The sequence below is a fragment of the Sphingomonas pokkalii genome (genome assembly GCF_003096275.1).
GTDB classification, from domain to species: domain Bacteria; phylum Pseudomonadota; class Alphaproteobacteria; order Sphingomonadales; family Sphingomonadaceae; genus Sphingomonas; species Sphingomonas pokkalii.
The window spans coordinates 3,414,148-3,471,818 of sequence record NZ_QENQ01000001.1 but is presented as its reverse complement, the minus strand read 5'-3'; the positions used below and the strand labels follow the sequence as shown (position 1 = coordinate 3,471,818).

Annotated in this window: 48 protein-coding genes and 2 pseudogenes (2 of these 50 only partly in view); 35 read left to right on the top strand and 15 right to left on the bottom strand. The window is 66.8% G+C overall.

The genetic code is table 11. The features are described 5' to 3' along the window. The 3 genes from dnaA to mutM all read right to left on the bottom strand — a co-directional run. Positions 1-1,099, bottom strand: partial view of a chromosomal replication initiator protein DnaA gene (dnaA, locus tag DD559_RS15925; RefSeq protein ID WP_116470054.1) — the 5' portion only. Its footprint begins 287 nt before the window's first position; the window shows 1,099 of its 1,386 coding nt (coding positions 1-1,099); it begins with the start codon at positions 1,097-1,099; its stop codon lies beyond the left edge, outside the window. Positions 1,100-1,527: 428 nt separating this feature from the next. Then, on the bottom strand, positions 1,528-1,791 hold the full coding sequence (rpsT, locus tag DD559_RS15920; protein WP_116470053.1) for a 30S ribosomal protein S20: 264 nt from the start codon (positions 1,789-1,791) through the stop codon (positions 1,528-1,530). Positions 1,792-1,887: 96 nt separating this feature from the next. After that, a complete protein-coding gene (gene mutM, locus DD559_RS15915) occupies positions 1,888-2,697 on the bottom strand; it encodes a bifunctional DNA-formamidopyrimidine glycosylase/DNA-(apurinic or apyrimidinic site) lyase (RefSeq protein ID WP_116470052.1) in 810 nt (269 codons plus the stop codon). A gap of 89 nt (positions 2,698-2,786) precedes the next feature. Here mutM and ubiE point away from each other — a divergent pair, with 89 nt between their 5' ends. The 9 genes from ubiE (at position 2,787) to DD559_RS15870 (ending at position 10,969) form a co-directional block, all read left to right on the top strand. Then, a complete protein-coding gene (gene ubiE, locus DD559_RS15910) occupies positions 2,787-3,518 on the top strand; it encodes a bifunctional demethylmenaquinone methyltransferase/2-methoxy-6-polyprenyl-1,4-benzoquinol methylase UbiE (RefSeq protein ID WP_116470051.1) in 732 nt (243 codons plus the stop codon). 130 nt (positions 3,519-3,648) lie between these two features. Beyond that, the gene (ubiB, locus tag DD559_RS15905) at positions 3,649-5,181 is read left to right on the top strand and encodes a 2-polyprenylphenol 6-hydroxylase (protein WP_116470050.1); all 1,533 of its coding nucleotides are present in this window, start codon (positions 3,649-3,651) and stop codon (positions 5,179-5,181) included. Then, positions 5,178-6,296 (top strand): hypothetical protein, encoded by a 1,119-nt coding sequence (locus DD559_RS15900; protein ID WP_116470049.1) that lies wholly within the window; start codon positions 5,178-5,180, stop codon positions 6,294-6,296. Before ubiB ends, DD559_RS15900 begins: the two co-directional genes overlap by 4 nt. Next, complete coding sequence (gene coaBC / locus DD559_RS15895) at positions 6,293-7,465, top strand: bifunctional phosphopantothenoylcysteine decarboxylase/phosphopantothenate--cysteine ligase CoaBC (RefSeq protein ID WP_116470048.1); 1,173 nt, start codon at positions 6,293-6,295, stop codon at positions 7,463-7,465. Before DD559_RS15900 ends, coaBC begins: the two co-directional genes overlap by 4 nt. Beyond that, on the top strand, positions 7,455-8,315 hold the full coding sequence (locus DD559_RS15890; protein ID WP_240610298.1) for an alpha/beta hydrolase: 861 nt from the start codon (positions 7,455-7,457) through the stop codon (positions 8,313-8,315). The genes coaBC and DD559_RS15890 overlap by 11 nt, the downstream gene beginning before the upstream one ends. Positions 8,316-8,317: 2 nt before the next feature. After that, the gene (gene dut, locus DD559_RS15885; protein WP_116470047.1) at positions 8,318-8,764 is read left to right on the top strand and encodes a dUTP diphosphatase; all 447 of its coding nucleotides are present in this window, start codon (positions 8,318-8,320) and stop codon (positions 8,762-8,764) included. Next, entirely contained in the window at positions 8,761-9,141 is a 381-nt protein-coding gene (locus tag DD559_RS15880; RefSeq protein ID WP_116470046.1) for a hypothetical protein, read from the top strand. Before dut ends, DD559_RS15880 begins: the two co-directional genes overlap by 4 nt. Next, a complete protein-coding gene (locus tag DD559_RS15875; protein ID WP_116470045.1) occupies positions 9,138-9,902 on the top strand; it encodes a HesA/MoeB/ThiF family protein in 765 nt (254 codons plus the stop codon). The genes DD559_RS15880 and DD559_RS15875 overlap by 4 nt, the downstream gene beginning before the upstream one ends. Before the next feature lie 47 nt (positions 9,903-9,949). Continuing rightward, positions 9,950-10,969 carry an NAD-dependent epimerase/dehydratase family protein gene (locus DD559_RS15870; protein WP_116470044.1) on the top strand — a complete coding sequence of 340 codons (1,020 nt, stop codon included), beginning with the start codon at positions 9,950-9,952 and terminating at the stop codon, positions 10,967-10,969. A gap of 22 nt (positions 10,970-10,991) precedes the next feature. Here the strand turns inward: DD559_RS15870 and galU are convergent, their stop codons facing one another. Beyond that, the gene (gene galU, locus DD559_RS15865; protein ID WP_116470043.1) at positions 10,992-11,861 is read right to left on the bottom strand and encodes a UTP--glucose-1-phosphate uridylyltransferase GalU; all 870 of its coding nucleotides are present in this window, start codon (positions 11,859-11,861) and stop codon (positions 10,992-10,994) included. Positions 11,862-11,973: 112 nt separating this feature from the next. Here galU and wecB point away from each other — a divergent pair, with 112 nt between their 5' ends. Continuing rightward, positions 11,974-13,122, top strand: coding sequence for a non-hydrolyzing UDP-N-acetylglucosamine 2-epimerase (gene wecB / locus DD559_RS15860; protein WP_116470042.1), 1,149 nt, complete (start codon positions 11,974-11,976; stop codon positions 13,120-13,122). 42 nt (positions 13,123-13,164) lie between these two features. On the opposite strand, the gene DD559_RS15855 is transcribed toward wecB, so the two are convergent. After that, positions 13,165-13,338: a helix-turn-helix domain-containing protein gene (locus DD559_RS15855; protein ID WP_116470041.1), complete on the bottom strand. Its 174-nt coding sequence runs from the start codon at positions 13,336-13,338 to the stop codon at positions 13,165-13,167. Positions 13,339-13,423: 85 nt separating this feature from the next. Here DD559_RS15855 and DD559_RS15850 point away from each other — a divergent pair, with 85 nt between their 5' ends. Continuing rightward, positions 13,424-14,188: a metallophosphoesterase family protein gene (locus tag DD559_RS15850; protein ID WP_116470040.1), complete on the top strand. Its 765-nt coding sequence runs from the start codon at positions 13,424-13,426 to the stop codon at positions 14,186-14,188. Positions 14,189-14,256: 68 nt separating this feature from the next. Here DD559_RS15850 and DD559_RS15845 read toward each other — a convergent pair whose 3' ends face one another. Beyond that, positions 14,257-14,832: an FKBP-type peptidyl-prolyl cis-trans isomerase gene (locus DD559_RS15845; protein ID WP_116470039.1), complete on the bottom strand. Its 576-nt coding sequence runs from the start codon at positions 14,830-14,832 to the stop codon at positions 14,257-14,259. 86 nt (positions 14,833-14,918) lie between these two features. Then, the gene (rpsU, locus tag DD559_RS15840; RefSeq protein WP_019368605.1) at positions 14,919-15,125 is read right to left on the bottom strand and encodes a 30S ribosomal protein S21; all 207 of its coding nucleotides are present in this window, start codon (positions 15,123-15,125) and stop codon (positions 14,919-14,921) included. Positions 15,126-15,316: 191 nt separating this feature from the next. Here rpsU and DD559_RS15835 point away from each other — a divergent pair, with 191 nt between their 5' ends. Beyond that, positions 15,317-16,603: an MFS transporter gene (locus tag DD559_RS15835; RefSeq protein ID WP_116470038.1), complete on the top strand. Its 1,287-nt coding sequence runs from the start codon at positions 15,317-15,319 to the stop codon at positions 16,601-16,603. Between the two features lie 75 nt (positions 16,604-16,678). On the opposite strand, the gene DD559_RS15830 is transcribed toward DD559_RS15835, so the two are convergent. The 3 genes from DD559_RS15830 to DD559_RS15820 form a co-directional block, all read right to left on the bottom strand. Continuing rightward, positions 16,679-17,068: a response regulator gene (locus DD559_RS15830; protein ID WP_116470037.1), complete on the bottom strand. Its 390-nt coding sequence runs from the start codon at positions 17,066-17,068 to the stop codon at positions 16,679-16,681. Between the two features lie 69 nt (positions 17,069-17,137). Next, positions 17,138-19,567, bottom strand: a complete 2,430-nt coding sequence (locus DD559_RS15825) for an ATP-binding response regulator (protein ID WP_116470036.1) — start codon at positions 19,565-19,567, stop codon at positions 17,138-17,140. 26 nt (positions 19,568-19,593) lie between these two features. After that, positions 19,594-20,841 carry an EAL domain-containing protein gene (locus tag DD559_RS15820; protein ID WP_240610297.1) on the bottom strand — a complete coding sequence of 416 codons (1,248 nt, stop codon included), beginning with the start codon at positions 20,839-20,841 and terminating at the stop codon, positions 19,594-19,596. 588 nt (positions 20,842-21,429) lie between these two features. On the opposite strand from DD559_RS15820, the gene DD559_RS15815 reads away from it, so the two are divergent. The 4 genes from DD559_RS15815 to DD559_RS15800 all read left to right on the top strand — a co-directional run bounded on the left by DD559_RS15815 (position 21,430) and on the right by DD559_RS15800 (position 26,429). Beyond that, on the top strand, positions 21,430-22,746 hold the full coding sequence (locus DD559_RS15815) for a UDP-glucose dehydrogenase family protein (protein ID WP_116470035.1): 1,317 nt from the start codon (positions 21,430-21,432) through the stop codon (positions 22,744-22,746). Between the two features lie 115 nt (positions 22,747-22,861). Beyond that, on the top strand, positions 22,862-23,782 hold the full coding sequence (cysD, locus tag DD559_RS15810) for a sulfate adenylyltransferase subunit CysD (protein ID WP_116470034.1): 921 nt from the start codon (positions 22,862-22,864) through the stop codon (positions 23,780-23,782). Further along, complete coding sequence (cysN, locus tag DD559_RS15805) at positions 23,782-25,695, top strand: sulfate adenylyltransferase subunit CysN (protein WP_116470033.1); 1,914 nt, start codon at positions 23,782-23,784, stop codon at positions 25,693-25,695. The genes cysD and cysN overlap by 1 nt, the downstream gene beginning before the upstream one ends. Next, positions 25,692-26,429, top strand: a complete 738-nt coding sequence (locus DD559_RS15800; protein ID WP_116470032.1) for a 3'(2'),5'-bisphosphate nucleotidase CysQ — start codon at positions 25,692-25,694, stop codon at positions 26,427-26,429. The genes cysN and DD559_RS15800 overlap by 4 nt, the downstream gene beginning before the upstream one ends. A gap of 267 nt (positions 26,430-26,696) precedes the next feature. Here DD559_RS15800 and DD559_RS15795 read toward each other — a convergent pair whose 3' ends face one another. Then, positions 26,697-29,474 (bottom strand): TonB-dependent receptor, encoded by a 2,778-nt coding sequence (locus tag DD559_RS15795; RefSeq protein ID WP_116470031.1) that lies wholly within the window; start codon positions 29,472-29,474, stop codon positions 26,697-26,699. Positions 29,475-29,705: 231 nt separating this feature from the next. On the opposite strand from DD559_RS15795, the gene DD559_RS15790 reads away from it, so the two are divergent. Next, the gene (locus DD559_RS15790) at positions 29,706-30,929 is read left to right on the top strand and encodes a histidine-type phosphatase (protein WP_116470030.1); all 1,224 of its coding nucleotides are present in this window, start codon (positions 29,706-29,708) and stop codon (positions 30,927-30,929) included. A 151-nt stretch (positions 30,930-31,080) separates the two neighbouring features. On the opposite strand, the gene DD559_RS15785 is transcribed toward DD559_RS15790, so the two are convergent. The 4 genes from DD559_RS15785 to DD559_RS15770 all read right to left on the bottom strand — a co-directional run bounded on the left by DD559_RS15785 (position 31,081) and on the right by DD559_RS15770 (position 35,987). Further along, entirely contained in the window at positions 31,081-32,250 is a 1,170-nt protein-coding gene (locus DD559_RS15785; protein ID WP_116470029.1) for a glycosyltransferase, read from the bottom strand. Next, entirely contained in the window at positions 32,250-33,023 is a 774-nt protein-coding gene (locus DD559_RS15780) for a DUF2334 domain-containing protein (protein ID WP_438270412.1), read from the bottom strand. Before DD559_RS15780 ends, DD559_RS15785 begins: the two co-directional genes overlap by 1 nt. A 169-nt stretch (positions 33,024-33,192) precedes the next feature. Next, positions 33,193-34,278: a copper resistance protein B gene (locus DD559_RS20185; protein ID WP_116470027.1), complete on the bottom strand. Its 1,086-nt coding sequence runs from the start codon at positions 34,276-34,278 to the stop codon at positions 33,193-33,195. Continuing rightward, positions 34,275-35,987, bottom strand: coding sequence for a copper resistance system multicopper oxidase (locus DD559_RS15770; protein WP_116470026.1), 1,713 nt, complete (start codon positions 35,985-35,987; stop codon positions 34,275-34,277). The genes DD559_RS20185 and DD559_RS15770 overlap by 4 nt, the downstream gene beginning before the upstream one ends. A 155-nt stretch (positions 35,988-36,142) precedes the next feature. On the opposite strand from DD559_RS15770, the pseudogene DD559_RS15765 reads away from it, so the two are divergent. From DD559_RS15765 to DD559_RS15680, 18 genes and pseudogenes are all read left to right on the top strand, one after another. Further along, positions 36,143-36,403 (top strand): annotated as a pseudogene (locus DD559_RS15765) (haloacid dehalogenase); the annotation flags it as partial. Then, positions 36,400-36,792: a Cu(I)-responsive transcriptional regulator gene (gene cueR, locus DD559_RS15760; protein ID WP_116470025.1), complete on the top strand. Its 393-nt coding sequence runs from the start codon at positions 36,400-36,402 to the stop codon at positions 36,790-36,792. The pseudogene DD559_RS15765 and the gene cueR, both read left to right, overlap by 4 nt. A gap of 67 nt (positions 36,793-36,859) precedes the next feature. Further along, complete coding sequence (locus DD559_RS15755; protein ID WP_116470024.1) at positions 36,860-37,444, top strand: ANTAR domain-containing response regulator; 585 nt, start codon at positions 36,860-36,862, stop codon at positions 37,442-37,444. Next, complete coding sequence (locus tag DD559_RS15750; RefSeq protein ID WP_116470023.1) at positions 37,441-38,655, top strand: CmpA/NrtA family ABC transporter substrate-binding protein; 1,215 nt, start codon at positions 37,441-37,443, stop codon at positions 38,653-38,655. The genes DD559_RS15755 and DD559_RS15750 overlap by 4 nt, the downstream gene beginning before the upstream one ends. 488 nt (positions 38,656-39,143) lie before the next feature. Continuing rightward, positions 39,144-39,944, top strand: coding sequence for a class I SAM-dependent methyltransferase (locus DD559_RS15745; protein WP_116470022.1), 801 nt, complete (start codon positions 39,144-39,146; stop codon positions 39,942-39,944). A gap of 234 nt (positions 39,945-40,178) precedes the next feature. Next, positions 40,179-41,426 (top strand): nitrate/nitrite transporter, encoded by a 1,248-nt coding sequence (locus DD559_RS15740; protein WP_116470021.1) that lies wholly within the window; start codon positions 40,179-40,181, stop codon positions 41,424-41,426. A gap of 64 nt (positions 41,427-41,490) precedes the next feature. Continuing rightward, entirely contained in the window at positions 41,491-42,696 is a 1,206-nt protein-coding gene (locus DD559_RS15735) for an alginate export family protein (protein ID WP_116470020.1), read from the top strand. Between the two features lie 221 nt (positions 42,697-42,917). Then, positions 42,918-45,419: a nitrite reductase large subunit NirB gene (gene nirB, locus DD559_RS15730; protein ID WP_116470019.1), complete on the top strand. Its 2,502-nt coding sequence runs from the start codon at positions 42,918-42,920 to the stop codon at positions 45,417-45,419. A gap of 5 nt (positions 45,420-45,424) precedes the next feature. Then, positions 45,425-45,751, top strand: a complete 327-nt coding sequence (gene nirD / locus DD559_RS15725) for a nitrite reductase small subunit NirD (RefSeq protein WP_116470018.1) — start codon at positions 45,425-45,427, stop codon at positions 45,749-45,751. Further along, the gene (locus tag DD559_RS15720; RefSeq protein WP_116470017.1) at positions 45,748-48,333 is read left to right on the top strand and encodes a nitrate reductase; all 2,586 of its coding nucleotides are present in this window, start codon (positions 45,748-45,750) and stop codon (positions 48,331-48,333) included. The genes nirD and DD559_RS15720 overlap by 4 nt, the downstream gene beginning before the upstream one ends. Continuing rightward, positions 48,326-49,114 carry a uroporphyrinogen-III C-methyltransferase gene (gene cobA / locus DD559_RS15715; protein WP_116470016.1) on the top strand — a complete coding sequence of 263 codons (789 nt, stop codon included), beginning with the start codon at positions 48,326-48,328 and terminating at the stop codon, positions 49,112-49,114. Before DD559_RS15720 ends, cobA begins: the two co-directional genes overlap by 8 nt. Positions 49,115-49,199: 85 nt before the next feature. Next, positions 49,200-49,631: an RrF2 family transcriptional regulator gene (locus DD559_RS15710; protein WP_116470015.1), complete on the top strand. Its 432-nt coding sequence runs from the start codon at positions 49,200-49,202 to the stop codon at positions 49,629-49,631. A gap of 60 nt (positions 49,632-49,691) precedes the next feature. Beyond that, positions 49,692-50,603, top strand: a pseudogene (gene cysK, locus DD559_RS15705) (cysteine synthase A); the annotation flags it as partial. Positions 50,604-50,886: 283 nt separating this feature from the next. Further along, complete coding sequence (locus tag DD559_RS15700) at positions 50,887-53,313, top strand: TonB-dependent receptor (protein ID WP_116470013.1); 2,427 nt, start codon at positions 50,887-50,889, stop codon at positions 53,311-53,313. Positions 53,314-53,317: 4 nt separating this feature from the next. Continuing rightward, on the top strand, positions 53,318-54,715 hold the full coding sequence (locus tag DD559_RS15695; protein ID WP_116470012.1) for an MFS transporter: 1,398 nt from the start codon (positions 53,318-53,320) through the stop codon (positions 54,713-54,715). A gap of 18 nt (positions 54,716-54,733) precedes the next feature. Next, the gene (locus DD559_RS15690) at positions 54,734-55,675 is read left to right on the top strand and encodes a TauD/TfdA dioxygenase family protein (protein ID WP_116470011.1); all 942 of its coding nucleotides are present in this window, start codon (positions 54,734-54,736) and stop codon (positions 55,673-55,675) included. Positions 55,676-55,740: 65 nt separating this feature from the next. Further along, entirely contained in the window at positions 55,741-57,399 is a 1,659-nt protein-coding gene (locus DD559_RS15685) for an arylsulfatase (protein ID WP_116470954.1), read from the top strand. Beyond that, positions 57,396-57,671: the start of a formylglycine-generating enzyme family protein gene (locus DD559_RS15680; RefSeq protein WP_116470010.1), read on the top strand. It continues 669 nt past the right edge of the window; 276 of the gene's 945 nt are visible here — the first part of the coding sequence; the start codon lies at positions 57,396-57,398; its stop codon lies beyond the right edge, outside the window. Before DD559_RS15685 ends, DD559_RS15680 begins: the two co-directional genes overlap by 4 nt.

The window sequence follows — 57,671 nt, the reverse complement described above, 5'->3', positions numbered from 1 at the left end:
GGCGCTGGCTGGTGCGCAGCACCTCGCCCAGCACGCTGGTGGCGAAATCGATCGTGATCGTCTCGCTCGACAGGCTGGCATAGGCCACCAGTCGGTTGAGCGCGCCTTCCAGCTCGCGCACGTTCGTCGTGATGCGCGCGGCCAGCAGGTCGATCACCTCGGCCGGCATGTCGACCGCCGGCATGTCCTTCAGCTTGCGCTCGACGATGGCGCGGCGCAGGTCCAGCTCGGCCGGCTTGATGTCCACCGCCAGCCCGGCGCCGAGACGGCCGACCAGGCGCGGCTCGAAGCCCTCCAGCGCCTGGGGCGCGCGATCGGCGGCGATCACCAGCCGCTTGCCGGCGTTCATGAACTCGTTGACGGTATGGAAAAATTCTTCCTGCGTCGCATCCTTGCCGCCGATGAACTGAAGATCGTCGATCATCAGCAGGTCGACCGAGCGCAGCCGCGTCTTGAACGCCAGCGTGTCCTTGTTGCGCAGCGCCTGCACGAACTCGAACATGAAGCGCTCGCCGGTCGAGTAGATCGCCGTCGCGCCCGGATTCGCTTCCAGGAAGGCGTGGCCGATCGCGTGCATCAGGTGCGTCTTGCCCTGGCCGGTACCGGCGTGGAGGAACAGCGGGCTGAACTGCGGCGTGCCGGGCATCGCCACGGCGCGCGCCGCGTTGAACGCCACGCGATTCGTCGCGCTCACCACGAATCGATCGAAGGTGAAGCGCGAATCGAACGCCGGGCGCTCCGCCGGCTCGACCAGCGATTCGGCGCGCTGCGCCAGTATCGGCGCCGGCTCGGCGGTGAGCACGCGCTGACCGGCATCGGCCATCGTCTCGATCGAAACGCTGCGCACCTCGGGCAGCACGGCCCGGAATTCCAGCAGCAGCCGGTCGGCATAATGGTTCTTCACCCACTGGGTGAGGAACGCGGAGGGCAGGCCCAGCCGCACGGCATGCGAATCGCTGCCATCCACCAGCACGACAGGCTTCAGCCACTGATCGAACAGGCGCTGGCCGGCCGAACGACGCAGATTGGCGCGCACATGCGCCCACGCCTTGGCGACGTCCTGCCCGTTCCCACGTTCCAGCGGTTGAACCTGAGTCAAGTGACGCACCCCTCCTGCGCGGAAATCACCGATTTCCGCGTGAAAAAAACAAAGAAACCTGAGGCTCCTCGCAGCCGGTCATGCCCCCGGGGGACGTGCGATGAGCTCGATACCCGGCCAGCACTGCGGCCGGGACGCTTGTTGTAGGAAGCTCGAACTGAGTCGAGCAAGGCCCCACGATGTAAAGTTTCTGAAATAGTTTTGTTGACAGCCAGAACCCTAGGAAATCCGTGGGGCTTTAATAAATATGCTGCCATTTCCTATATTTAACCAGCCACCGCGAGGAAATGGCCCGGCGAATCGGAACGACTCGCGGATTTGCGCGAGTCGCGGTCTTGCCGAGATATTAAGCAAACTCGGCCAGGTCAGAACGCGAAAAACCCCGCCGGACACGTCCGACGGGGTAGATTATTACTAACCAGTTACAGTTATGCGAGCGCTTGAAGACGCTTGTTCAGACGCGAGAACTTCCGCGCAGCGGTGTTCTTGTGCAGCACGCCCTTGGCAACGCCCCGCGCCAGTTCCGGCTGCGCCGAAGCCAGCGCCTCGGCGGCGGCGGCCTTGTCGCCGGCGGCGAGCGCGGACTCGACCTTCTTCACGAAGGTGCGGATGCGGCTCACGCGCGCCCCGTTGATCTCTGCACGGCGCTCGTTACGACGGATGCGCTTCTTCGCTTGCGGCGTATTCGCCATTCGGTCTTGTTCCTGCTCGAAATGGGTGAGGCGGGGAAGCGAGCCCACGCCGGAAAGACGCGCCCCTTAACGGCTCTGACGAGTCGGGTCAACCTTTCAGCGCTGGCATTTGGCGCAATAGAAGGTGGAACGCCCTGCATCCACGCGGCGCTGCACGGGCTGGCCGCAGCTGCACGGCGCCCCTTCCCGCCCATAGACGCGCCATTCCTTGGCGAAATAGCCGAGCTCGCCATCGGGCCGGGCATAATCGCGCAGCGTGGAGCCGCCGGCGCGAATCGCCGCGGCCAGCACTTCGCGCACTGCCGCGACGAGCCTTTCCAGCTTGGCGCGCCCGATCGAACCCGCCGGCTTGGTCGGCGCGATGCCGGCAAGGAACAGCGCTTCGCACACATAGATGTTGCCGAGCCCGGCAACGATTCGCTGGTCGAGCAGCAGCGCCTTCACCGGCGCGATCCGGTCGCGGAACGCTTCCACCAGATGCGCGGCGGTGAAGTCCGGCCCCAGCGGCTCCGGCCCCAGCGCCTTGAACGCGGGCCAGCCGGCCAGGTCGCGGGTCGGCAGCAGGTCCATCGATCCGAAACGCCGCGGGTCGTTCAGCGCCAGGCGGTGCCGGCCGGTCTCGATCACGACATGGTCGTGCTTGCCCAACTCGGCCGGGTCGATCCGCCAGCGGCCGGACATGCCGAGGTGGAAGATCAGCGTGTCGTCGCGGTCGGTCGCGATCAGGCCATATTTCGCCCGCCGCGACAGGCCGGTGACGGTGGCGCCGGTCAGCCGCTGGCCGAGATCGACCGGAAACGGGCGGCGCAGGTCCGCGCGATTCAGCAGCACGCGTTCGATCCGCTGCCCTTCCAGCACGGGGGCCAGACCGCGAACGGTGGTTTCTACTTCGGGAAGCTCGGGCATCGCGCGCTACAGCTAGGAAGTGCGGGGCCGAATGTCACCTGCCCCTCAGCCCCCTTGGTTTGGCCGCCGCCTGCCGCTAAGGCACGGCCATGCCCGATACCGTCTCCTTCGGTTACGAAGATATCGCCCCTGAGGACAAGACCCGCCGCGTCGGCGAGGTGTTCTCGAATGTCGCCAGCAAATATGATCTGATGAACGACGCCATGTCGGGCGGCATGCACCGGTTGTGGAAGGATCGCTTCGTCCGCCGGGTGAAGCCGCGCGCGGGCGAGCACATCCTCGACATGGCCGGCGGCACCGGCGACATCGCCTTCCGCATGGCCGAGAGCGGCGCCGCGATCACCGTCGCGGACATCAACCCGGAAATGCTGAGCGTCGGCGTCGAGCGCGCCGCGCAGCGCGGGATCGACGGGCTGGTGTGGACCGAGGCGAACGCCGAGACGCTGCAGTTCCCCGATCGCTTCTTCGATGCCTATACGATCGCCTTCGGCATCCGCAACGTGACCGATATTCCCAAAGCGCTCCGCGAGGCGCACCGCGTGCTGAAGCGCGGCGGCCGCTTCTTCGTGCTGGAATTCTCGACCACCCAATGGCCGGGCTTCGCCGAAATCTACGACGCCTATTCGCACAAGCTGGTGCCCAAGCTCGGCAAGCTGCTCGCGCAGGACGAGGACAGCTATCGCTATCTGATCGAATCGATCCGCCGCTTCCCCGATATGCCCAGCTTCGAGCGGATGATCGCCGAGGCCGGCTTCCAGCAGACCAAGGTGGAGCCACTGCTCGGCGGGCTTGTCGCGATCCACAGCGGCTGGAAGATTTGATGGTGCGCGCACGTAAGCCCCTCCCCTTCAGGGGAGGGGTTTGGGGTGGGGCCGTGTCTCACCGAGACCAACAGGCGTTCTTGAATCCCTCCACCCCCAATGCCTCCTCCGAGGAGGAGGGGCTAACAGCATGACCGCGCCCGCCGTCCATACCTGGCGCCTGCTGAAATGGGGCCGCATTCTCGCCCGCCACGGTGCGCTGCGCGGCATCGAGCGCGATGCCAACACCCCGCGGCCGGTACGCCGTCTCGCCCGAATCGCTCGGCTGGGTGCGCGTGTCCCCGCCGTGCCCGCCTATGCCGATGCCTTCCAGGCGATCGGCCCGGCCGCAATCAAGCTCGGCCAGACGCTCGCGACGCGCCCCGATCTCGTCGGCGAGGAAGCGGCGCACGACCTGCTGCGCCTGCAGGACGCGCTGCCGCCGGTCCCCTTCGACATCATCCGCGCGCGGATCGAGACCAGCTATGGCCGCCCGCTGTCCGCGCTGTTCGCCGAGGTCGAGGAAACGCCGATCGGCGCCGCCTCGATCGCCCAGGTTCACCGGGCGGTGACCACCGACGGCCGCCGCGTCGCGGTGAAGGTGCTGCGGCCGGGCATCGAAAACGACTTCGCCCGCGCGATCGAAACCTATGAATGGGCCGCTGCCCAGCTGGAGGCCTATGGCGGCGAAGCCCGCCGCCTGCGCCCGCGCCTGGTGATCGAGAGCTTCAAGCGCTGGACCGCGCGTGAGCTCGATTTCCGCCGCGAAGCCGCCTCTGCCTCCGAACTCGCCGAGGGCATGACCGCCGAGCCGGACTTCATGGTCCCCCAGATCGACTGGCAGCGCACCACCGGCAAGGTGCTGACGCTGGAGTGGATCGATGGCATCAAGCTCAGCGACCGCGACGCCCTGGTCCGCGCGGGGCACGACATGCCCGGCCTCGCGGGCAAGCTGATCAAGGCCTTCCTCCGCCAGGCGATCGCCGAGGGCTTCTTCCATGCGGACATGCACCAGGGCAATCTGTTCGCCCTGCCCGACGGCCGCATCGCCGCGATCGACTTCGGTATCATGGGCCGCATCGATCGCCGCGCCCGGGTGTGGCTGGCCGAGATCCTCTACGGCCTGATCACCGGCAATTATAAGCGCGTCGCCGAAATCCATTTCGAGGCGGGCTACGTCCCCGCCCACCACAATGTCGCCGAGTTCGCCACGGCGCTCCGCGCGGTGGGCGAGCCGATGCGCGGCCTGCCGGTAAAGGAAATGTCGATCGGCGGGATGCTCGACGGCCTGTTCTCGATCACCCGCGACTTCGACATGATGACGCAGCCGCATCTGCTGCTGCTCCAGAAGACGATGGTGATGGTGGAAGGCGTCGCGCGCTCGCTCGATCCCGACATCAACCTGTGGGATGTCTCGGCACCGTTCGTCCGCGAATGGATCCGCACCGAGCTGGGCCCCGAAGCCAAGGTCGCCGATCGCCTGATCGAGGATCTGCGCACCCTCGCCCGGCTGCCCGAGCTGGTCCGCAACATCGAACGTCGCTTTCCCGCCCCCGGCGGTGCCCCGCCCGAACCGCCCTTGCGCGAGATCCAGGTGGTGCGCGTCGGCGGCGGCTGGCGCTATGCGCTCGTCGCGCTGCTCGCCGCGGCGGCCGGCGTGGTCGGAACGCTGCTGCTGGCATGACCGCGCGCACGCGCCGCGTCTGGACCCTTCAGCCGAGCCGCTTCGCCGCCCTGTCGCGGGGCCGCGCGCGGCTGGCCTGGGTCGCAGTGCTGGCGCTGCTGCTGGCATCGCTGACGGCGCTGGCGGTGCCGTCGCTTGCCGGCGATGGCGATGCGGGCGCACGCGCGGCGGATCACATGACCGATCTTGGCCTGTATGAGCGCGTCGTCGCCGGCATGAAGGGTGGCGATGGTTATTATGTCGCCGCCAGCGAAGCGATGCGCGCCGGTGGCTATCCGCTCCACCCGTTCCTCACGATGCGTCTGCCGGCGCTCGCTGTCGTGCAGGCGGCGGTGCCGGGCTGGGTCAGCATCCTTTTGCTGCTCGGCTTGGCGACCGGCACCGCGGCGGCCTGGGCCGCCCGCCTGGGCGGCGCCCTTGTGGGCATCGCCCCCCGGGCGGTGCTGGTGCTCCTGCTCGCAGCCTCGATGCTCGCCTTCTTCCAGCCGGGCCTGGCGCTGTTCCATGAAGTTTGGGCGGGTCTGTTCGTTGCGCTGTCGCTGGCGCTTCGCCGTCCCGGCCGCGCGCTGGAGGCGATCGCACTGGGCCTCGCCGCCATGCTGATCCGCGAGACCGCCGCGCTCTATGCGCTGGTGATGCTCGCCTTCGCCTGGCGGGAGAATCGCCGTGCCGAAGCAATGGGCTGGTGCATGGCGCTGCTGCTGTTCGCCGGCGCGCTGGCGTTGCACGCCCATGCCGTCCGCGGCGTTACTGGACCGCTGGATCTGCGGTCCGCGGGCTGGGCGGCGTTCAACGGGCCCGGCTTCTTCGTTCGGGCGCTGGTTACGTCCACCGCCCTTCAGTCGCTGCCGCTTGCGCTGGGCGCGGTGCTCGTCGGGCTGGCGCTGGTCGGCTGGGCAAGCTGGGACGACCCGCTTGGCCTGCGCATGTTCGCGCTGCTGGTCGCCTATGGCACGGCGCTGTCCGTCTTCGCGCGACTCGATACTTTCTACTGGGCGTTGCTCGTCGCGCCGCCCGCGCTTGCCGGCCTGGTGTTCGCGCCCGATGCGCTCAGCGATTTGTGGCACCGCGCGCTCGACAGGCGGCGGATCACGGTTACAACGGTGGTGCAATGAAGCGGATCCTGCTCATCGTCGGCGGGGGCATTGCCGCCTACAAGGCGTGCGAGCTCGTCCGCCTTTGTCGCAAGGCCGGCATCGGCGTCACCTGCGTCCTCACGGAAGGCGGCCAGCATTTCGTGACGCCGATGACGCTCGCCGCACTGTCCGAAAACCAGGTCTACACGACCTTGTGGGATCTGAAGGACGAAGCGGAGATGGGCCATATCCAGCTCAGTCGCCAGGCCGATCTGATCGTCGTCGCGCCCGCCACCGCCGACTTGCTGGCCCGCATGGCCGGCGGCATCGCCAACGACCTCGCCACCACGTTGCTGCTCGCCACCGACAAGCCGGTGCTCGCCGCGCCGGCGATGAACGTGCGGATGTGGACCCACGCCGCCACCCGCCGCAACGTGGCCCAACTGCGCGCCGACGGCGTCACGGTGCTGGAGCCGGACGAAGGCGCGATGGCCTGCGGCGAATATGGCCCCGGCCGCCTGCCGGAACCCGAAGCGATTTTCGCTGCGATCCAGCAGGCGCTGGCGCCGGTCGACGCACGGCTCGCGGGCAAACATGTCCTCGTCACCGCCGGCCCCACGCATGAGCCGATCGATCCGGTGCGCTACATCGCCAACCGTTCCTCGGGGAAGCAGGGCTTCGCGATCGCCGGTGCGCTTGCCGCGCTCGGCGCGCGGGTCACGCTGGTCGCCGGGCCGGTGGCACTGCCGACGCCGTCCGGCGTCACGCGGATCGATGTGGAGACGGCGCGGGAAATGGCCGCCGCGGTCGATGCCGCGCTCCCTGCCGATGCCGCGGTGATGGTCGCGGCGGTGGCCGACTGGCATGTCGAAGCCGCCGCGCAGAAGCTCAAAAAGGGCGATGCCGCGCCCCTCCTGCATCTCTCGCAGAATCCTGATATCCTTGCCGGCGTCGCGCAGGGTGCGCGCCGGCCGCAGCTCGTCGTGGGCTTTGCGGCGGAGACCGAACGGGTAATCGAACATGCTGTCGCGAAACGTGCGCGCAAGAACGCCGACTGGATTGTCGCCAACGATGTTTCGGGCGATGTGATGGGAGGTGAAGCCAATGCCGTCCATCTCGTTTCCGCCGCAGGCGTCGAATCCTGGGAACGCGCGTCCAAAGCGGACGTCGCCCGCCGCCTCGCCAAACGGATCGCCGATGCGCTCTGAGACGCCGGGCGTGCCGACGCCGCCTGCTGGCGGCCGCCTTGGCGTGGGCATCTTCGCCCCCCTCGCCCTGCTGGCCGGCTGCACCGGCCCCATGGCCACGCCGCCTGCCGCCACCCGGACGGCGCCGACGCTCAACCTCCACGCGCGCAGCTTCGGCGCCACCACGCCGGATAGCGTGCGCACGCTGGTCGTGGTCCTCCATGGCGATGGCGGACCGGGCGCGCGAAGCGACCATTATCGCTTCGCCGAAACCGCGACTCGGACCATTCCGAAGAGCGCCGCGGTGGCGCTGCTCCGGCCCGGCTATGGCGATGCGGCCGGCAATCAGTCGCCGGGCCAGGCAGGCCTCGGCTTCGGCGACGATTACACCCAGGAGCGGATCGAAGCGGTCGCCCAGTCGATCGGTGTCCTCCGTCGGCGCTTCGCCAGCGCCCGGTTGATCCTGGTCGGCGATTCTGGCGGCGCGGCGATCGCCGCCGATATCGCCGGGATCCGGCCCGAGCTGATCGATGCGATGGTACTGGTCGGCTGTCCCTGCGCGCTGCCGGAATGGCGCAAGGCGATGCACAAGCAGCAGCCTGGCGCCGCATGGGCGAGCCCGGTCGCCAGCCTCGACCCGCTGAAGACCGCCGGCGGGGTGATGCCCGGCCTGCGCGCGGCCGTACTGGTCGGCGCCGACGACAGGATCACGCCACCGCCGCTTTCCCGCGCCTATGCCGAAGCCCTTGCACTTCGGGGCATCGCCACCGATCTGCGTATCGTCCCCGGGCGGGGACATGATCTGCTCAATGATCCCGAAGTGCTGGCGGCCACGGTCCGGCTCGCCTCCGCGCTTTCTACGAAAGGCTGACCTTGCTGCCGCCGATCCGCATTGCGATCCAGCGCCTGCCCCATGGCGAGAACCTGCCCCTCCCCCGCTACGCCACCGATGGCGCCGCGGGCATGGATGTCGTGTCCGCGGAGGATTTGACGCTCGCCCCCGGTGCGCGCCATGCCGTCGCCACCGGCTTCGCCATGGCGATCCCCGCCGGCTATGAGGTCCAGGTCCGTCCGCGCTCCGGGCTCGCGCTCAAGCACGGCATCACCTGCCTCAACACGCCGGGCACGATCGACAGCGATTATCGCGGTGAGATCAAGGTGATACTCGCCAATCTTGGCACCGATGACTTCGCGATCGCCCGTGGCGACCGCATCGCCCAACTGGTGCCGGCCGCTGTCCAGCACGCGGCGCTCGACGAAGTGGCGAGCCTCGACGAGACCGCACGCGGTGCCGGCGGCTTCGGCTCGACTGGGCGATGATCGCCACCTTTGCCCTGGCGCTCGCGCTCACCGGCGGGCAGGTCCGCACGATCGACTGGCCGGCGCTGGCGCCGCTGCCCTATCGCACGCCGCCCGTGATCACCCCGGAGATGCTGACCTTCGTTGCAAAGGAAGTCGTCGCCCGCAAATGCGCGCTGGCGATCGGCCCGGGCCTCGCCCTCAGCATCGACGTCGCCGTGCTGGTCGATGCACAGGATAATATCCGCACCACCGTGCCGCGCGCGATCCAGTGCCCCGCCGTCGAGCAATATGCCGCGGCGATGGTCGCCGGCGCCGCGCGCGGCAACCTGCTGCCACGCACGGCGTCGGCCGATCAATGGTATCGCACCACCGTCACCTTCGTCTGGCCGAAATGACGCTTTCCGACGAGGAACTGGAACGCTACGCCCGACATATCATCCTGCGCGATCTGGGCGGCGCAGGGCAGGCCCGGCTGAAAGCGGCGCGCGTGCTGGTCATCGGCGCCGGCGGCATCGGCGCCCCCGCGATCCAGTATCTCGCTGCCGCCGGGGTGGGCGCGCTGACCATCGTCGACAATGATCGTGTCGATCGCTCGAACCTCCAGCGACAGGTGCTGTTCGCCACCGCCGATATCGGCGCGGGCAAGGCCGAAACCGCCGCCGCGCGCGTCGCCGCGATCAATCCGAACGTCGCCGTCACCGCCCATTCGCAGCGGCTCGATGCCCAGAGCGCAGCGAGCCTGATCGCGGGCCATGACGTCGTGCTCGACGGTACGGACAATTTCACCACGCGCCTTGCCGTTGCCGATGCCGCGCTTGCGGCGCGGGTGCCGCTCATTTCCGCGGCCGTCGCCGAGTTCGAAGGGCAGCTCGGCACCTATCGTGGCTGGGAAGCGGATAAGCCCTGCTATCGCTGCTTCGTCGGCGCCGATCCCGAGCGCGAGGGCCTGAGCTGTTCGGAACAGGGTGTGCTCGGCGCGCTCACCGGCATCCTCGGCAGCCTCGCAGCCCTCGAGGTGGTCCGCTCGATCGCCGCGTTCGGCGAGGACAGCGCCGGCAAGCTCCTGCTGGTCGATGCGCTGGCCCTGCGCTTCCGCTCGCTCCAGTTGCCGAAGGATCCCGGCTGCCCCGCTTGCGGCAAAGGAACGCTCCGGTAAGGAGAGCACGCTACTGCGTGGCGCGCCATCAACCGACAGGAATCTTCATGCCCGAACCGATCGCCTCCGCCCCGCGCGTGCTCGTCACCGGATCGGCAGGGTTCATCGGTTTCCACACCGCCAGCCGCTTGCTCCAGGCCGGCGCGACGGTGCTGGGGGTGGACAATTTCTCCGATTACTATGACGTCGCGCTGAAGGAAGCGCGGAACGCCATCCTCGCGAACCATCCGAATTTCCGCCTGGCGCGCCTCTCGATCGAGGATCAGCCGGCGCTCGCCGCCGCCTGGGCCGATTTCAAGCCCGATGTGGTGATCCACCTCGCCGCCCAGGCCGGCGTGCGCTTCAGCATCGAGCAGCCGGCCAGCTATGTCGGCGCGAACATCGTCGGCACGTTCAACCTGCTCGAACTGGCGCGCCATCACCCGGTGCGCCACCTGCTCGCCGCATCCACCAGCTCGGTCTACGGCGCGAACACGGAAATGCCGTTCGGCGAAACCCAGCGCACCGCCACGCCCATGAGCCTCTATGCCGCCACCAAGGGCGCGACCGAGCTGATGGGCCACAGCTACAGCCATCTGTTCCGTACGCCGATGACGTTCTTCCGCTTCTTCACCGTCTATGGCCCCTGGGGCAGGCCCGACATGGCGCTGTTCAAATTCACCCGCGCGATCCTCGCGGGCGAACCGATCGACGTTTACAACAACGGCGACATGGTGCGGGATTTCACGTTCATCGACGATCTCGCCGAAGCGATCGTTCGCCTGGTCGACGCCGTACCCGGCGACACTCCGGTTGAAGGCGACAGCCTGTCGCCCGCAGCGCCTTTCCGCATCGTGAATATCGGCGCGGGCCGGCCGACGCCGCTGATGGACTATATCGCCGCCGCCGAAAAGGCACTGGGGCGCAGCGCGATCAAGAACCTCCTGCCGATGCAGGCCGGGGACGTCCACGCCACGGAGGCATCCTCCGATCTGTTGCGCCGGCTTACCGGCTACACGCCTTCTACCACGCCGGACGAAGGCGTCGCCGCCTTCGTCCGCTGGTATCTGGAACAATATCCCGCCTGAACCGGCACGCCAGGCGCCCGCCTCAGGCCAGCGCCTTCTCCGCAAAGGCGCGTACGGCCGGGGCAAGATCGGGCCGCGCGAGCGCGACGGCGATGTTGGCGGTGATGAAGCCCGCCTTGTCGCCGCAATCATAGCGGGTGCCTTCGAAGGTCACACCGTGGAAGGGCTGGTCGCCGATCATTTGCTGCATCGCGTCAGTCAGCTGGATCTCGCCACCGGCGCCCTTGCCCTGGTTCTCCAGGATGCGCATCACTTCCGGTTGCAGGATGTAGCGGCCGATCACCGACAGGTTCGACGGCGCGGTACCCGGTGCCGGCTTTTCCACCAGGCCCTTCACTTCGGTCAATGCGCCGTCGTGCGTGCCGGGCGTGATGATGCCATAGCGATGCGTCTGGTCGTCGGGCACGACCTCCGCGCAGATCAGGTTGCCGCCCACCTTGTTATAGGCGTCCACCATCTGCTTCAGGCAGCCCGGCGTGCCGAACATGAAATCGTCCGGCAGCAACACGGCGAACGGTTCGTCGCCGACGATATCGCGCGCGCACCATACGGCATGGCCCAGGCCCAACGGCTCCTGCTGACGAACATAGGCGATGTTGCCCGGCTTCAGCCGCGTGCCATCGAGCACCTCCAGCGATTTGCCGCGGGCGGCCATGGTCGCTTCCAGTTCGTAGGCAATGTCGAAATGGTCTTCGAGCGCGGATTTGCCGCGACCGGTGACGAAGATCATCTGTTCGATTCCGGCTTCGATCGCTTCGTCCACGGCATATTGGATCAGTGGCCGATCGACCACCGGCAGCATCTCCTTCGGCATGGCCTTGGTAGCGGGCAGAAATCGGGTGCCGAGTCCGGCAACCGGAAACACGGCCTTGCGCAGCGGCTTGATCGTCATAACCCCCTCGGATCGAAAATTGGGTGCAGTGCGGCATAGCGTCACCCCACGAATGTAGCAAACGGTTGCTAACCCTATTCGTTCACCAGCATCCCCGCGCTATGCTAGGCCAATGGGGCGGATACGGAAAAAGCTGTTCATTGTCTTTGGCACACGCCCCGAAGCGATCAAACTCTTCCCTGTAATTCGCGCACTATCAAACAGTCCGGAACTCGAAACCGTAACGTGCGTTACTGGCCAGCATCGCGGGCTGCTGGACCAAGTCCTTGGTATCGCGGGCATTCGCCCGGATATTGACCTAAACCTGATGATGCATGGACAATCGCTGGACAGCCTGTCGGCGCGATTGCTGCTGGCTATCGGCGCAGAGCTGGATCGTGCGCAACCGGATCGGGTGATCGTCCAAGGCGACACCGTAAGCGCGATGGCGGGCGCGCTCGCCGCGCATTATCGACGTATTCCCGTGAGCCATGTCGAGGCAGGGCTGCGGTCAGGCGATCTACTTCAGCCCTGGCCGGAGGAAGCGAATCGGCGGATCATCGCCGCGCTCGCGGATCAGCATTTCGCCCCCACCCGGGCGGCCGCTGCCGCGCTTCGCGCAGAGAACATCGCCAGCGAGAACATCCACGTCACCGGCAACACGGTGATCGATGCCCTGTTCGAAACGCGGCAGCGGATTCGGGCCGATCCCTCGCTCGCGGCAGGGCTCGCCGGGATCGCCCGCGCCCTTGCCGGCCAGCGCATCGTGCTGGTTACCAGCCATCGACGCGAGAATCTCGACGCGGGCATCGCCGCGATCGCATCGGCATTGGCGCGGATCGCGACGCGGCCCGATGTCGCCGTCCTCTTTCCGGTCCATCCCAACCCGGTGATCGGCAGCGTCCTGGATACGCTGCTTCCCGCCCATCCCCGGATCGTCCGAACCGAACCGCTCGATTATCCGCACTTCATCCGCGCCTTGGAACTGGCCGATATCGTGCTCAGCGATTCGGGCGGGGTGCAGGAGGAAGCGCCCGCGCTCGGCAAACCCTTGCTGGTGCTGCGGGAAACGACCGAGCGCGCGGAAGGCATTGCCGCCGGCACCGCCCGTCTTGTCGGCACGTGCACGGATCGCATCGTCGAAGAAGTCTGCCGGCTGCTGGACGAGCCGGCGGCCTATGCAGCCATGGCCCAGGCCCATAGCCCGTTCGGCGACGGCCAGGCCGCATCGCGGATCGCAGCGCTGATACGCAACAGCTTCAACACATCAGTACCTCCATAGGCGCTATCCGTCCCCCGATTCCGATCGCAGATCCTTCTCTGCCTAGGTGTAGCCGAAGATGTCGCCGGGCTCGCGACGGAGGTAGCAGCAGATCGCCGCGAGCGTGGAAAAGCGCATCCCCTTCACCTTGCCCGATTTGAGCAGCGAAAGTTTGGATTCGGTGATGCCGATCGCCTCGGCAAGCACCCTCGAACGCACCTTCCGGCGCGCCAGCATCGGCGCGGAATGGCGGCAGGCGGCACACGAGGCGCCCGCCGCCTGCGCGGTTGCCGCCCGGCTCGCCGGGGACTAGCTCTGCCGTGTGACGTTGTTCTCCTCCCTGTTTCGGCGGCGTGGGCCGCGCGCCTTCACGATACCGGAGGGCGTGCGCGCGATCGCGGTGGGCGATGTGCATGGCCGGCGGGATCTGCTCGAACGGATGCTGGAGGCCGTCGATGCGCTGCGTCGCGCCGATCCGCGCGAGGAAGAGCATCTGCTGTTTCTCGGCGACCTGATCGATCGCGGCCCCGATTCGCGCGGCGTACTCGATCTGCTGGTCGCCCGGCGGGAAAGCGATCCGACGCTGACGATTCTCGCCGGCAATCACGAGGAGATGCTGCTCGCGATCCTCGATGGCGACAGCGATTCGCTGGCGGAATGGCTGCGTTTCGGTGGCCAGGAATGTATCGAGAGCTACGGGCTGGCGGCGGCGGACCTGCTCGCGGTCCCGCCCGATCAGGCGCGCGCGCTGCTCGCCGCCAGTCTTCCCGAAGCACATCTGGCCTTGATGCGGGCGATGGGCGATCGCTTCGCATTGGGCGACTATCTTTTCGTCCATGCCGGTATCCGCCCCGGAATCGCGATCGCCGATCAACAGCCGCAGGATCTGCGCTGGATCCGCGCACCGTTTCTCGCCAGCAAGGCCGATCATGGCGTGATGGTCGTGCACGGCCACAGCATCAGCACCACCCCGGAGGAACGGCCAAATCGCATCGGCATCGATACCGGCGCCTTTGCCAGCGGCACGTTGACCGCATTATGCATTGACGGCCCCGCCGATCGCCGCTTCCTCACCGTCACCAGTTGAGCGGACACGAAAAAGCCCGCGAGCGGAAACCGCGGGCGGGCTTTTCGAAACGCTTGTGTCGTGCCGGCTTACTGGCCCGGCGCTTCGCCCTGGGGCATCGCGCCCTGCTGCTGCATCATCTGACGGATCACTGCCGCCGGCACCAGTTCCTCCATCTTCACATCGAAGATCAGAACCTGGTCCGAGAGTTCGTCGGCCGCGCCGGGGATGGCGCCATAGCCCAGCTTCGGCGACAGCCACAGGCGATAATGCGCCCCCTTCTTCATCAGCTTCACGCCTTCGGTGAAGCCGGGAATCATCTGCTGCTGGCCGATCTGGAAGCGCATCGGCGCCTTCGGCTGGAATTCCTTGCCGTTGCGGAGCACGCCGCGGATTTCCAGAACGACTCCGTCCTGATCCTGCGGGGTCGCGCCGCTACCGGCTTCGATCACCTGATATTGCAGGCCCGACGCCGTGGTCTGCACACCCGGCTGGCCCTTGTGCCAAGCCATGAACGCATCTGCATCATAGCGGGATACCACGGCGGTACGCGTACCCGCCCAGGCGAGCGCGAACGCGGTAGCGATCGCCGCCAGCACCCCCAACCAGATCCAGAGCTTGTAGCTGCCCTTGACGGGCTGGAGCGGAACGGCGGTAACCGACATGATCGGACTCCGGCAGGGGCATGGGCCCCTTCATGGAAGAAAACAGAAAAGGGATGGGCGCGTGCTCGCGCCCATCCTGCCGCAGCTTAGCGGGCGCTGTCGCGCTCGACGCGCTTGCGCTCGAGCTTGCGCGCGCGGCGAACCGCGGCGGCGCGCTCGCGCGCACGCTTCTCGCTGGGCTTCTCGTAGTGACGGCGGAGCTTCATCTCGCGATACACGCCCTCACGCTGCAGCTTCTTCTTGAGCGCCCGCAGCGCCTGGTCGACGTTATTGTCGCGAACGATGATTTGCATGAGGCCGTACAACTCCGAATCAAAACTCAATAGAAAGGGGCCGCCGAAACCATAGTTACGGCGTCGAACGGGCCTCCTACCAGCGCGCAGGCGATTCTTCAAGCGAAAGCGTGGGCGCGACGCGGCAGTTGCGTCGTGTCGCCGAAATATCACAGCATTCCCGCCGCGAACCGCTCTGCTATAGCCGGGAGATGGTGGATTCCTCTGGCACCCAGCTTAGCCGCGGCGATCGGCTGCGCTCCATTCTCGGCGGATCGGCCGGCAACCTGGTCGAATGGTATGACTGGTACGCCTACGCCGCACTCGCCGCCTATCTCGCGCCGCATTATTTCGCGCCTGGCACAGCGCAGACGCTGAACGCCTGGATCGTCTTCGCGATCGGCTTCTTCATGCGGCCGATCGGCGGATGGCTGATGGGCGTCTATGGGGACCGCCATGGCCGCAAGGCGGGGCTCAGCCTGTCGGTGACGCTGATGTGCGCAGGCTCGCTGGTCATCGCCCTTACCCCCGGCTATGGCAGCATCGGCTGGGCGGCCACTGCCGCGCTGGTGGTGGCCCGACTGCTCCAGGGATTGTCGCTGGGCGGCGAATATGGCGCCAGCGCCACCTATCTCTCGGAAATGGCGGGGCGGAAGAACCGCGGATTCTTCTCCAGCTTCCAGTATGTCACGCTGATTTCCGGCCAGTTGACGGCGCTGCTCGTCCTGTTGCTGCTGCAGGCGGTGATGCCCGAAGCCGCGCTGCGCGAATGGGGCTGGCGGCTGCCCTTCATGCTCGGCGGCGTGCTGGCGCTGCTGGTTTATTGGTTGCGGCGGCGCCTGGCCGAAACCCCCAGCTTCGCCCAGCGCGATCGCCAGGCATCTTCCGGCTTCTTCACCTTGTTCCGCCACCACCCGCGCGAGGCCGGATTGGTGCTGCTGCTCACCGCCGGCGGCACGCTCGCCTTCTACGCCTATACGATCTACCCCATCACCTTCCTGAAGAACACCGCCGGCCTGTCCGACGCTGCGACCACGCGGGTGAATGCCGCGGCGCTGTTCGTGTTCATGCTGGTGCAGCCGCTGGCCGGCGCCTTGTCCGATCGCATCGGGCGCAAGCCGCTGATGATAGGATTCGGGGTTCTCGGATTGCTGTTCACCTATCCGATCTTCGTGGCACTGGAAGGCGTCCGCGACGGCTGGTCGGCGTTCTGGCTGATGGTCGCGGCGCTGCTGATCGTCACCGGCTACACCGCGATCAACGCCGTGGTGAAGGCGGAACTGTTCCCCGCCCATATCCGCACGCTGGGGGTCGCGCTGCCTTATGCCCTGGCGAATGCGCTCTTCGGCGGCACGGCGCCGTCGGTCGCGCTGTGGTTCAAGCACCAGGGCTGGGAACGCGGCTTCTACTGGTATGTCACGACGATGATCGGCATCTCGCTGGTCGTCTATCTCGCGATGCGGGATACGGCCCGGCATAGCCAGATCACCGAGGATTGATCGCGCCCGCCCCTCCCCGACAGCGGCTCGGCCGGGGGCTTCCCGGCCCCGCCGCGACGCCGGTCGAAGCCGAGATTATCCGCCGATCATGGCGCCTGCCCGTCCGGCAAGCACCCGCCCGATGGAATCGAACAAGGCATCCATGGCCACCGGCTTGAACAGCACGTCGTCCGCGCCGATGGCGAGACAGCGTTCGCGGAGATCCAGCGCGGTATCCGCCGTCACCACGATGATCGGCAGCGCGGCCTTGGTATCCGCCCTGCCGCGGATACGGCGGATGGTTTCGAACCCATCGGTACCGGGCATCCGAAGATCCACGAGCACGATGTCGAACGCCTCCGCATCGATGCGGGCAAGCCCCTCCTCTGCCCACGCCGCTTCCGCCATGGTGGCGCCCGCTACATCGAGCATGTCCTTGACGACCCGTCGGTTCATGGGATCATCCTCGATGAAGAGGATGTTCATCGGGCCTTGCCCATCCCGGTATCCACGCGTGTTGCGACCGAATATCTCATTTCGTGGTGTGCTATCGCCCTAGGCCGCTTGGGAAACAAGCGGGTCTTTCCCGACGCCATCTGGAACCTGCGGGCAAGGCGGCGCCACCAACGCGACGAGCCTCTCCCCCGCAATCGGCTTGTCTATCACCTGCGTCGCGCCCGCGTCCAGAAACTGCATCTCTTTCTCTTCCCCTGCATCGCCCGCGAGCACCGCTATGGCCGAGAACGGAAGAAGCCTTCTCAGTTTCCTCAATATTTCCAATGCATTGTCCGGATCACCCAAGACATCATCATCGATCAGGACGGCAGTAATGCCCGATGCGGCAACGTCCAGCGCCTCCTCGACGGTGCCGACGGCGTGAACCATGCCCATCTGCGCCTCGAAAAGCCGGCGCAGCATTGCCCGTACGATAGGGTTTCGCTCGACGATCAGCATCGCGGCAGCGTTGGATGGCGCCGCCGGCGTCGGCGCTTCCGCGCGGGAAAGCGGCAGCGTCAAGGTGAAGCAGGATCCTTCTCCCACCGCGCTGGTAACGCGGATATCGCCGCCCAGCGCATGCGCGAGATTGCGGCAGATCGTCAGCCCCAGCCCGGTACCGCCATATTCGCGGGTCGTGGACGAATCGGCCTGGCGGAACGATTCGAAGATTTCCTCCAGCTTCTCGGCCGGAATGCCGATCCCCGTATCCTGCACCGCGATCTCCAGTCGCCCGCCATCGGGCGCGGCGGGCGACTCGATGGTTGCCGCACGCAGCGAAACGCTCCCCGCGGCGGTGAACTTGATGGCATTGGAAAGGAGGTTGAAGATCACCTGGCGCAACCGGCCCGGATCGCTGACGATCCAATCCGGCACGGTGCCGATGTCGAGATGGAACGCAATGCCCTTCGTCCGCGCCTGCTCGGTCCAAAGCTGCGCCACGTCGTGCAGCAGCGGCGAAAGTTGCATCGCCACGGGATCGACCGTCAGGTTCCCGGTTTCCATCTTCGCGACGTCGAGAATGTCGTCGACAAGGGCCCGCATGGTGAGCCCCGCACCATGCACAACCTGCACGCGTTCGCGTGCCGCCGGGGCCAATGCCGAATCGGCCAGCATCACCTGCGTCATGCCGAGAATCCCGTTCAACGGCGTGCGGATCTCATGGCTGGTGGTCGCCAGGAACTCGGTCTTGGCCTGCAATGCCTTTTCCAGCGCGCCATTGGTGCTGGCGAGCACCGCATTGGCGGCCTGCACCTGGTTCCGGCTCCGACGGATTGTGATCAGGCCCAGCGTGAGCAGCGCAATCACCACCATCGTCGCCCCGCCAATCAACAGAAACAAGGTGCGCTGCACCTCGGCCGCCTTGCGGAGTTGCTCGGTCGTCAGCCGTTGGATGGTGAGTTCCTGATTGGCGTAATCGAAGCGGGCGGCCATCAGCGCGGCGCTGTTGGTGGTGGCGACCTTCGCTGCCTCGTCGCTCAGGCGCTTCAACGCTTCGAGGTGGATCAGCGCCCGGCGGTCGTCGCCAAGCTGGCGGTAGATGCTGTAGGCGAAAAGGTGCGGCGTTCGAAAATCTGGCGGTGTCCGTTCGGGATTCACCCCGGCGAACGTCTTCCCGATCAAGGCCGCAGCGCGCTGGAGGTCGCCCTGGCGTTGCGCCAGCTTCGCGGCCGTGGCGTTCAGCAGCCGGGTCAGCCCGATCGTATCCGCGCCGTCGACAAGCTGAAACGCCCGGTTCAGCGTCTTGCGCGCGCCGAGAAGTTCGTTCGACTCGATCTGGTTGCGGGCAAGATTGTCCAGAACCCGCGCCTCAAGGATCGGCTTGCCCAGCTTCCGTGCGGCGGAAGCGGCTGCTTCATATTCGGCCTCCGCTTCCCGGTAGCGGCGCAGGTCCAGCAACACATTGCCCCGGCTGTTGTGCAGCGCCAGGGAAAGCAGCGGATCGTCGCCATGGATCAATGCCGCCTGCTTGTAATAGCGCTCTGCCCGGTTGCCGTCATGCGCAGAGCTGTAGAGCGCTCCGATATTCTGCAGGGCGATCGATTGGCTGCGGGTTTCGTGGATGGCGTCAAAGGCGCGATAGGCTTGCTGAAACGACCCCAGGGCATCTGCCGCCCTGTCCTGCATCAGGAACAGCGTTCCCAGCGACATGAGGATGTCACCACGCAGCTTGGTCGGCTGCGAGACCGCGGATATCGATTGCCGCCCTCGCTGGAGCAGACGGTCGGCGTCGGCCAGCCTGTTGGTGCGAAGCGCGACTTCGGCGCGCAACCAGTCCGCCGTCCCCAGCAATACCGCGCGCCGATCCGGATCGGCAACGCTGTGGCCGAACCGCTCGATCTCGTCGGCAAGCGGGATGGTCGCCAGCGGCTGTTCGACCAGATGGGCCTTCGCCTCGACCAGCGCGGGCTGAATCGCACGCGGGATCGAGAGATCCTCAGCCCCGGCGGGAAACGGCGCGAATGCCAGAGACAGGCTCAGGCAGAGCATCGGCACCCGCAAAGGCAGGCGCGGCCTCAAACGCGCTTCCAGAAGCCTTCGGAACGCAGAAACATCGGCTTGCTCGACAGGGTCTCCGCCAGCCTCTCCTGTTCCCCGAGATAGGCGATCAGCGCCGGCAGCGGCACGGGACGGGAGATCAGATACCCCTGCACCAGGTCGCATCCCATCACGCTCAGCAGGGCCAGCGCAGCCGGCGTCTCGACCCCTTCGGCCGTCACTTCCATCTCCAGCGCATGGGCCAGATCGATCGTCGATCGCACGATCAGCGGATCGCGATGGCTGGAGGTGAGCTGGGTGATGAACATCTTGTCGATCTTCAGCTCCTTCGCGGGAAGCTGCTTGAGATAGGCCAGCGAAGAAAGGCCCGCGCCATAATCGTCGATGGCGAGCGCTACGCCATGGTCGGCAAATTGCTGGAGGTGGCGGATGGCGCATTCGGGATCGCGGATCACGGCCGTCTCCGTGATCTCGAAGCCCAGCCGCGCCTGCGGATGCGCCGTAATGATCGCGCAGGCCTCGCGAACGAAATCGGAATCGGCGAGCAGCATCCCCGAGATGTTGAGGAACAACGGCAGATCGTGTCCGGCGGCGGCCATCGCCTGCTGATCCGCGATCACCTGCCGCAGCGTCCAAAGCGTCAAGGGAGCGATCTGGCCCGATTGTTCGGCAGCAGCGATGAAGTCGCCAGGAAGGATCAGCCCGCGTACCGGGTGATTCCAGCGGACCAGCGCCTCGGCGCTCGCCACCGCCTGCCGGCGCACATGCACCTTCGGCTGATAGTGGAGCACCATTTCACCCAGTTCGATCGCCCGCGGCAGATCGTGAATCAGCATCAGGCGATCGACCACGCGGTCATCGCGCGACAGGTCGATCGTGGCCAGCCCGCCTTCCTCCCGGGCACGGGCAAGGGCAGCTTCCGCCGCCTCCACCAGTTGCAGCGGATCGCATTCTCCCTCGGGTCCGGCCGCCATGCCGAACTCGAAGTCGATCCGCGCCGGCAGGGCAAGCGACTGCTCCCCCGCCAGGACCTGCGCCCGCACGGCGTGAACGACGTCGAGCGCCGCGTCGAAATCCTGCCGCCGGCCACTGAATTCCAGCAGGCCTCGGCCGTGCGAAACGATGGCGAGCGGAAGGGAAGCGGAAAGCACGCCCTCCACGACATCATCGACCGCCCGCTCCAGGCGTTCGCGCCCCAAATTTCGGCGTACTGTCTCGAAATTGAGCACGCGGCACAAGATCGAGACGTTCCAGCCATATTGCACCGATGCTCTCCCGCCCCTTGCTCCGGCTGCGAAAGGGATAATGCAGCACAACCGGAAGCGCCACCGGTCCGAGTCGAAAAATCTGACCAGCAAGGCATTCCGCGCGGTTTTGCGCCCCATACACCCCGTTCGAAGCGCGGCAACGCCCACGGAATGCCGTCACCCGACCTGTCTAACGGGATGGTATCAAAACTTGGTAAACAAGGCTCTGCGCGCCGACGCGGCTTTTTGACGCTCCGCAGATTCCCGGATTGTAGAATCGTAAATTTTTCGTTAACGAAATGACTTGCGCGTAACAGCGCAGAAATGGGAGAACATAAAATGACCTTCATCACCCTCTTCTTCAAAGATGGCGCAACCGGCACCGAAATCCGTCCGGTCTAAAGAATGATCGCCAGGCCGGCGGAAAGGTTCGCCGGCCTGGCACAGGACGAAGATGCAAGGCCTGCGTTTCGCGGGCCTTTTTTTGTTTCGGCTCGTCCCGCCCGGGGGGCATTTGCTGCACTGCAATGGCTTGCCGTGTGGCCAAGTTGCGCTAAGAGCCCTGGTTACCGACTGGTAACGGTCATTGAGCCACAGGGGATAATCGTGCGCATTGCGATGATTGGCACGGGCTATGTAGGCCTGGTTTCAGGAGCTTGCTTCTCCGACTTCGGCCACGAAGTCGTTTGCGTGGACAAGGACGCGCGCAAGATCGAGCTGCTCCACCAGAATGTGATGCCCATCTACGAACCGGGCCTCGACGCCCTGGTCGCCAGCAACGTCAAGGCCGGGCGCCTTTCGTTCACCACCGACCTTGCCGAGGGCGTGAAGGACGCGGACGCCGTGTTCATCGCCGTCGGCACGCCGAGCCGCCGCGGCGACGGCCATGCCGATCTCTCCTACGTGTTCGCCGCCGCGCGCGAGATCGCCGAGAACCTGACCAAGCCGAGCGTGATCGTCACCAAGTCGACCGTCCCCGTCGGCACCGGCGACGAAGTCGAGCGGATCATCGCCGAAGTCGCGCCGGAAAGCGGTGCCAAGGTCGTCTCGAACCCCGAGTTCCTGCGCGAAGGCGCGGCGATCGAGGACTTCAAGCGCCCCGACCGCGTCGTCGTCGGCACCGAGGATGAGTTCGCCCGCCAGGTGATGCGCGAAATCTATCGTCCGCTCTCGCTCAACCAGTCGGCCCCGATCCTGTTCACCGGCCGCCGCACCAGCGAGCTGATCAAATACGCCGCCAACGCTTTCCTTGCCGTGAAGATCACCTTCATCAACGAGATCGCGGACCTGTGCGAACAGGTCGGCGCAGACGTGCAGGAAGTGTCGCGCGGCATCGGCATGGACAACCGCATCGGCGGCAAGTTCCTCCACGCCGGCCCCGGCTATGGCGGTTCGTGCTTCCCGAAGGACACGCTGGCGCTGATGAAGACTGCCGCCGACAACGACACGCCGCTGCGCATCGTCGAGGCGACGGTGCAGGTGAACGATGCCCGCAAGCGCGCGATGGGCCGCAAGGTCATCAAGGCGATGGGCGGCGACGTGCGCGGCAAGACCGTCGGCATCCTCGGCCTGACCTTCAAGCCCAACACCGACGACATGCGCGACGCCCCGAGCCTCTCGATCATCGCCGCGCTGCAGGATGCCGGCGCGACCGTGAAGGCCTATGATCCCGAGGGAGTCGAACAGGCGAGCAAGATGCTGACCGACGTCGAGTTCGTCGCGAATCCCTATGCGGCGGCCGATGGTGCCGATGCATTGGTGATCGTGACCGAGTGGGATGCGTTTCGCGCGCTCGACCTCACCCGCATCAAGAACAGCCTCAAGTCGCCGATCCTCGTTGATCTGCGCAACATCTACCCGCCGGCCGAACTCGAGCGGGCCGGCCTGCAATATACCGGCGTGGGCAAACCGAGCCGCGACTGATCCGGTCTTCCTCCCCCGCCCGATCGGCGGGGGAGGTATTCGGCGCTAAACAATAACTAGATCGCTTGCACGCCGGGGACTTTTTACACGCCCTTTCATGCTGCAAACGAGTATCATGGATTCCGCCACCCTTTCATCGCCGTCGCTGACGCATCTTCAGCGCCTCGAGGCCGAAAGCATCCACATCCTGCGCGAAGTCGTGGCCGAAGCCGAACGCCCGGTGATGCTGTATTCGATCGGCAAGGACAGCGCGGTGATGCTCCATCTCGCGCGCAAGGCCTTTTATCCGGCGCCCCCGCCCTTCCCGCTCCTCCATGTCGACACGACCTGGAAGTTCAAGGCGATGTACGAGTTGCGCGAACGCTCGGCAGCGGCGGCGGGGATGGAACTGCTCGTCCACCAGAACCCGGAGGCCAAGGCGCGCGGGATCAATCCGTTCGACCATGGCGGCCTCCACACCGACTTGTGGAAGACGGAAGGGTTGAAGCAGGCGCTCGACAAATATGGATTCGACGCGGCGTTCGGCGGCGCCCGGCGCGACGAAGAGAAGAGCCGCGCCAAGGAACGCATCTTCAGCTTCCGCACGTCCACGCATCGCTGGGACCCGAAGAACCAGCGCCCGGAACTGTGGCGGCTCTACAACGCCCGCAAGGCCAAGGGCGAGAGCATCCGCGTCTTCCCGCTCTCCAACTGGACCGAGCTCGACATCTGGCAGTATATCCTCGCCGAGGGCATCGAGATCGTGCCGCTCTATTTCGCCGCCCCCCGCCCCACGGTGGAGCGCGACGGCATGCTGCTGATGGTCGATGACGAGCGCTTCCGGCTGCAGCCCGGCGAAGTGCCGGTCGAACGCTCGATCCGCTTCCGCACGCTCGGCTGCTATCCGCTCACCGGTGCGGTGGAGAGCACGGCGGACACGCTGGAAAGCGTGATCCAGGAAATGCTGCTCACCACCACCAGCGAGCGCCAGGGCCGCGCGATCGACCACGACCAGGCCGCCAGCATGGAGAAGAAGAAGCAGGAGGGGTACTTCTGATGACCGCCTATCGCCCCGACGCGCTGATTGCCTCCGACATCTCGGCCTATCTCGAACTGCACCAGCACAAATCGCTGCTGCGCTTCCTCACCTGCGGCTCGGTCGATGACGGCAAGTCGACGCTGATCGGCCGGCTGCTCTACGATTCGAAGCAGATCTTCGAGGACCAGCTGTCCGCGCTGGAGAAGGATTCCAGGCGCGTCGGCACCCAGGGCCAGGCGATCGACTTCGCGCTGCTGGTCGACGGCCTCGCCGCCGAGCGCGAGCAGGGCATCACCATCGACGTCGCCTATCGCTTCTTCGCGACGGAGAAGCGCAAGTTCATCGTCGCCGACACGCCCGGCCACGAACAATATACCCGCAACATGGTCACCGGCGCCTCCACCGCCGATCTCGCGGTGATCCTGATCGACGCGCGCAAGGGCCTGCTCACCCAGACGAAGCGGCACAGCTATCTGGCGCACCTGCTTGGGATCCGGCACCTGGTGCTGGCGGTGAACAAGATGGACCTTGTCGATTACGATCAGCGCGTGTTCGACGCGATCGTCGCCGACTATGCCGATTTCGCCCGATCGATCGATATCCAGGCATTCACTCCGATTCCGATCTCGGGCTTTCGCGGCGACAACGTCACCACTCGCAGCGAAGCGATGCCCTGGTTCACCGGTCCGGTGCTGCTCGACCATCTGGAAACGGTGGACGTCGATGCCGAGGCAGATCGCGCCAAGCCGTTCCGGATGCCGGTGCAATGGGTCAACCGCCCGAACCTCGACTTCCGCGGCTTCGCGGGGCTCGTCACCAGCGGCACTCTCCGTCCGGGCGATCCGGTCCGCATCCTGCCTTCCGGCCGCACCAGCCGTGTCGCTCGGATCGTGGCGATGGGGGGCGACCGGGATGTCGCGATTGCGGGGGAGTCGGTCACCCTCACGCTCGCCGACGAGGTCGATTGCTCGCGCGGCGACGTGATCGCCGCGGCCGATGCGCCGCCCCAGGCCGCCGACCAGTTCAAGGCGACGCTCGTCTGGATGGACCCGGCCGAATTGTTGCCCGGCCGCAGCTATTGGTTGAAGCTGGGCACCCAGACGGTCAGCGCCGTCGTACGTGCGCCGGATTATGCGATCGATGTGAACACGATGGCGCACGGCGCGGTGAAAGCGCTGACGCTCAACGACATCGGCGTCGCCGAAATCGCCACCGATCGGCCCATCGTGTTCGAAACCTATGCGGACAGCCACGATCTCGGCGGCTTCATCCTGATCGACAAGCTGACGAACGCCACCGTCGCCGCGGGCATGTTGCAGTTCGCGCTGCGCCGCGCCCAGAACGTGCATTGGCAGACGATCGAAATCACGCGTGAGGCCCATGCCCAGCAGAAGAACCAGGAACCGCGCCTGCTCTGGTTCACCGGCCTGTCCGGTTCGGGCAAGTCGACGATCGCCAACCTGGTGGAAAAGCGGCTGCACGCCATGGGCAAGCACAGCTTCCTGCTCGATGGCGACAATATCCGCCATGGCTTGAACCGCGATCTGGGCTTCACCGATCAGGATCGGGTGGAGAATATCCGGCGGATCGGCGAAGTCGCCAAGCTGATGACCGATGCCGGGCTGATCGTGCTTACCGCCTTCATCTCACCGTTCCGCGCCGAGCGGGCGCTGGTGCGTTCGATGATGCCAGAAGGCGAGTTCTTCGAAATCTTCATCGACACGCCGCTGGAGGTCGCGGAGAACCGCGACGTGAAGGGCCTCTACCGCAAGGCGCGGGCAGGCCAGATCGCCAACTTCACGGGCATCTCCAGCCCCTATGAAGCGCCCGTCAGTCCCGAAATCCACATCGACACCACCCGAACGACGCCGGAAGAAGCCGCAGAACGGATCGTAGAGACGATCATGGGCGCATGGGCGCCGATACTATGAGCACCGAACTGACCGACGCCGAGCTCGCGCACGCCATCGCCACCGAAGCCGGGGACTTGCTGCTTCGCATCCAGGCGGATTGCGCCGGCGGCGCGCGCGGGGACCGGGAGGCGAACAGCCTGATCCTCGATCGCCTGCGTACGGCGCGTCCGTACGACATGATCCTGTCCGAGGAATCGGCGGACGATCTCTCCCGGCTCGAACAGCGCCGCATCTGGATCGTCGACCCGCTCGACGGCACCCGCGAATTCGCCGAACGGCGCGACGACTGGGCCGTCCACATCGCCCTGGCAGTGGATGGGGCAGCGACAGCGGGCGCGGTCGCACTACCCCGCCTGGGTGTGACGCTTGCCAGTGACAGGCCGCCGCCCCTCGCCCCGGCCCAGCACCCGCCGCGCATGTTGGTCAGCCGTACGCGCGCCAGCCGGCTCTGCGCAGAGGTGGGCGAATCGATCGGGGCCGTGCATGTCGGCATGGGATCGGCCGGTGCCAAGGCGATGGCAGTGGTGCGCGGCGAAGCGGAAATCTATCTGCACTCCGGCGGTCAGCACCAATGGGATAATTGTGCGCCGGTCGCGGTGGCGCTGGCGGCGGGGCTGCACGCCTCGCGGATCGACGGATCGCCGATTGTCTACAACCAGGCGAGCACCAGCCTTCCTGATCTGCTGATCTGCCGACCCGAATGGGCCGCACCGGTGCTGGCGGCCGTCGCCGCCTGCGAAGCGGCGCGATAAGGGCAAACCCGGATCGGTGAGCTCCCGACTGCGCAACGCTGCGCGAATCGCATAGAAGAGGTCATACGGAAGACGCGACACCCCCCGCACTTCCGTCAGTAACGGCGTAATGGCGAACAGGCCTTCCCCCGGGCCGCGCCAATGGTTGCAAGTCGGTCCAATACTTTCCGATCCCCTCGTATCGGACCGACTTGCTTCCTATTCCCTAGACTCTGGTTGCGTGCATAGGCCGGTCCGCTCCCCTCCCTTGGCGGACCGGCCTTTTGCTTAGAACGCGTAGGACAGGTTCAGCATATAGGTGCGGCCCACCTCGACATAGCCGCCCTTGCGGTCCACCGAGAGCAGCGCCTTGCCGACCCCCGCCGTCGCCCAATAGCTGTGCGCATTCAGCAGGTTCTGGACAGACACGCCGGCAGTCAGATGCTGGTTCAGCGTATAGCTGAAGATCGCATTCATCGTCGAAACCGGCTGGATATAGGTGTCCGGCTGCGTCGAGCGCAGGTCGTACAGCTTGTTGCCGGTATAGTTGTAGTTCAGCGCGGCGTTGAACCCGCCATGCACCCAGAACAGCTCGGTGTTGAACATCACCTGTGGCGCTGCCGGCATACGCTGGCGGCGATAGGCGTTGGACACGAACACCGTGGCGTCCGCGCGCTGCAGGGTGACGTTGCCCTGGAAGCCCAACCCGTCCAGCACGCCGGTCAGCCCCTTCAGGCTGTACCGCGCGAACAGTTCGACGCCATAGACGCTGCCCTTGCCGCTGGTATCGAGCGTATCGATCTCGACGCCGTCGGGCGAGAGCTGGCTGTTCGGTGCATTCCACACGTTCAGGTCGCCGGTCGCGTTGGTCGAGCCGGTCGAGAACATCACATGGTTCAGCCGCTTGTAGAACAGCGCCGCCGAGAACAGGTCGGTGCCGGCCCCCTTATGCTCGATCGAGGTATCGACGTTCCACGCCTCGACCGCATCGAGATTCGGGTTCGGCACGAAGATCGAAGTGATCTTGCCGCTGTCGTCGCGCGAGACGCTGGTCGGCCCGAGCAGCAGATCGAATGCGGGGCGCGAATAGCTCTTGCGCACCGAGAAGCGATACACGGTATTCTCGCCCGGGCGATAGGAAGCGATCAGGCTCGGCAGCCACTGGTCGTAGCTGCGGGCGCTGGTGGCGAAGCCCGCGGTCTTGCCGTTGTCCTGCCAGTAACGGCCCTGGAACCAGTTATGTTCGAAGCGCAGGCCCGGCGTAACGGTGAGGCCGCCGAAGCTGAAATTGGCGAGGACATAGCCGCTGGCGCGATGTTCCTTGCCGTCCAGCCGGTTCTCTTCCAGCTTCACCGGATTGATGCCCGGAAGCTTGGCGAGCGACAGCCTGGCGTTCTGCGCCTCGATCCAGGCGTGATCGGGGATGTAGAACGGCACCTGTACGTCGTTCATGAAGCCGTTCAGCCGCTTGCCCGGCACCGCGGTGAGCTTGGTGAGGTTCGGATCGGTGGCGGTGAAGTCATATTCGAGCGCGCCGTCATCGCCGAGGCTGTTCGAATAGCGCTTCGACGCTTCATACTTGCCGCCTGCCTGGATCGAGGAAAGCCCGCGATCGCCGAACTTCCAGGTGCCGTCCAGACGGCCCTCGAGCTTCGATTCCCACGAATCCTCGAACTGCGCGGTGGTGTAGGCCTGGGCGAAATTGTCGAGATTGGTGATCGTCGCGCGCGCATCGTCGCTCAGCACGACCTGCGGATTGGTGCGATCGGCAAGGCTGGTGATCAGCTTGTAGCTTGCCGGGCCGGTCGCGTTCGGGCCGATATAGGTCGGGCTGCCCCACTTCGCCTGGATGCGCAGCGGATAGCTGGTCGCGCCGCGCGAATAGGCGCCGTTATAGTCGAGCGTCAGGTCGCCCAGCCGGCTCTCGCCGCCGATCTTGGTGGTGAACAGCCGCTGGTTGCTGTGCTCGGTGCGGAAATAGTTGGTACCGCCGAGACCGTACATCGCCAGATAGCCGGCGCTGTCATAGTTGGAGCCAAGCTTGTTCCCGGCATTGGGGTTGGTCTGCCCGGCGGTGAGGCCCACGCTGCGCGCCGCAGTCTGATCCATCCAGCTCTTCAGGCGATATTCGCCATAGGTGGTGCGGGCGTAGAGATCGGTGGTGTCGCCCTTCCATTCCAGGTTCACCGTGCCGCCGAAGCGTTCGATCTTGTTCTGGAAGACGTTCCACTCGACGCCGACCGGCACCGCATTGGCGAGGTTGTCGCGCAGCGCGCCCGGCAGGTTGCCGTTCTGCTTGGTATAGTCCTTGTGGATAGCCACGGACTCGCTGAAGATGTTCTTCTTGCCGTAATAGCCCGACGCAAAGATGCCCAGATTGCCGAACTGCTGCGCGGTCTCCAGCTGGACCGTGCCGCCCCAGGGATCCTGGTCGCGGGCGGCGGCGCGGCCGGCGATCTGCCCTTGCGCGCGGATCTGGAAGTGATGCGCGCCGAAATCGAAGGGCGACGCGGTCCGCAGGTCGATCACGCCGGCGATGGCGTCGCCATCCTGCGCGGCGTTCGGCGCCTTGTCGACGCGCACTTCCGAAAGCGCGAAGGGCGACAGCAGGTTCATCGAGATCGCGCGGGTGCGCGCATCGGTCTGCGCCAGGCGCACACCGTCGAGCGCATAGGCGTTATAGGCAGTGTCGAGGCCGCGGATCGAAAGATACTGCGCCTCGCCCGTCGCCGCCGCGTTGCGCGACTGGTCGACCGAGGAATTGAGGCCCGGCAGGCGGGTCAGCAGGTCGGCCAGGTTCTGCTGCGGCTGCGCGCGCAGTTCCTCGCCGGAAACGATGGTGACGAGCGACGCGCTCTTCACCTGTTCGTCCTGGGCATTCTTGATCGCCACGGTCTTGCCGGTGACGACGATCGTCTCGCCATCGCGCGACTGGTCGTCGGCATCCGCCGTCGCAGCGGCGACGGCATCTTCACGCGGCGTCGCCGCCCAGGCCTGGCTGTGTGCGAGAAGTGCGACCGTGCCCCCGCCCAGGAGAAGCGCAACGCGCTTGTTCCAGTGTCCCATTGGTATTTCCTTTGTTTGCCAATTGCCCAGCATGTCCCCGCTGGCTGCCCGGCCCGCTAGCGCCAGCGCACGGCAATCCGGCGTCCCGTTGGTGGCAATTCGACTGCGAAAGCATGACAAGATTGCTGCACTGCAGCGCAAGCTTCGAAGATGATTGGATAATACCAATTCAACAATTGGTATTCTTTTTTTGTCACATAGCTTTCATTCGCGGCCGCTAGCCCGCTCACCATGAAAATCCGTTCCGTTGGCCGTGCTTGCGCGCTTTGGGCACTGCTGCTCACCCCCGTCGCCACCCAGGCGGCGCCGCAATCCTCGCCGCGAGTCGAGCGGCTGGTGCTGCTGATGCGCCACGGCGTTCGCTCGCCCCTGGATGGCGAGGTGCCGCTCGCCACCCGCACCGGTCGGCCCTGGCCGCACTGGGAGGCCCCGGCCGAACAGGTTACCCCCCATGGCGTCGCCGCGCTGCAGGCGCTCGCCAAAGCGGATCGCCGCTGGTTCCAGGCGGCGGGCCTGCTCGCCGACAAGGGATGCCCCGATGCCGCCACGCTGCGGCTGTGGACCAACAGTTCGCCGCGCACGATCGCCAGCGGCGAGGCCTATGCCGCCGGCCTCGCGCCGGGCTGCGCCCTCGCCATCGGCCACCGCCCGATCGGCGAGAACGATCCGATCTTCGAACCGCTGGGCGCGCGCCCCAAGAGCTTCGATGCCCGCCAGGCGGTGGAATCGATCCTTCGCTACACCGGCGGGATCGACGCGCTTGCGAAGCGGCACGCGGCTGGCCTCGCGCTGCTGGAACGGGTGCTCGCCTGCCCCAGCGGCCCGTGCAGCCCGGTTGAGCCCTCCGCGGTCCGTGCGACCGAAGACGGGCATGGCATCGATCTGAAAGGGCCGATCCGCGCCGCGTCCGGCACCGCGCAGGTGCTGATGCTGCAATATCTGGAAGGGTTGCCGATGGCGAAGGTCGGCTGGGGCCGGGCGACGCCGGCGCAGCTGGCAGCACTGGGCGCCGTTCACGGTGCGCTGTTCGACGTGTTCAGCCGTCCCGCCTATATGGCCGCGTTCCAGATGGCGCCGACCGTCGATCGCATCGCGCGCGACCTGACTGCGGATGCCGCCCCCGCCATCGACCTGCTGTTCGGCCATGATACGAATGTCGCGGCGCTGGCGGCGGTGCTGGGCGTACCGGTGCAGGCGCCGGGCTTTGCGGCGAACGATCCGTCACCCGGCGGCGGCATCGCCATCGCGCTGGTGCCTGCGCCGGATGGCGGCAAGGACGTGCGGCTATGGTATCGCAGCCAGAGCGCCGCTGACATCCGCGCCGCCCGCGACCGCACGACCTGGACGCCGTTGCGGCTGGAAGGATGCGATCAAGGGCGTGACCATCGCTGCCCACTGCCGCAGTTTCTGAAGCGCCTGGAAATCGGCACCGCACCCGCGCGCGACCGGCCATAGCGAGGATGGATGTGGCGTCGCCCGGTGCCCCGTTGCGGGTACACGCGACCCACGCGAATATGGGGGCGAAATGGGATGCCGCGCGACCGGGCGGAAGGATCAGGCCCGGCCTTTGGAACCCGTACTCCTGCCCCACCGTTCGAATGCTGGCTCAGGCCGCCCGCGAATAGGCCCTTGCGCGGTAGCTGGCGAACAGCTCCTCGAAATGCATGTCCATCGTCCGCGTGGACGGCGCGTCGGCAGTCGCGCGCAGGCGGTGGAACATCGGCGTCGTTTCCACGAAGCGCCCCAGCGCGTCGCGCAGGCTCACCGGATCCGCCGCCTTGTAGAGCATTCCCTGCCCCTCGACGAACTGATCGGCCGCGCCGCCCTGGTCCGGCACGATCAGCGGCAGGCCGCTGGCCCGCGCCTCCGCGGCCACCATGCAGAACGTCTCGGCCTCGCAGCCATGGACCAGTGCGTCGGCGCTCGCCAGCACCCGCGCCAGCTGCTCGCGGTTGCTGGTAGGTTCGAACAGCTGCGCATGGGGATTGCGCCCGATCGCAGCGATTACGCGGGAGCGCGCCGTGCCGGTTCCGATCAGGATCAGCCCCATCGGGTTGCGTGCCGCGGCGGCCTCGGCTGCCTCGATCACCATCGGCCAGCGCTTCTCGGCCGCCAGCCGGCCCACGCCGATCAGCAGCGTGGCATCCGGGCCGAGGCCACAGCTTGCCAGCAGTTCGGCACGCAACGCCTCGTCGCGCAGGCTCGGGCTGAAATAGCCCGGCTCCACGCCCATCGGGATGGTCGTGATCTTGGACAGCCCGCCGTCGGTGAGCCGCGCCGCCAGATCATGCCCTGCCGTCACCACCAGATCGAACCCCTCGTCCAGCCGGCGGAGGTGCTGCCAGAAGGAGGAGAAGCCCTTGTCGATCGTCTCGCGGTTGGCGATCGTGCCGAACCAGCGATAGGCATAGGCCGCCAGCGGATCGGCGTGCATCACCAGCGCGCGGGCCGCCGGCCCCTGCCACCGCGCCACCATCGATGCGCTGCGCCAGGGCGACGATGCCTCCACGAAATCGGGCTTCCAGCGGTCCAGCGCCGCGTGCAGCAGCGGCTCATCGTCGAAATAGCGATATCGCCGGTCCAGCGGCAGCAGCGGTGCGGGGATCGTCGCCAGCACGGCGCCGTCCCGCTCCTCGATGATCTCTTCGCGTTCGCCGGGCGCCAGGATGATGATCTCGTGCCCCAATTGGGCGCCGAGCTCCATCTTGCGACGGACATAGGTTTTCACGCCACCCCCAAAGGGGCTGTAGAAGGCGCAGACATCCAGGATGCGCATCAATGCGTCTCCAGCAGTTCGCGATATTGGCCGAAGCGGCCACCCTTGGAAAGCGCACCGAGCGTCTTGTCGATGCTGGTGAGCAGCGCCGGCACGGTCACGTCCCCCGGATGCACGCCCAGCCGCATCGCCGGGCGGCGGGGCAGCAGCGCGCGGGCGATCGCCGCCACCGCCAGTGACGAGGCGATCCGGCTTTTGCTGCGGCTGGCCCAGGTGATCACCGGGCCCTTGGCGAGCACGCGATCCGCCTGCTGCGGCGCCCAGACCCGGAAATGATCCTCGGCCAGCGCGAAGCCGAGATCGCGCAGCGCTTCGCGGGCGCCGTCGCCATAAAGCCAGGCGGGTGCGATGAAGCCGGTCACCGGGCGGCCGATGATATCCTCTACCAGCGCGCGACCACGCTCCATCCGGTCGCGCGCGGTGGCATAGTCCAGGCCGAGGAACTCGCCCTCGCCCGCCGTCATATGCTTGGCCTTGAAGCGCGCGCTGGCCGATGCGTGTTCGGAAACGTCGCGGTGGAACCAGCCGTGCAGGAACATCTCGATACCCGAGTCCGCCCAGCCCCGCAGCCGCGTTGCGAACGGGGTGCCCGGCACCAGCGGCGCCGATCCCCAATGATCGGGCACCACCAGCATCGCATAGCGCGGGGCGCCGATATGGCGCAGGAACAGCTCCGAAAGCTGATCGACCGCACCTTCGGAACGCGGCCCGACATCGTGGATCGATGCCAGCAGGCTGGGGCCTTTGGGCAGGCCATCGGGACGATGAAGCAAGGACATTCGGCTAACTTTGCTGCGAGTGCGAGCGATATAAGCCCGGAGAACGGGGCGGCAAGCAGGCCGAATTTCGACTTTTCTAACACACGGAACAAAAAGCACTAAACTGGCACATCGGGGCCGGCCTGCCGGCATGATGCCACATTTCCACGTGATTCGGCCAGTCTCAGAACCAGGTGCGAACCCCCGCCACGAACGAAAAGCCGCCGGTCTCCTCGCCGCGCGTGCGGGCGATCCGGGCGGTTTCGCCAAGCCGCCGCTCCCACGAAACCCCGATATAGGGCGCGAATTCCCGGCGGCGCTCGTAGCGCAGGCGGATGCCCAGCTCCAGATCGCTCAAGCCTGCGCCGATGCCGGTTTCGCGGACTGTCTGCGCCGCGAAATTCGCCTCCGCCCGCGGCTGGAGCACCAGATTCTGGGTCAGGCGCTGGTCGTAGAACGCCTCTGCGCGCGCCAGCACATCTCCCTGGCTGGAAAGGAACACCGCGCCTTCGACCTGGAACCAATAAGGTGCCAGTCCCTCGATACCCATCGTGGCATAGGTGCGCGAAGGCCCCGGCCGGATATCGTGGCGAACGCCGGCCTGCAGGTTCCAATAAGGATCGATCGCCCGGCTGTAGAGCGCCTGGACTTCGGCCGTCTCGGTGCGGCCGCCGAACGTCCCCTCGCCTTCCGATTTCAGGGTGAGCCGGTGGATATCGCCGCCAATCCACGCCTCGCCATCCCAACGATAGCCGTCCTTGCCGCGCCGCAGCTGCACCTCGGCGAGGTTGAGCATCACCTGGCGGAATGTCATCCCGCCATGGTGATGGCGCAGATGATGGCTCGCCGCCATCATCGCCTCTGCACCCCAGAAGCGGCTGGCGGCCAGTCCCGGCTGCGGCGTCGGGGCCGGCGCATCCCCTGCCGCCAGATCGGTTCCCGCGGCGGCTTCGGGCCGGGAATCTGCCGGCATCGGATGGCCGGCATGGGGATCGGCCTGCGGTGCGGGCGGATGATGGCCGGCGTGAGGGTCACCGATCGGTGACATGTGTATGTCATGCCCGGAATGCTGGCCACCATTCGGTGACATAGCTGCATCCTGCCCCTCAGCCTTGGCGTTATCGCTGTCGGGCGCGGCCGCCGCCGGGCTGGCGGGAGACGACGGTGCAGCCATGGGCATATCGCCATGGTGGTCATGCGACATCGTCTGGCCCGCGGCGGGGAACGCCCATCCGAATGCCGCCGCGCCAACGAATAGCAGCGCCTTCATGCCGCGTCTGCCCCGCCGCGAACCTGCACGACCTGCATCATCCCGGCGGCCATGTGGTAGAGCATGTGGCAGTGGAACGCCCAATCGCCTTCGTTGGCGGTCACGTCCCAGCTGACCTTGCCGCCAGGCTGCACCAACACGGTGTGCTTGCGCGGGCTATGGGCGCCATGCCCCGTCACCAGCTCGAAGAAATGGCCGTGGAGATGGATGGGATGGCCCATCATCGTGTCGTTGACCAGCGTCACCCGCACGCGCTCGCCGGCGCGGAACGGGATCGGGGCGGTCACCTCCGACAGTTTCTCGCCATCGAAGGCCCACATGTACCGTTCCATGTTGCCGGTCAGATGGATCTCCAGCTGGCGCGACGGCGCGCGCGCATCGGGGTTGGGCTCCAGCGCCACCAGGTCGCGATAGGTGAGCACCCGGTGTCCGGCATCATCCAGCCCCTGCCCCGGCGCGCCGGTGCGATCGATCGGCATGGGAGCGATGGTCTGGACCCCCGGCCCCTTCCGCACCGTCGGCGCGTTGGAAAAGGCGCGCATCGCGTGATCCATCCCCGCCATGGCACCATGGTCCATCGCGCCATGGTCCATCCCGCCCATGCCCATGTCCGTCATCGTCGCGATCGGGCGGCGGCGCAGCGGCGGCACCGCCGCGGACATGCCGGGCCGGGGCGCCAGCGTCGCGCGGGCCATACCCGAACGATCGACGCTCTCGCCCACCAGCGTATAGGCGCGGTCTTCGCGCGGCACGACGATAACGTCATAGGTTTCGGCCGGGCCGAACTGGAACTCGTCCACCTCCACCGGCCGCACATTCAAGCCATCGGCCTGCACCACCGTCATCGGCAGGCCGGGGATGCGCAGGTTGAAGGTGGTCATCGCCGAGGCGTTGATGATGCGCAGCCGTACCCGTTCGCCGGGCCGGAACAGCGCCGTCCAGTTGTCCTGCGGGCCGTGACCGTTGACGAGATAGCGATAGGTGGCGCCGGTCACGTCGGCGATGTCGGTGGGATCCATCCGCATCGCCCCCCATTTGCGCCGATCGCCGGCACGCTGGTCCTGGCCCGCCAGCAAGCCGGCCAGCGTCTGCCGCTGGCGGTTGAAATAGCCCGGCTGCTGCTTGAGCCGCGTGAAGATCGCACGCCCGGAAAGTCGGCTGTGATCGGAAAGCACGATGACATGCTCGCGATCGGACAGCACCGGATCGGCTCCGGCGGGATCGATCACGATCGGGCCGTACAGCCCATCCTGCTCCTGGAACCCCGAATGGCTGTGATACCAATAGGTACCCGCCTGCACGATCGGAAAGGCATAGGTGAAGGTAGCGCGCGGCGCGATGCCGGGGAAGGAGACGCCCGGCACCCCGTCCATCTGGAACGGCAGCAACAGCCCGTGCCAGTGGATCGAGGACTCCTCGTCGAGTTCGTTCATCACCCGCAGCCGAACCTGCTGCCCCTCGCGCAAGCGGATCAGCGGCGCCGGCACCGTGCCGTTCACCGCAACCGCGTGCATCGGCCGGCCATCGATCCGCATCGTCGTGCGGGCGATGCGCAGGGTAATGTCTTCTCCCGAAAGCACCGGCAACCCCTCGGCAATGCCGGCGGAGCCCGGCAGCGCCCAGGCCGGCAGCGCGCCGGCCAGCGCAAGGCCGCCACTGCCAAGCGTGGCACCGCGCAGAAAAGCTCGACGGTCGATGGAAGCGATCATGCCCTCTGGTCTTTCGGCTCGTTGCCACGGCTCTAGGGTTTAACATCATGTCAGGGTCAAGCCATGTTTTCGGCCTCGACCCTGACATGATGCCAGTCCCCATATCCGCCCGCCTTGGAGGCATGCGATGACGAGTGGAAACGAGCATCAGGGCTGTTGCGGCGGCGGGCGACGGCATCAACGATGCCCCCGCGCTGGTGCGCGCCCGGCGGCTGGCCCGTGCGACCATGCGCAACATCCGGCAGAACCTGTGGTTTTCCTTCTGCTTCAACGGCATCGGCGTGCCGATAGCGGCGGGCGTGCTGTACCCGGTTGCCGGCATCCTGCTATCGCCGATGGTCGCCGGCGCGGCGATGGCGCTATCCTCCTTCGCGATGGTCACCAACGCACTCAGACTGAATGGAGCGAAGCTTTGAATATCGGCCAGGCATCCACGGCCAGCGGCGTCTCGCAACGGATGATCCGCCACTATGAGAAGATCGGGCTGATCCCGGAGCCGCCCCGCCGCGACAGCGGCTATCGCGACTATGCCGAAGCGGATGTCGCCCGGCTGCGCTTTGTCGCCCATGCCCGCGATCTCGGCTTTCCGATCGACGAGATTCGCGCCCTGCTCGGCCTGTGGCAGGATCGCGGCCGATCGAGCGCCGACGTCAAGGCACTGGCCCTGGCGCGCGCCGATGAACTCGGCCGCAAGGCGCGCATCCTGGAAGACATGCGCGCCACCCTGCTGGATCTGGCGGAACGGTGCCAGGGCGATGATCGCCCCGACTGCCCGATCCTCGATCGGTTGAGCGCGAAGGCGTAGCCCGCCGCCGATTTGACGCGCTCGTGCTTTGCTGCCAGTTCCTCTCGCAACTGCGAAAGGCGCTGAAGTGCGGATCGTCATTGTCGATGACAGCGGGGCGCGGGCGTCGGTTCTCGAAGAGGGCCTGCGCGAGGCAGGCTATGACGATATCCATTTCGTGCCACCGCGCGGCGCCTTCGTCGCGCGGATCGAGCGGATGGCACCCGATGTCGTGCTGATGGACCTGGGCAGCCCCAGCCGCGACACGCTGGAAGAGATGCTGCTGGTCAGCCGCGCGCTGGCCAAGCCGATCGCGATGTTCGTCGACCAGTCCGATGATTCGATGATCGGCGCGGCGATCGACGCGGGCGTTTCCGCCTATGTCGTCGATGGCCTGCGCAAGGATCGGGTGAAGCCGATCCTGGAACTTGCGGTGCGGCGGTTCACCGCCTTTTCGCGGATGCAGACCGAACTGGACGAGGCCCGCACCGCGCTCGCCAACCGCAAGACGATCGACAAGGCGAAGGCAATATTGATGGCGCAGCGCGGATTGAACGAACCCGATGCCTATGCGCTGCTGCGCACGACGGCGATGAACCAGGGCCGCCGGCTGGTCGATGTCGCCGAGGCGCTGATCACCGCGAGCAGCCTGCTCGGCGGGGGTGCGGCATGATCCTGGTTCGCGCCGCCTTCCTGCCGCTCACCGACAGCGCCGTCCTGGTCGCCGCGCGCGAGCAGGGCTTCGCCGCGGCGAACGGCATCGATCTGGAGCTGGTGCGCACTACCAGCTGGGCAACCCTGCGCGACCGGCTGGTCTATGGCCAGGTCCAGGCGGCGCAGATGCTGGCGCCGCTCGCGGTGGCGGTAACGCTGGGGCTCAGCCAGCAGCCGGCGGCGCTGTCGGCGCCGTTCAAGCTCAACGGCAACGGCAACATGCTGGTGATGTCGGGGGAATTCGCCGCAGCGCTGGAGCCAGACCTGCCCGCGCGCCTCGCCGATCCGCTGGGCACGAGCCATGATTTCGCGACGGCGATCGGGCTGTTCCGCCGCAAGCCGGTGATCGGCATCGTCCACCGCTTTTCGGGCCATGCGCTGATGCTGCGCTACTGGCTGGGCAGCGCCGGCATCGATCCCGACCGTGATGTGGTGCTGCGGGTGCTGCCGCCGTCGCTGACGGTGGAGGCGATGCGGCTGGGCGAGATCGACGGTTTCATCGCCGGCGATCCCTGGCCGGCCGCCGCGATCGCCCACGGCCTCGCCGAGGCGGTGGCGATCGGCGCGCGCATCTGGCAACGCGGGGTCGAAAAGGTGCTGGCGCTGCGCACCGATTGGATGGAGGCGAATGCCGATACGGTCGACCGGCTGCTGCTGGCGCTGGCACAGGCGGCACGCTGGTGCGACGATCCGGCCAACCGCGGCGCGCTGGCAGCGCTGCTTGCACGCCCGGCCTATGTCGGCGAACCGGCCGACCTGATCGAAGCGGGGCTGTCGGGTACCCTGCTCGCCCGGCATGGCGCACCGGCGATCGACGAGCCGGATTTCCTGCTGTTTCACCGCGAGGCGACGGCCTTCCCATGGCGCAGCCAGGCGCTGTGGATCTATTCCCAGCTGGTCCGCTGGCGCCAGGCGGAGCCGAGCGCCGAGGCGGAAGCGGCGGCCGGGGCGGTGTTTCGCCCGGACGTCTATCGCCGTGCGCTTGGCGGCAGCGGCGAACCGATGCCGGGCGCGAGCATGAAGCTGGAAGGCGCGGTGGCGGCGCCCACCGGGGTCGGCGCACACCGGGCCGCGCTGACGCTGGGGCCGGATCGCTTCTTCGACGGCCGGGTGTTCGATCCCGAATGCCTGGCGGAATATCTAGCGGGGTTCGGCCCATCGGCGCGATAAGAGACCGTTTGGGAACTCGGCGGCGGAGGGCCGGCGAGGGATTTTTTGTCGCGCGCAAGAAGCCAACCGCAGGCGATGCCGGAAGCATCGGCGAGGATTGGCGACGCTGCGGCGGCGAAAAAGACCCGCCAGGCCGACCCGATCGAATTTCCAAACGGTCTCTAATACCACCCTGCGCGGAGAAGACCCTATCCTCGTCCTCCACATCGTCACCCCGGCGAAAGCCGGGGTCCATTGCGGTCTCGCTATCGGCGTTTGCTGCGGCCGAGAGGCGAATGGATCCCGGCTTTCGCCGGGATGACGGGGAGAGACCGGATAAGTCGGTATCCATGCAGCCTGGTATAAGGGGCCCGCGAAATGGGATGCCGGCGCGCCGTCAGCGCCAGTTATAGCGCGCGGAAGCCAGCGCGCCAAAACCATAAAATCATAGAATGATCCGGCATTTCCGCCTATCGGAAGCGCCGGTTTCCCAGGCGTTGGATATGTAAATGAACGAGAATGTCTTTTCCGGCGAGACCGATCGTCGATTCGCGTCACCCTTTGCCCAGGCACGCGACGTCCCGTCGATCGACGACTGCTATTTCTACCATACGATGGACATTCCCGGCCATGGAACGGTCGAAGGCGAATGGGACCTTCGCGGGATCGAGGATCGCTATCTCGGCCATTTCGATTTTGCGAAGAAGCGCGTCCTCGATGTCGGGGCGGCGTCCGGGATCCTGACATTTCACATCGAAAAACAGGGCGCAGATGTCGTCTCGTTCGATCTGTCGGACGCGTTCGACTGGGATATCGTCCCCTTCGCGGGAAGCGATGCCGATGAAACGCGAAGGGCGCGCCGGCAGCATATCGACAAGATCAACAATGCCTATTGGTTCTGCCACCGGGCCTTTGGCTCCAACGCGAAAATGGTGAATGGCGTCGTCTATGACATTCCGTCGTCGATTGGCCCGGTGGACGTCTCCGTGCTCGGCAGCATCCTGCTCCACCTGCGGGATCCTTTCCTCGCGCTGACGAACGTCGCCGCGCTGACGAAAGAGACCATCATCGTTGCAGAACTCTCTCCCTATGGCCGGCTGGCGAGCATGTTCCGGCGCAACCCCCGTTTCATGCCAAGGGGCCTGAAGCCCAACGGTATCAACGACGGCTGGTACCGGCTGCCACCGCTGCTCGTGCGCGAATATCTCGCCATCCTCGGATTCGCCGACCAGCGGATCGTCTGGAACACGTTCAAATATGGCAGCCGTACGCGGCCGATCTATACGATCGTCGCGAACCGAACCTCCTGACTCTTCGCGCCGGGCTGTCGCCGACCGGATAAGTTCGCGCTTGCAGCAAACAAGAATCTGCGCGATGATCCCCCGTCGCGCAAGGAAGCGCGCCCAGCGGGAGGGGCTCCAAGGCCGGGGCCTCCCTCCCCCCTCTGAACGCAGCAAAGCCGCTGACCGGACGTCGCCTCCATGCGAACGCCCGGCGAGCGGCTTTTTTCATGTCCTTTTCAGATCGGCATTGGGGACGTCATCATGGCAACGGCATTTCTGGATCGACGCGTGGACCCATCCACCACCATGGCAAAAGACGACGGTTTCTGGCGCAGCGGGCACTGGCCCACGCTCGTCGCCGCCTTTCTCTATTTCGATCTGGCCTTCATGGTCTGGGTGCTGCTCGGCCCGCTGGCGCCAGACATTGCGAAGACCCTGCACCTCACCGCCGCGCAAAAGGGCCTGATGGTGGCGACGCCGACGCTGGCGGGCGCGTTTCTGCGCGTCGTCAACGGGCTGCTGGTCGATCGCATCGGGCCGAAGCGTTCGGGCGCGATCAGCCAGATGATCGTGATCGGCGGACTCCTCTCCGCCTGGCTGCTCGGCGTGAACAGCTTCGGCGGCACGCTGGCGCTCGGCGTGATCCTGGGCTTTGCCGGCGCCAGCTTCGCGATCGCCCTGCCGCTCGCCAGCCGCTGGTATCCGCCCGAGCACCAGGGCAAGGCGATGGGGCTGGCAGGCATGGGCAATTCGGGCACGGTGCTCGCCGCGCTGTTCGCGCCGGCGCTGGCCAGGCTGTTCGGCTGGAACGCGGTGCTCGGGCTGGCCTGCATTCCGCTCGGCATCGTGTTCGTGCTGTACTTGGCGATGGCCAAGGATGCGCCGAATGCGCCCGCCCCTAAAAGCTGGCTCGAATATCTGCACCCGCTCAAATCGGCCGATGCCTGGTGGTTGATGGGATTCTATGCCGTCACCTTCGGCGGGTTCGTCGGGCTGGCGGCCTCGCTGCCAATCTATTTCACCGATCAATTCGGGCTCAGCACGATCATCGCCGGCTATTGCACGGCGGGATGCGTGTTCGCCGGATCGCTCGTCCGCCCGCTGGGCGGGGCGCTTGCCGACCGGATCGGCGGCGTGAAGGCGCTGACCGGCGTGTTCCTGGTGGCGGCGGCGGCGCTCGCGGGCGTGAGCGTCGCGCCGACGCTGCCCGCCGCCCTTGGCTGCTTCGTGGTGGCGATGCTGGCACTCGGCACCGGCAACGGATCGGTGTTCCAGTTGGTCCCGCAGCGCTTCCAGGCGGAAATCGGGGTGATGACGGGGCTGGTCGGCATGGCCGGGGGCGTCGGCGGCTTCTACCTGGCATCCTCGCTGGGCCTGGCCAAGCAGCTTGCCGGCAGCTTCGCCCCCGGTTTCCTGATCTTCGCAGCACTGGCGATGGCGGCGCTGGCGGGCCTGAATTTCGTGAAAATGACGTGGCGTGCCACCTGGAGCACCGGCGCCCGGATATAATTGGTAACTGGAACGGCGGCCTATCAGTGCGTAGCGCTGCTGCGTTGCAATCAAAGGGAAATGGATGCGATTCTGGATCGTTACGGCGGCTACGCTTGCAGCTACGGGCCCGGCATGTGCGCAAGACATCAGCATCAAGCCACTGATCGAGGGGCGCACGCGCTACGAGCATGTCGATCAGGACGGCATTGCCGCCGCCTCGGACGCGGTGACGATCCGGCTGCGCGGCGGCGTGGAAGCCACGCGCGGCGCCTGGTCGATCCTGGGCGAGGCACAGGGCAATCTGGCGGTCGTCGACAAATATTATGACGGGCTGCACGGGGTGGCCGATCGCCCGGTGATCGGCGATCCGGAGAATGCGGCGATCTACCGCGCACAGATCCGCTATCGCTCGCAGCCGTTCACCGTCACCGCCGGGCGCCAGCGCATCGCGCTGGACGACGAACGGTTCGTCGGCGCCGCCGGCTTCCGCAACAACGGCCAGACCTATGACGCGGTACGGACCGAGATCGTGCCGCGGAAGGGCGTGAAGCTGGACGTCGTCTATGCCTGGAACGTCCGCACCATCTGGGGCACCGACGGCCGCGGCTTCCGCCAGCGCGGGGTTTCCGGCGACAATGTTCTTGCCAATCTTTCTACCACCACACCACTGGGAACGCTAACCGGCTTCGCCTATCTGGTGGACCAGGACGAGGCGGTGGTGCAGGGCTATCGCCTGTCGAACCAGAATTACGGGGCGCGGCTTGCAGGCGCGCGGCCGCTCGCGCCGGGCGTGAAGCTCAACTATCAGTTCAGCTACGCCCGCCAGTCGGACTATCATCGCAACCCCAACCGCTATCAGGCCGATTACTGGCTGGCGGATGGCGCACTCGACATTGGCAATTGGACGCTCAACGCCGGATATGAAGTGCTGGGTGCCGGCAATGGCAATGCGCTCACCAGCTTCCAGACGCCGCTCGGCAGCGTGTTCAAGTTCCAGGGCTGGGCGGACAAGTTCACCACCAATCCACCGAACGGCCTGCACGACCTCTATGTCGGCGGTAGCCATAGCTGGAAGAAGATCGGCAAAATCGACCTGTTCTCGTTACAGGCGCTGTACCACCGCTTCGAGAGCGACCGGCTGAACCAGCATTATGGCGACGTGATCAACCTGCTTGCCACCGTGAAGGTGAAGAAGACCGCCATTTCCGCACGCTATGCCCGGTACGAAGCGGATCGCTTCGCGACGGACACCACCAAGATGTGGCTGCAGGTGGACTGGACCTACTGACGCCCGCATCGGGCGGGGGAATCTCCAACGGAATCGCTTGAGCCCCCGCCCGAAACGGTTTACGCTGCACGGCGAAAGACAAGGCTGTCCTTCCCCACGTAGCCGCGTGAGCCCATCGATGGGCAACGCGCGGTCCTTTTGATGGCAAAGCCGCCATCCAGCGCTCGGTTCACAAGACCGGGCGCCGGATGGCGGCTTTTTTTTCGTTTGGAGCGAAACGGATGGAGTTTCTCGACCCCGGCAGCACCCTGGCCGACGATCGCCCTGCCGAGGCGGCGGCACCGGCCGAGGCGCGCGAGCATTTGGTCGTGATCGGCAACGGCATGGCCGGATGCCGCGCGGTGGAGGAGCTGCTCGCCCGCGACGGCACGCGCTTCCGCGTCACCATCTTCGGCGCCGAGCCGCAGGTGAACTACAACCGGATCATGCTCTCCCCGGTACTGGCCGGCGAGAAGACGTTCGAGGAGATCGTGATCAACGACCATGCCTGGTACGCCCGGCACGGCATCGAGTTGGTGGCCGGCGATCCGGTGGTGGCGATCGACCGTGCCGCGCGCACCATCACCGCCAGGTCGGGGCGCACGACCGGCTATGACAAGCTGCTGATCGCCACCGGCTCCGATCCCTTCATCATCCCGGTACCCGGCCACGACCTGCCGGGCGTGATCAGCTTCCGCGACATGGCCGATGTGGAGGCGATGCTCGCGGCGGCGTTCGACGGCGGCAACGCGGTGGTGATCGGCGGTGGCCTGCTCGGGCTGGAGGCGGCGCACGGCCTCACCCTGCGCGGCATGAAGGTCACCGTGTTGCACCTGATGCCGACGCTGATGGAGCGACAACTCGACGAGGCGGCCGGCTGGCTGCTCAAATCGGCGCTCGAGGCGCGCGGGCAGACCATTCTCACCGGCGCGGACACCGCCGCGATCCTGGGCGACGGCAAGGTCGAGGGCGTGCAGCTCAAGGACGGCCGAGTCATCCCCGCCAAGCTGGTGGTGATGGCGGTCGGCATCCGGCCTTCGGTGAAGCTGGCGCGCGAAGCCGGGCTGGCGGTGGGGCGTGGCATCCAGGTCGACGATCATATGGTGACCAGCGACGCGAACGTGCTCGCGGTGGGCGAATGTGTCGAGCATGATGGGCAATGCTACGGCCTGGTCGCGCCGCTGTGGGACATGTGCCGCAGCCTGGCCGACGGGCTGGTGGCGCGGGCCAATCCCTATCGCGGATCGGTGACCTCGACCAAGCTCAAGGTGGCGGGGCTCGACGTGTTCTCGGCGGGCGACTTCTCCGGCGGCGAGGGCTGCGAGGACATCGTGCTGCGAGATTCGGCACGTGGCGTCTACAAGCGGGTAGTCCTCAAGGAGGACCGCATCATCGGCGCGGTGCTGTTCGGCGATACCGGCGATGGCGGCTGGTATTTCGACCTGCTGAAGAAGGGCGAGGATGTCGCCCCGATCCGCGACGTGCTGATCTATGGTCAGACCTTCGCCTCGGGAGGGGGGCTGGCGGACCCTAAGGCCACCGTTGCGGCGCTCTCGGACGATACCGAGATCTGCGGCTGCAACGGCGTTTCCAAGGGCCAGGTGGTTGCCACAATCAACGGCGGGGCGTGCAGCCTCGATGCGGTGCGGGCCGGCTGCAAGGCCTCGGCCAGCTGTGGATCGTGCACCGGCATCGTCGAGAGTTTGCTGGCGCTGACTCTGGGCGAAGACGGCATGCAGGCCGGGCCGAAGACGATGTGCAAATGCACCAGCTACGGCCATGACGAAATGCGGCGCGCGATCGTCGAGCAGGGCATGCGCGCGATCCCTGAGGTGATGCAGCGGCTGCACTGGTCGACGCCCGACGGATGTTCGTCCTGCCGGCCGGCGCTCAACTATTACCTGCTCTGTGCGTGGCCGGGCGACTATGTCGACGACCAGCAGAGCCGGTTCGTCAACGAGCGGCTGCATGCCAACATCCAGAAGGACGGCACCTATTCGGTGGTGCCGCGCATGTGGGGCGGGGTCACCACGCCGCAGGAACTGCGCGCAATCGCCGATGTGGTAGAGAAGTACAACGCGCCGATGGTGAAGGTAACCGGCGGCCAGCGACTCGATATCTTCGGGATCCGCAAGGAGGACCTCACCGCCGTCTGGGCCGATCTGAACGCGGCGGGGATGGTCTCGGGCCATGCCTATGCCAAGGCGCTGCGCACGGTGAAGACCTGTGTCGGCTCCGAATGGTGCCGCTTCGGCACGCAGGATTCGACCGGGCTCGGCATCAAGCTGGAGCGCGGTTTCTGGGGCAGCTGGATGCCGCACAAGTTCAAGATGGCGGTCTCCGGCTGCCCGCGGAACTGCGCCGAGGCGACGATCAAGGATTTCGGCGTGATCTGCGTCGACTCCGGCTACGAGCTGCATGTCGGCGGCAATGGCGGCATCCATGTCCGCGCGACCGACCTGCTGGTGAAGGTGACGACCGAGGCGGAAGCGATGCACTATGCCGCCGCCTTCGTGCAGCTCTACCGCGAGGAGGCGCGTTATCTGGAGCGGACCGCGCCGTGGATCGAACGGGTGGGGCTCGCCTATCTGAAGGCCCGCGTCGTCGAGGACGAAGCCGGCCGCGACGCGCTGGCCGCGCGCTTCTGGCATTCCCAGTCCTTCAGCCAGGATGACCCCTGGGCCGAGCGCGTGGCGGGCGCCGATGCCAGCCTGCACCAGCCCCTTCTTGCCGCAGCGGAGTGAGCCGGATGACCGACTGGATCGATATCGGCACGCTTGCCGACCTGCCGCTGCGGGGTAGCCGCACGCTCACCCTTGCCGGGGAACCGGTCGCAGTGTTTCGTACCCATGACAACCAGGTCTTCGCGTTGATCGATCGCTGCCCGCACAAGGGCGGGCCGCTCAGTGCCGGCATCGTTCACGGCCATGCGGTGTCCTGTCCGCTCCACAATCTGCGCATATCGCTCGCGACCGGCACTGCCTTGGGAGAGGATGCCGGCTGCACGCCGGTGGTGCCGGTGCTGTTGGCGGGCGAGCGGATCCTGCTCGCCCGCCCGGTGCGAGCGGCCGCGTGAGCGCGGCCACCAGCACCACCTGCGCCTATTGCGGCGTCGGCTGCGGCATTCGCGCCACCGTCACCGGCGGGCGCACAGTCCGCATCGAGGGCGACCCCGATCATCCCGCCAACAACGGCCGGCTTTGTTCCAAGGGCACGCATCTCGGCGAGACGGTGGGACTGGAAGGCCGCTTGCTCCACCCGATGATCGGGGACCGCCAGGCCAACTGGGACAAGGCGCTCGATCTCGTCGCCCGCCGCTTCCGCCAGACCATCGCCGAACATGGGCCGGACAGCGTCGCCTTCTACGTCTCCGGCCAGTTGCTGACCGAGGACTATTACGTCGCCAACAAGCTGATGAAGGGCTTTATCGGTTCGGCAAACATCGACACCAATTCGCGGCTTTGCATGTCCAGCGCGGTTGCCGGGCACATGCGCGCGTTCGGCGAGGACGTGGTGGCGGGCAGCTATGCCGATCTCGACGCGGCCGATCTGATCGTGCTGGTCGGCTCGAACACCGCCTGGTGCCATCCGGTCGTCTATCAGCGAATCATGGCGGCGCGCGCCGGGCGTGGCACCAAGCTGGTCGTCATCGACCCTCGCCGCACCGAAACGGCGGAAGAGGCCGATCTGCATCTGCCGCTGCGTCCGGGCAGCGACGTGGCCCTGTTCAACGGCGTGCTCGCCTATTGTCGCGAGGCGGGGCTGGCACATGCTGCGAATGTCGACGTGCCCGATACCTTCTGGGAGGGGCTGGCCGACGGGCATGACCTCTGGTCCACTGCCCAGACCTGCGATCTCGCTCCCGCCGATCTCCAGCGTTTCTACCAGCTGTTCGCCGCGCACCCGCGCACCGTCACGCTGTTCAGCCAAGGCATCAACCAGTCGATCCGCGGCACCGATCAGGTGAACGCGATCCTCAACCTGCACCTCGCCACCGGGCGGATTGGCACGCCTGGCGCGGCGCCTTTCTCGATTACCGGCCAGCCCAATGCGATGGGCGGTCGCGAAGTGGGCGGCCTCGCCTCGACGCTGGCGGCGCATCGCGGCTTCGGCGCGCAGGACATTGCCGATGTCGGCCGCTTCTGGGCGGCAGAGCGCATGGCCACCAAGCCCGGCCTCAAAGCCGTCGACCTGTTCCGCGCCGTTGGCGAGGGGCGGATCAAGGCGCTGTGGATCATGGCGACCAACCCCGCCGTCTCGATGCCCGATGCCGGCCGGGTGCGCGACGCGCTGGCCGCGTGCCCCTTCGTCGTCGTGTCGGACGTGGTCGCCGAGACCGACACCAGCGTCCACGCCCATGTCCGCCTGCCCGCCGCCGCATGGGGGGAGAAAGACGGCACCGTTACCAATTCCGAGCGCATGATCAGCCGCCAGCGCGCGTTCCTGCCGCTGCCCGGCGAGGCGAAGCCCGACTGGTGGATCGTCAGCCAGGTGGCCCGCCGCATGGGCTTCCGCACCGCCTTCACCTATGATCGGCCGGCCGAAATTTGGCGCGAACATGCACGCCTGACCGCCTATCGCAATACCGGCGCGCGGATGCTGAACCTTCGCACCAAGGCAACCATCGGCAATGCCGACTATGACGCGCTCGCTCCGTTCCGATGGTACGACGCGCCCTTCACCGACGGCCGCTTCCCGACCCCTTCAGGGCGGGCAAGGTTGGTGCCCGTGGCCCAGCGCGCGTTGGAGGCGCCGCTGCGCGACTGGCCGATGACGCTCAACACCGGCCGCTATCGCGACCAGTGGCACACGATGACACGCACCGGTCTCTCGCCCAAGCTCGCCCGACACAGGGAAGAGCCGCTGGTGGAAATCCATCCCGAGGATGCCGCCGCGCTGGGTTTAGCGGATGGCGGCCTGGCGCGGATCAGCACGCCGCAGGGGGCGAGCCTGTTCCGTATCGCGTATCAGTCCGGCCAGCGCCGAGGCGAGCTGTTCACCCCGATCCATTGGGCCGATCGCCAGTCGAGCGGCGGCCGTACGGGCCTGCTCACTCGCGATCTGGTCGATCCGCATTCGGGTCAGCCGGGGTTCAAGCTCTCCCCTGCCCGTGCCGAGCCGGTCGCGATCGATTGGCGCGGCTTCCTGATCGTTCGGGGCGAGGCGCCTACCCCGGAATGCCTCTGGGCCACGCGCGTCACCGTGCCCGGCGGCGCATTGTACGAACTGGCCGGCATGGGTGATCCGGCGATGCTGGAGCGCGCGCTGCCAAGCGGCGAGCGGATCGAGGCGATCGATCCCGCGCGCGGCACCCGCCGCATCGCCATTCTGCGCGACGGCCGACTTGCGGCAGTGTTGTTCGTCACTCGTACCGGCGAACTGCCGAGCCGCGACTGGCTGATCGCCCAGATCGATCAGCCTGCGGGCCTGCACGTGCTTGCCGGCCGAGCAGCCGGCGCACAGGCGGAGCGCGGCCCGGTCGTCTGCGCCTGTTTCGATGTCGGGCTGCACACCATCACCGCCGCGATCCGCGACCAACATCTGGCCGATGTCGCCGCGATCGGCCGCGCATTGGGGGCAGGCACCAATTGTGGTTCCTGTCGCCCGGCGCTTGCCCGTCTTCTCATCGACGTGCGAAAGGACGCCGCGCATGGCTGAAGAATTCCCCGCAGGTAGCGTCTGGCTGGTCGGCGCCGGGCCCGGCGATCCCGATCTGTTGACCCGGAAGGCAGAGCGGCTGCTCCGAACCTCCACGATCGTGTTCCACGATGCCCTGGTCGGTGATGATGTGCTCGCACTGATCCCGCAGGCGGTGCCACGCGTGCATGTGGGCAAGCGATCCGGCCGACATTCGAAGGACCAGGGCACCATCAACGATCTGCTGGTGGCCGCCGCCCTGGCCGGCGAGCGGGTGGTGCGGCTGAAGGGGGGCGATCCTTCGATCTTCGGGCGTTCGATGGAGGAATGCGTGGCGCTGGCAGAAGCGGGGGTGCCCGTACGGATCTGCCCGGGGATCACCGCCGCCAGTGCCGCCGCCGCATCGGCCGGCATCTCCCTCTCGATGCGAGGTCTGGCGCGGCGCGTCCAGTTCGCCACCGCGCACAAGCGAGGCGATGCGCCGCTCGATCTCGATTGGGCGGCCCTTGCCGATCCTGGCTGCACGACGGTCTTCTACATGGGACGCAGCGCAGCGCAGGACATTGGCCGAAACCTCATCGCGGCAGGGCTTTCTGGGGCGACCCCGGTGCTGATCGCCAGCAACATCAGCCTTGCCAGCGAACGGCTGCTGCACACCCGGCTCGATCTTCTCCCGCTCGCGGCCCGCGCGATCACCGACGACCAGCCGACGCTGATCCTGATCGGGGAATCGGTCGGCACCGCTCGCGCGCCGAAGCTGAATCGCGCGGCCATTGCGGAAAGCACCGCCTCCGAACCATAGGCCGGGCCCGGCCGCAGCCGCAGTGCGGATCGGCCGGAGCGCGTCACCGTTGAATAGGCGGCGGCCATCGCACATAGCTGCCCCCATGCTTTCACAGAAGAGCCGCTATGCGATCCGCGCGCTGCAACACCTCGCCGATCGATATGGCCAGGGCGTGGTGCCGCTGGCGGAGATCGTCGCCGCGCAGAATATCCCCGCCAAGTTCCTCACCGTCATCCTTTCCGAACTGGGGCGCGAGGGCCTGGTGCGATCGCAGCGCGGGCGCGTCGGTGGCTATGCGCTGATACCCGCGCCGACGGAGGTCCGGATCGGCGACGTGATCCGGCTGATGCGCGGCTCGATCGCGCTGGTGCCCTGCGCCAGCCGCGACCCGCACGAACATTGCGAACATTGCTTACCCGAAGCGGAGTGCCGGCTACGCGCCCTGATGCTGCGAGTCCGCGACGAAACCGCGCGAATCCTGGACGCGGTGACGCTCGCCGACGGCAATCTTGCATTGGTCGCGGACAAGCCGTGATTTATTGCCTATCGATACGATAGGAATTAATCTCCCTCGATCGGTTAGGGATAGGGCGACATGCGGGCAGCAAGTATATTGGGCACGATCGGCAACACGCCGCACATCCGGCTGGCGCGGCTGTTTCCGGACGCCGAGGTGTGGATAAAGTCCGAACGCGGCAATCCGGGCGGTTCGCTGAAGGACCGGATCGCGCTGGCGATGATCGAGACCGCCGAGCGGAGCGGAGCGCTTTCTCCCGGCGGCACCATCGTCGAACCGACCAGCGGCAATACCGGCGTGGGGCTGGCGATGGTCGCGGCGGTGAAGGGTTATCGGCTGATCCTGGTGATGCCCGAAAGCATGTCGATCGAACGGCGCCGACTGATGCAGGCCTATGGCGCCGAGTTCGAACTCACGCCGCGCGAACAGGGCATGGCGGGCGCTATCGCCCGGGCGGCGCAGCTGGCGACGGCGGTACCCGGCGCCTGGATGCCGCGCCAGTTCGACAACCCGGCGAATATCGACGCGCACGCCCGCACCACCGCGATCGAGATCCTCGCGGATTTCCGCAACGAACCGATCGACGTGATCATCACCGGCGTCGGCACCGGCGGCCATATCACCGCGCTGGCCGAAACGCTGAAGATGGAATGGCCGGGGCTGCAGGTATTCGCAGTCGAGCCCGCAGCCTCGCCGGTACTTTCCGGCGGGCCTGCCGGGCCGCATCCGATCCAGGGGATCGGCGCGGGCTTCGTCCCCACCAATCTCCATGCGGACATGCTGGATGGCGTGATCCAGGTCGAAGCCGAAGCCGCCATCGCCTTCGCCCAGGCGGCAGCACGACGCGAGGGGCTGCTCGTCGGCCCCAGCTCGGGCGCGACGCTGGCAGCAATCGCCGCGAAGCTTCCCGAACTGGCTGGCTTGCGGGTGCTGGGCTTCGCCTATGACACCGGCGAACGCTATCTCTCCGTTCCCGGCTTCGTGGCAGAAGGCAGCGACAGAACTGGGCTTTCCGAAGCGCAAAAGCTGCACTTCGCCGCAGCCAAGCCAAACTAGGTTCTAAATCTCTACCTGATTGGTAGAGATAGTGCACCACCAATAGGGAGGTGACATGATCCAACCGAGTTGCCGGGGCCGCTAACCCCGTTCGTGGTTCCATAAGGCCGACGATCTGCAGCGTTCCGCATGGACCGCCAGGCACCCCCCGTGCCTGACGATACCTCGCCTCGGCCGCTGCGGATCGATCCGCCCACGACCTGCCAGGGAGAATTCATTGTCGTTCCATTCGCACGTGCCGGCATGGCTTGCCGGCGCCAGCCTCGTTGCGCTCTTCGCCGGGGCTGCCCAGGGCCAGACCGTTCAGCTCGCCGCCGCCACGCCGGTGCGCACACCGGTGGCCGAGGCGCCGGTCGATACCGATGCCGCGCCCGCGGCCGAGGGAGACGACATCCTCGTCACCGCCCGCCGCCGTACCGAGCGGGCGCAGGACGTACCGATCGCACTGAGCGCGATCAGCGGCGAGACGCTGGCGGCACGCGGCGACTATCGGCTCGATCAGATCCAGCAGGTCGTGCCCGCGCTGCAGGTGTTCAGCTTCAACCCGCGCAACACCAACATCAATATTCGCGGCCTCGGCTCCAACGTGGCGCTGACCAATGACGGGATCGAGAACGGCGTCGGCCTCTATATCGACGGCGTCTATTATGGCCGGCCGGGGCAAAGCCAGTTCGACCTGGTCGATCTGGAGCGCGTCGAGGTGCTGCGCGGCCCGCAGGGCACGCTGTTCGGCAAGAACACCACGGCGGGCGCGATCAACATCAGCTCGCTCCTGCCGAGCTTCGAGACCGAGGCGCAGGGCGAGGCGAGCTTCGGCGACTATGGCTATCGCCAGCTACGCGGCTCGCTGAGCGGTCCGCTGGTCGATGGCCTTGCCGCCGCGCGGATCAGCCTTGCCGAAACGCACCGCGATGGCTTCCTGCACAACGTCACCACCGGCAGCGACGTCCATAACTATGACGACTTCACCGCACGCGGGCAGTTGCTGGTCACCCCGCTCAGCGGGCTGTCGATCCGGCTGATCGGCGACTATTCCAACCAGCGCCAGCAATGCTGCATCAACCTGCCGGTATCGGTCTTCACCAGCTATGCCAACGGCGCGGGCATCGCGAACAACTGGCTGCAGCGCGTCGCGCGGGCGGGCTACACGCCTCTCGCCTTCGACCCCTTCGCGCGCAAGACCGACGCCAACTCGCCCTTCTATGCGATCATGGATACATGGGGCCTGTCGGGCGAGGTCAATTACGACCTGGGCGGGGCAACGATCACTTCCATCACCGCCGGGCGGCATTGGAACTGGTACCCGTCGAACGATGCCGACGTCACCCGGCTGTCAGTCAACCTCCAGAGCAATCAGCAGAATTTCCAGCGCCAGTTCAGCCAGGAAGTCCGTATCGCCTCGAACGGCTCCGCCCGCGTCGACTGGCTGATCGGCGGCTATTATTTCTGGCAGGTGGTCCGCGGCGTAGGGTCTGCGATCTACGGCGCCGATGCGCCGAACTGGCTCTACCCGACCGACGCGCCGGTCGTGTCCGACGCCGCGGTGAACGGCTTCACCTCGCGCTCGCGCTCCGATCCGCACACCCGCAGCCTTGCCGCCTTCGCGCAGACCAGCTGGCACATCACCCCGCGCCTCAGCCTCACCACCGGGCTGCGCTTCACCCATGAGGACAAGTGGGGCAGCTATGTCTCGGTACAGACCGACGGCAAGTCGCTTGCCGGACTGACCGCCGCGCAGGCGACGCGCGCCCAGGCGATCCGCAACGGCCTGGCGCCCCAAGCGAATTACAGCGTGAACGCCAAGGACGACAGCTGGTCCTGGCTGGCGACGCTGAGCTGGAAGCCGGTCGATGACGTGCTGCTCTACGCGACCAATTCGCGCGGCACCAAGTCGCAGGGCCTCAATCTCACCACCATCCCGGCGGGCGTGAGCGCGGTCGTCGATCCCGAGCAAACAGATAACTACGAGATCGGCCTCAAATCGCAGCTGTTCCACCACACGCTTACCGCCAACCTCGCGGGCTTCTGGGCGGACGTGACCAATTACCAGACGACGATCGTCCAGCAGGTGATCGGCACCAACAGCTACATCAACTACATCGCCAATATCCCCAAGGTGCGCTCGCGCGGGTTCGAGGCGGATCTGGCGTGGCAGCCGATCGCGGCACTCGGCTTAACCGGGGCACTGGCCTATACCGACGCGACCTATCGCAACTACCCGAACGGCCCGACGCCGGTGGAGGCACTCAACCCGACCACGGCGCAGCCCGGCGGGTCGCCGCTCCAGAACATGAGCGGGCAGCGGCTGGCGGGCGTGCCCAAATGGTCCGCCTCGCTCGGCACCGATGCCAGCCACGCGCTGACCGACCGGATCACGCTCTACGGCCATGCCGACTGGTCGTGGCGGTCCGACTATTACACCGTCGCCAGCAACAGCCGCTACGGGCTGGTGCCCAGCTATGCCCTGGTGAACGCGCGCATCGGCGTGCAGCTGGACAAGGGCAAGTTCGACCTCTCGGTCTGGGCCCGCAACCTGCTCGACAAGAACTATTTCCAGACGCTCAGCGTGGCGAACACCGGCCTCGTTTCGGCGATCCTCGGCGATCCGCGCACGCTGGGCGCCACCCTCCGGACGAAATGGTGAGCCCATGGCGACGATCCCCGCCCACGACACCCGGTTCCGCATCGCCTCGCCACCGATCCGCGCCGACGAGCCGCCGGCCTGGCGGCTGATCGGCTTCGCCTCGCTCGCGATCCCGATCGCGGGGGCGGGGCTGCCGCTGATCCTGTTCGTGCCGCAGCTCTATGCCAGCCATTACGGGCTCCCGCTGGCGACGATCGGACTGATCTTCTTCCTCGGCCGCTTCTGGGACGTCGCCGCCGACCCGATCGTGGGCGTGCTGAGCGACCGCACGCGTAGCCGCTTCGGCCGCCGCAGGCCCTGGATCGCGGCGGGCGGGCTGATCTTCGGGCTGGGTTCGGCGCTGCTCTTCTTCCCGCCCGCGACTGTCGCGCCGCTTTACCTCGCGGCGGCACTGTTCCTCTTCTACGCCGGCTGGACGATGATCGAGGTGCCCTTCTCCGCCTGGGCCGGGGAATTGTCCGGCGCCTATCACGGCCGCACCCGATCGGTGACCTTCCAGCAGACCGCGCAAGCCGCGGGCCTGCTGCTCGTGCTGATCCTGCCGACGCTGCTCGAACAGATCCGCCCCGCCGATATCGCGCTCAAGCTCCACGTCGTCGGCGGCTTCATCCTGCTGACACTGGCGCCTGCGCTGGTGCTGAGCCTCACCGCCTTTCGCGAGCCGCCCCGCCCCGCCTTCGAGCCGAGGCCCGAAGGCTTTCTGCGCACCGCCAGCCTGATCCTGCGCGACCGGCTGCTGGTGCGCGTCCTCGCCTCGGACGTGGCGGTCACCGCCGGCCAGTCGATCCGCGCCGGGCTGATCACCTTCTTCGCGGTCAACTATATGGGCCAGCCGGGCTGGGCGAGCGGGCTGTACCTGTTCCAGTTCGTCTTCGGCATCTTCGCGGGGCCCATCTGGCTGCAAATCGGCCGCCGCCTCGGCAAGCGCGAGACCGCGATCGCCGGCGAGCTGGCGCAGGTGGCGATCAATCTCGGCCTGCTGTTCGTCGTCCCCGGCGGGATCGGGCTGTTGCTGGCGCTCACCATCGCGCAGGGGCTGGCCCAGGGGTCCGGCAACCTGATGCTTCGCGCGATGGTCGCCGACGTCGCCGACCATCACGAGCTGGAGACCGGCCACAACCGGACCGGCCTGTTCTTCTCCGTCTTCAGCCTCGCCACCAAGGCGGGGCCGGCGATCGGCATCGGCATCGCCCTGCCCTTCGTCGCCTGGATGGGGTTCAGCCCCAAGGGCACGAATACGCCCGCGGCGCTGGAGACGCTGAAGCTCGTCTTCGCGCTCGGCCCGGCGCTCGCCCACATCCTGTCCGCCGCCCTGATCTGGCGCTTCCCGCTCGACGCGCAGCGCCACGCCACCATCCGTCGCGCGCTCGATGCCCGTGCCGCCGGCCAACTTCCCCTGTGACCCTGAAGGAGACCGCACATGACCGTTCAGACGCATGACTTCGCGAACGCAGCCGACACCGAAAGCCCGCTCGACGTCCACCCCGTGGCCGGCCGGATCGGCGCCGAGATTCGCGGCGTGCGGCTCGGCGGCGACATCGACAACGCCACGCTAGAGGCGATCCGCGCGGCGCTCTACCGCCACAAGGTGATCTTCTTTCGCAACCAGACGCATCTCGACGATGCCACCCACGAAGCCTTCGCCGAACGTCTGGGCGAACCGCTCGCCCACCCGACGGTGCCGGTGGCGCAGGGATCGCGCTTCCTGCTCGAGCTCGACAGCAAGGAAGGCGAGGCTGCCTCGGCCTGGCATACCGACATTACCTTCCTGCCCGCCTATCCCGCCGCCTCGATCCTGCGCGCGGTGACCATTCCACCGGCCGGCGGTGACACGCTCTGGGCCAATGCGGTGACTGCCTATGCGACGCTGCCCGCGCCGCTCAAGGCGCTGGCGGAGACGCTGCGCGCGGTCCACACCAACGCGTTCGACTATGCCCAGCAACAGCCCCAGGCGACCAGCGAACAGGTCCGCCGCCACCGCGAGATCTTCGCTTCCACCGCCTATGAAACCGAGCATCCCGTGGTGCGCGTCCATCCGGTGACCGGCGAGAAGCTGCTGCTGCTCGGCAGCTTCGTGAAGAGCTTTGTCGGCTTCAGCCGCGAGGATTTCGCGCGGCTGTTCGGCATCCTCCAGGATCACGCGACCAAGCCCGAGAACACGGTGCGCTGGCGCTGGAACCCCGGCGACGTGGCGATCTGGGACAACCGTGCCACCCAGCACCGCGCCATCGCGGACTTCGGCAAGCAGCCCCGCCACCTCCGCCGCGTGACCATCGCCGGCGACGTGCCGCGCGGCGTGGACGGCGCGCCGAGCCGGGTGCTCAAGCCCGAGCCGGTCGTCGCAGTCGACGCCGCCGCCTGACCCTTCCTCCCCTCCGGGCTGCATCCAACACGGGTGCGGCCCGGCTTTTCCGGATGCTTCCGCCGATGCGCCTTCGCCTCGCCGCCCTGCTGCTGCTGCTGCTGCTCCCCTCGCCCGCCGTGGTCGCGCAGAACCAGCCCCATCCCGCGCCGCCGCCCAAGCGACCGAACATCCTGATCATCGTCGCCGACGATCTCGGCTATTCGGACCTCGGCGCGTTCGGCGGCGAGATCCACACCCCCAATCTCGACGCGCTTGCCGAACACGGCCTGCGCCTCACCGGCTTCCATGCCGCGCCCACCTGCTCGCCGACGCGATCGATGCTGCTGTCGGGCACCGACAATCATCTCGCCGGCCTCGGCAACATGGCCGAGCTGCTCGCGCCCAACCAGATCGGCAAGCCCGGCTATCAGGGCTATCTGCCCGACGATGTGGTGACGCTGGCCGAGCGCTTGCGCGATCTCGGCTATGCGACGGCGATGTCGGGCAAATGGCATCTCGGCACGCGCCCGCAGGACGATCCGACGAAACACGGCTTCGACCAGGCCTTCACGCTGCTTCAAGGCGGCGCCAACCACTTCGGCGTCGACGCGAGCGCGACCCTGCTGCCCGGCCAGGCGACCTATCGCGAAAACGGCGTCACGTTGCCGAGCCTGCCCAAGGACTTCTACTCGTCCGACGCCTATGCCGCGAAGCTGATCGGCTTCCTCGGCAAGACGGATCCCGCCAAGCCCTTCTTCGCCTATCTCACCTTCACCGCCCCGCACTGGCCGCTCCAGGCACCGGCGGAGGACATCGCCAAATATCGCGGCCGCTACGATGCCGGGTTCGAGGTGCTCCAGGCCGCGCGGCTGAAGCGCCAGCAGGCGCTCGGGCTGGTGCCGGCGGGCGTCAAGCCGCACCCCTTCGTGCTCCCCGACGGGCGCGACTGGGCGCATCTCTCCCCCACCGAGAAGCGCGAACAGGCGCGGCTGATGGAAGTCTATGCGGCGATGGTCGACCGGCTCGACCAGAATGTCGGCAAGGTGATCGCGCACCTCAAGGCGACCGGCCAGTATGACAATACCATCATCCTGTTCCTCGCCGACAATGGTGCAGAGGGGATCGACCTCGCCACCACCAAGCTGCCGACCATGGCGGCACGACTGAAGGCGGCGGACAACCGGCTCGACAATCTCGGCGCGGCGACCTCCTACACCGCCTATGGCCCCGGCTGGGCGCAGGCGGCGACCACGCCCTCCTTCCTCTACAAGGGCTTTACCAGCGAGGGCGGCACGCGCGTGGCCGCGTTCCTTTCCTATCCCGGCTGGAAGCGGCAGGGCGGGATCAGCCATGCCTATGGCACGGTGATGGATGTGGTACCGACGCTGGTCGAGGCCGCCGGCGGCCACTGGCGGGGCAGCAGCTATGGCGGCCGTACGGTGCAGCCGGTGCGCGGGAGCAGCTGGCTTCCCTATCTGCGTGGGCAGTCCAAGGCGGTGCATGGCCCCAAGGAAATCGTCGGCACCGAGCTGTTCGGCCGCCGCGCGATCCGGCAGGGCGACTGGAAGATCGTAGACCTCGGCGACGGCTGGAAGCTCTACAATCTGGCCGAGGATCCCGGCGAGACCCGCGACCGCGCCGCTGACCAGCCCGCCCGGCTGAAGACGTTGGTCGCGGCCTGGGACGCCTATGCCAAGGGCGCGGGCGTGGTGATGCCGTCCACCCCGGCGACCTTCCCGTGAAGCCGATCGCGCTCCTCGCGCTCGCGCCGCTGGCCGGGCTGCCGCTGCTCTGGGCGACCCGCCCGGCAGCGGCACCTACCCCCGCTGGCCCGCCGCGGGTGTGTGCGGGCAGCCATCTCGACCGACCGGTGCGCATCCCCGCCAGCCGCTTCGTAATGGGCAGCCGCCGCTATTATCCCGAGGAAGGGCCGCCCACCGAGACCGAGGTCCCCGCCTTCGACATCGACGCGCACGAGGTGACCAACCGCCAGTTCGCCGCCTTCGTGGCTGCA

What these genes read in the sequence shown, in the direction of transcription:
- rpsT (WP_116470053.1), bottom strand. Translation starts at nt 1,791, where the DNA reads ATGGCGAATACGCCGCAAGCGAAGAAGCGCATCCGTCGTAACGAGCGC.
- rpsU (WP_019368605.1), bottom strand. Translation starts at nt 15,125, where the DNA reads ATGCAAATCATCGTTCGCGACAATAACGTCGACCAGGCGCTGCGGGCG.
- DD559_RS15880 (WP_116470046.1), top strand. Translation starts at nt 8,761, where the DNA reads ATGATCGCCACCTTTGCCCTGGCGCTCGCGCTCACCGGCGGGCAGGTC.
- cysN (WP_116470033.1), top strand. Translation starts at nt 23,782, where the DNA reads ATGACCGCCTATCGCCCCGACGCGCTGATTGCCTCCGACATCTCGGCC.
- coaBC (WP_116470048.1), top strand. Translation starts at nt 6,293, where the DNA reads ATGAAGCGGATCCTGCTCATCGTCGGCGGGGGCATTGCCGCCTACAAG.
- DD559_RS15830 (WP_116470037.1), bottom strand. Translation starts at nt 17,068, where the DNA reads ATGAACATCCTCTTCATCGAGGATGATCCCATGAACCGACGGGTCGTC.
- DD559_RS15710 (WP_116470015.1), top strand. Translation starts at nt 49,200, where the DNA reads ATGCTTTCACAGAAGAGCCGCTATGCGATCCGCGCGCTGCAACACCTC.
- cysD (WP_116470034.1), top strand. Translation starts at nt 22,862, where the DNA reads ATGGATTCCGCCACCCTTTCATCGCCGTCGCTGACGCATCTTCAGCGC.
- ubiB (WP_116470050.1), top strand. Translation starts at nt 3,649, where the DNA reads ATGACCGCGCCCGCCGTCCATACCTGGCGCCTGCTGAAATGGGGCCGC.
- DD559_RS15855 (WP_116470041.1), bottom strand. Translation starts at nt 13,338, where the DNA reads ATGCTGGCGCGCCGGAAGGTGCGTTCGAGGGTGCTTGCCGAGGCGATC.
- cobA (WP_116470016.1), top strand. Translation starts at nt 48,326, where the DNA reads ATGGCTGAAGAATTCCCCGCAGGTAGCGTCTGGCTGGTCGGCGCCGGG.
- DD559_RS15870 (WP_116470044.1), top strand. Translation starts at nt 9,950, where the DNA reads ATGCCCGAACCGATCGCCTCCGCCCCGCGCGTGCTCGTCACCGGATCG.
- DD559_RS15690 (WP_116470011.1), top strand. Translation starts at nt 54,734, where the DNA reads ATGACCGTTCAGACGCATGACTTCGCGAACGCAGCCGACACCGAAAGC.
- DD559_RS15835 (WP_116470038.1), top strand. Translation starts at nt 15,317, where the DNA reads ATGGTGGATTCCTCTGGCACCCAGCTTAGCCGCGGCGATCGGCTGCGC.
- DD559_RS15785 (WP_116470029.1), bottom strand. Translation starts at nt 32,250, where the DNA reads ATGCGCATCCTGGATGTCTGCGCCTTCTACAGCCCCTTTGGGGGTGGC.
- DD559_RS15890 (WP_240610298.1), top strand. Translation starts at nt 7,455, where the DNA reads ATGCGCTCTGAGACGCCGGGCGTGCCGACGCCGCCTGCTGGCGGCCGC.
- DD559_RS15795 (WP_116470031.1), bottom strand. Translation starts at nt 29,474, where the DNA reads ATGGGACACTGGAACAAGCGCGTTGCGCTTCTCCTGGGCGGGGGCACG.
- DD559_RS15790 (WP_116470030.1), top strand. Translation starts at nt 29,706, where the DNA reads ATGAAAATCCGTTCCGTTGGCCGTGCTTGCGCGCTTTGGGCACTGCTG.
- DD559_RS15735 (WP_116470020.1), top strand. Translation starts at nt 41,491, where the DNA reads ATGCGATTCTGGATCGTTACGGCGGCTACGCTTGCAGCTACGGGCCCG.
- wecB (WP_116470042.1), top strand. Translation starts at nt 11,974, where the DNA reads ATGGGGCGGATACGGAAAAAGCTGTTCATTGTCTTTGGCACACGCCCC.
- DD559_RS15770 (WP_116470026.1), bottom strand. Translation starts at nt 35,987, where the DNA reads ATGATCGCTTCCATCGACCGTCGAGCTTTTCTGCGCGGTGCCACGCTT.
- DD559_RS15750 (WP_116470023.1), top strand. Translation starts at nt 37,441, where the DNA reads ATGATCCTGGTTCGCGCCGCCTTCCTGCCGCTCACCGACAGCGCCGTC.
- nirD (WP_116470018.1), top strand. Translation starts at nt 45,425, where the DNA reads ATGACCGACTGGATCGATATCGGCACGCTTGCCGACCTGCCGCTGCGG.
- DD559_RS15825 (WP_116470036.1), bottom strand. Translation starts at nt 19,567, where the DNA reads ATGCTCTGCCTGAGCCTGTCTCTGGCATTCGCGCCGTTTCCCGCCGGG.
- mutM (WP_116470052.1), bottom strand. Translation starts at nt 2,697, where the DNA reads ATGCCCGAGCTTCCCGAAGTAGAAACCACCGTTCGCGGTCTGGCCCCC.
- DD559_RS15745 (WP_116470022.1), top strand. Translation starts at nt 39,144, where the DNA reads ATGAACGAGAATGTCTTTTCCGGCGAGACCGATCGTCGATTCGCGTCA.
- DD559_RS15875 (WP_116470045.1), top strand. Translation starts at nt 9,138, where the DNA reads ATGACGCTTTCCGACGAGGAACTGGAACGCTACGCCCGACATATCATC.
- nirB (WP_116470019.1), top strand. Translation starts at nt 42,918, where the DNA reads ATGGAGTTTCTCGACCCCGGCAGCACCCTGGCCGACGATCGCCCTGCC.
- ubiE (WP_116470051.1), top strand. Translation starts at nt 2,787, where the DNA reads ATGCCCGATACCGTCTCCTTCGGTTACGAAGATATCGCCCCTGAGGAC.
- DD559_RS15900 (WP_116470049.1), top strand. Translation starts at nt 5,178, where the DNA reads ATGACCGCGCGCACGCGCCGCGTCTGGACCCTTCAGCCGAGCCGCTTC.
- DD559_RS15800 (WP_116470032.1), top strand. Translation starts at nt 25,692, where the DNA reads ATGAGCACCGAACTGACCGACGCCGAGCTCGCGCACGCCATCGCCACC.
- galU (WP_116470043.1), bottom strand. Translation starts at nt 11,861, where the DNA reads ATGACGATCAAGCCGCTGCGCAAGGCCGTGTTTCCGGTTGCCGGACTC.
- DD559_RS15845 (WP_116470039.1), bottom strand. Translation starts at nt 14,832, where the DNA reads ATGTCGGTTACCGCCGTTCCGCTCCAGCCCGTCAAGGGCAGCTACAAG.
- DD559_RS20185 (WP_116470027.1), bottom strand. Translation starts at nt 34,278, where the DNA reads ATGAAGGCGCTGCTATTCGTTGGCGCGGCGGCATTCGGATGGGCGTTC.
- DD559_RS15740 (WP_116470021.1), top strand. Translation starts at nt 40,179, where the DNA reads ATGGCAACGGCATTTCTGGATCGACGCGTGGACCCATCCACCACCATG.
- DD559_RS15685 (WP_116470954.1), top strand. Translation starts at nt 55,741, where the DNA reads ATGCGCCTTCGCCTCGCCGCCCTGCTGCTGCTGCTGCTGCTCCCCTCG.
- DD559_RS15695 (WP_116470012.1), top strand. Translation starts at nt 53,318, where the DNA reads ATGGCGACGATCCCCGCCCACGACACCCGGTTCCGCATCGCCTCGCCA.